General features: G+C 63.4%; 48 protein-coding genes, 3 other RNA genes and 1 pseudogene (1 of these 52 only partly in view). 22 read left to right on the top strand and 30 right to left on the bottom strand.

The genetic code is table 11. The features are described from left to right. A protein-coding gene (locus XdyCFBP7245_RS05695) for a hypothetical protein (RefSeq protein ID WP_104614784.1) crosses the window boundary here: on the top strand, positions 1-99 show its 3' end. The gene continues 357 nt to the left of window position 1, outside the view; 99 of the gene's 456 nt are visible here — the last part of the coding sequence; its start codon lies off the left edge, out of view; the stop codon is at positions 97-99. A gap of 66 nt (positions 100-165) precedes the next feature. Here the strand turns inward: XdyCFBP7245_RS05695 and XdyCFBP7245_RS05690 are convergent, their stop codons facing one another. From XdyCFBP7245_RS05690 to XdyCFBP7245_RS05675, 4 genes are all read right to left on the bottom strand, one after another. Next, the gene (locus XdyCFBP7245_RS05690) at positions 166-1,956 is read right to left on the bottom strand and encodes a DUF885 domain-containing protein (RefSeq protein WP_104614783.1); all 1,791 of its coding nucleotides are present in this window, start codon (positions 1,954-1,956) and stop codon (positions 166-168) included. A 68-nt stretch (positions 1,957-2,024) separates the two neighbouring features. Then, positions 2,025-2,498: a cytochrome c oxidase assembly factor Coa1 family protein gene (locus XdyCFBP7245_RS05685; protein ID WP_170068537.1), complete on the bottom strand. Its 474-nt coding sequence runs from the start codon at positions 2,496-2,498 to the stop codon at positions 2,025-2,027. 63 nt (positions 2,499-2,561) lie between these two features. Continuing rightward, positions 2,562-4,799 carry a S9 family peptidase gene (locus XdyCFBP7245_RS05680; RefSeq protein WP_170068536.1) on the bottom strand — a complete coding sequence of 746 codons (2,238 nt, stop codon included), beginning with the start codon at positions 4,797-4,799 and terminating at the stop codon, positions 2,562-2,564. Between the two features lie 457 nt (positions 4,800-5,256). After that, on the bottom strand, positions 5,257-5,946 hold the full coding sequence (locus XdyCFBP7245_RS05675) for a glutathione binding-like protein (protein ID WP_104614781.1): 690 nt from the start codon (positions 5,944-5,946) through the stop codon (positions 5,257-5,259). A 385-nt stretch (positions 5,947-6,331) separates the two neighbouring features. Between XdyCFBP7245_RS05675 and XdyCFBP7245_RS05670 the strand changes: the two genes are divergently transcribed. The 5 genes from XdyCFBP7245_RS05670 (at position 6,332) to XdyCFBP7245_RS05650 (ending at position 13,935) form a co-directional block, all read left to right on the top strand. Next, positions 6,332-9,346: a TonB-dependent receptor gene (locus tag XdyCFBP7245_RS05670; RefSeq protein ID WP_104614780.1), complete on the top strand. Its 3,015-nt coding sequence runs from the start codon at positions 6,332-6,334 to the stop codon at positions 9,344-9,346. 152 nt (positions 9,347-9,498) lie between these two features. Continuing rightward, a complete protein-coding gene (locus tag XdyCFBP7245_RS05665) occupies positions 9,499-10,200 on the top strand; it encodes a SapC family protein (RefSeq protein WP_170068535.1) in 702 nt (233 codons plus the stop codon). Next, the gene (locus tag XdyCFBP7245_RS05660) at positions 10,190-11,203 is read left to right on the top strand and encodes a cupin-like domain-containing protein (RefSeq protein ID WP_104614779.1); all 1,014 of its coding nucleotides are present in this window, start codon (positions 10,190-10,192) and stop codon (positions 11,201-11,203) included. Before XdyCFBP7245_RS05665 ends, XdyCFBP7245_RS05660 begins: the two co-directional genes overlap by 11 nt. Positions 11,204-11,213: 10 nt before the next feature. Next, positions 11,214-12,779 (top strand): tryptophan halogenase family protein, encoded by a 1,566-nt coding sequence (locus XdyCFBP7245_RS05655; RefSeq protein ID WP_104614778.1) that lies wholly within the window; start codon positions 11,214-11,216, stop codon positions 12,777-12,779. Between the two features lie 139 nt (positions 12,780-12,918). Then, positions 12,919-13,935 (top strand): energy transducer TonB, encoded by a 1,017-nt coding sequence (locus XdyCFBP7245_RS05650; protein WP_104614777.1) that lies wholly within the window; start codon positions 12,919-12,921, stop codon positions 13,933-13,935. A gap of 668 nt (positions 13,936-14,603) precedes the next feature. Here XdyCFBP7245_RS05650 and XdyCFBP7245_RS05645 read toward each other — a convergent pair. From XdyCFBP7245_RS05645 to XdyCFBP7245_RS05620, 6 genes are all read right to left on the bottom strand, one after another. After that, a non-coding RNA gene (locus XdyCFBP7245_RS05645) (sX9 sRNA) lies at positions 14,604-14,680 on the bottom strand. Between the two features lie 117 nt (positions 14,681-14,797). Continuing rightward, positions 14,798-15,991, bottom strand: a complete 1,194-nt coding sequence (locus XdyCFBP7245_RS05640) for an ABC transporter permease (protein WP_104614776.1) — start codon at positions 15,989-15,991, stop codon at positions 14,798-14,800. Then, on the bottom strand, positions 15,988-16,734 hold the full coding sequence (locus XdyCFBP7245_RS05635; protein WP_104614775.1) for an ABC transporter ATP-binding protein: 747 nt from the start codon (positions 16,732-16,734) through the stop codon (positions 15,988-15,990). The genes XdyCFBP7245_RS05640 and XdyCFBP7245_RS05635 overlap by 4 nt, the downstream gene beginning before the upstream one ends. Before the next feature lie 31 nt (positions 16,735-16,765). Then, positions 16,766-18,328: an alpha/beta hydrolase gene (locus XdyCFBP7245_RS05630; RefSeq protein ID WP_104614774.1), complete on the bottom strand. Its 1,563-nt coding sequence runs from the start codon at positions 18,326-18,328 to the stop codon at positions 16,766-16,768. Positions 18,329-18,382: 54 nt separating this feature from the next. Next, a complete protein-coding gene (locus tag XdyCFBP7245_RS05625; RefSeq protein ID WP_055847119.1) occupies positions 18,383-18,583 on the bottom strand; it encodes a helix-turn-helix transcriptional regulator in 201 nt (66 codons plus the stop codon). Then, entirely contained in the window at positions 18,580-19,167 is a 588-nt protein-coding gene (locus XdyCFBP7245_RS05620) for a hypothetical protein (protein WP_104614856.1), read from the bottom strand. Before XdyCFBP7245_RS05620 ends, XdyCFBP7245_RS05625 begins: the two co-directional genes overlap by 4 nt. A 603-nt stretch (positions 19,168-19,770) precedes the next feature. Here XdyCFBP7245_RS05620 and XdyCFBP7245_RS05615 point away from each other — a divergent pair. Next, positions 19,771-19,846: non-coding RNA, sX9 sRNA (locus XdyCFBP7245_RS05615), on the top strand. A 75-nt stretch (positions 19,847-19,921) separates the two neighbouring features. Here XdyCFBP7245_RS05615 and XdyCFBP7245_RS05610 read toward each other — a convergent pair. The 3 genes from XdyCFBP7245_RS05610 to XdyCFBP7245_RS05600 all read right to left on the bottom strand — a co-directional run bounded on the left by XdyCFBP7245_RS05610 (position 19,922) and on the right by XdyCFBP7245_RS05600 (position 22,211). Further along, positions 19,922-20,566 carry an NADPH-dependent F420 reductase gene (locus XdyCFBP7245_RS05610; protein ID WP_104614773.1) on the bottom strand — a complete coding sequence of 215 codons (645 nt, stop codon included), beginning with the start codon at positions 20,564-20,566 and terminating at the stop codon, positions 19,922-19,924. Between the two features lie 146 nt (positions 20,567-20,712). Further along, positions 20,713-21,159, bottom strand: coding sequence for an Rrf2 family transcriptional regulator (locus XdyCFBP7245_RS05605; protein ID WP_104614772.1), 447 nt, complete (start codon positions 21,157-21,159; stop codon positions 20,713-20,715). 125 nt (positions 21,160-21,284) lie between these two features. After that, positions 21,285-22,211 carry a LysR family transcriptional regulator gene (locus XdyCFBP7245_RS05600; protein WP_104614771.1) on the bottom strand — a complete coding sequence of 309 codons (927 nt, stop codon included), beginning with the start codon at positions 22,209-22,211 and terminating at the stop codon, positions 21,285-21,287. 135 nt (positions 22,212-22,346) lie between these two features. Here XdyCFBP7245_RS05600 and XdyCFBP7245_RS05595 point away from each other — a divergent pair, with 135 nt between their 5' ends. Beyond that, the gene (locus tag XdyCFBP7245_RS05595; protein WP_104614770.1) at positions 22,347-23,942 is read left to right on the top strand and encodes a GMC family oxidoreductase; all 1,596 of its coding nucleotides are present in this window, start codon (positions 22,347-22,349) and stop codon (positions 23,940-23,942) included. A gap of 28 nt (positions 23,943-23,970) precedes the next feature. Beyond that, positions 23,971-24,393, top strand: a complete 423-nt coding sequence (locus tag XdyCFBP7245_RS05590; protein ID WP_104614769.1) for a nuclear transport factor 2 family protein — start codon at positions 23,971-23,973, stop codon at positions 24,391-24,393. 66 nt (positions 24,394-24,459) lie between these two features. Here the strand turns inward: XdyCFBP7245_RS05590 and XdyCFBP7245_RS05585 are convergent, their stop codons facing one another. Further along, positions 24,460-25,416, bottom strand: coding sequence for a LysR family transcriptional regulator (locus tag XdyCFBP7245_RS05585; protein ID WP_211287646.1), 957 nt, complete (start codon positions 25,414-25,416; stop codon positions 24,460-24,462). A 68-nt stretch (positions 25,417-25,484) separates the two neighbouring features. Here XdyCFBP7245_RS05585 and XdyCFBP7245_RS05580 point away from each other — a divergent pair, with 68 nt between their 5' ends. The 5 genes from XdyCFBP7245_RS05580 to XdyCFBP7245_RS05560 all read left to right on the top strand — a co-directional run bounded on the left by XdyCFBP7245_RS05580 (position 25,485) and on the right by XdyCFBP7245_RS05560 (position 29,695). Continuing rightward, positions 25,485-26,123 (top strand): DsbA family protein, encoded by a 639-nt coding sequence (locus XdyCFBP7245_RS05580; RefSeq protein ID WP_104614767.1) that lies wholly within the window; start codon positions 25,485-25,487, stop codon positions 26,121-26,123. Further along, positions 26,044-27,057 (top strand): MBL fold metallo-hydrolase, encoded by a 1,014-nt coding sequence (locus XdyCFBP7245_RS05575; protein ID WP_244907770.1) that lies wholly within the window; start codon positions 26,044-26,046, stop codon positions 27,055-27,057. The genes XdyCFBP7245_RS05580 and XdyCFBP7245_RS05575 overlap by 80 nt, the downstream gene beginning before the upstream one ends. A 4-nt stretch (positions 27,058-27,061) precedes the next feature. Further along, positions 27,062-27,472, top strand: coding sequence for a nuclear transport factor 2 family protein (locus XdyCFBP7245_RS05570; RefSeq protein WP_104614765.1), 411 nt, complete (start codon positions 27,062-27,064; stop codon positions 27,470-27,472). A 218-nt stretch (positions 27,473-27,690) separates the two neighbouring features. Beyond that, a non-coding RNA gene (locus XdyCFBP7245_RS05565) (sX9 sRNA) lies at positions 27,691-27,760 on the top strand. 375 nt (positions 27,761-28,135) lie between these two features. Further along, positions 28,136-29,695, top strand: coding sequence for a GH39 family glycosyl hydrolase (locus XdyCFBP7245_RS05560; RefSeq protein WP_104614764.1), 1,560 nt, complete (start codon positions 28,136-28,138; stop codon positions 29,693-29,695). A gap of 121 nt (positions 29,696-29,816) precedes the next feature. Here the strand turns inward: XdyCFBP7245_RS05560 and XdyCFBP7245_RS05555 are convergent, their stop codons facing one another. After that, a complete protein-coding gene (locus XdyCFBP7245_RS05555; RefSeq protein ID WP_104614763.1) occupies positions 29,817-30,089 on the bottom strand; it encodes a metal/formaldehyde-sensitive transcriptional repressor in 273 nt (90 codons plus the stop codon). 65 nt (positions 30,090-30,154) lie between these two features. Between XdyCFBP7245_RS05555 and dmeF the strand changes: the two genes are divergently transcribed. Then, positions 30,155-31,156, top strand: coding sequence for a CDF family Co(II)/Ni(II) efflux transporter DmeF (dmeF, locus tag XdyCFBP7245_RS05550; protein ID WP_104614762.1), 1,002 nt, complete (start codon positions 30,155-30,157; stop codon positions 31,154-31,156). 87 nt (positions 31,157-31,243) lie between these two features. Here the strand turns inward: dmeF and XdyCFBP7245_RS05545 are convergent, their stop codons facing one another. Continuing rightward, positions 31,244-32,071 carry a ferredoxin--NADP reductase gene (locus tag XdyCFBP7245_RS05545; RefSeq protein WP_170068534.1) on the bottom strand — a complete coding sequence of 276 codons (828 nt, stop codon included), beginning with the start codon at positions 32,069-32,071 and terminating at the stop codon, positions 31,244-31,246. Positions 32,072-32,106: 35 nt separating this feature from the next. On the opposite strand from XdyCFBP7245_RS05545, the gene XdyCFBP7245_RS05540 reads away from it, so the two are divergent. From XdyCFBP7245_RS05540 to XdyCFBP7245_RS05520, 5 genes are all read left to right on the top strand, one after another. Next, positions 32,107-33,102, top strand: coding sequence for an ABC transporter ATP-binding protein (locus XdyCFBP7245_RS05540; protein WP_104614760.1), 996 nt, complete (start codon positions 32,107-32,109; stop codon positions 33,100-33,102). Next, on the top strand, positions 33,099-33,911 hold the full coding sequence (locus tag XdyCFBP7245_RS05535) for an ABC transporter permease (RefSeq protein ID WP_211287645.1): 813 nt from the start codon (positions 33,099-33,101) through the stop codon (positions 33,909-33,911). The genes XdyCFBP7245_RS05540 and XdyCFBP7245_RS05535 overlap by 4 nt, the downstream gene beginning before the upstream one ends. Beyond that, positions 33,875-34,672, top strand: a complete 798-nt coding sequence (locus XdyCFBP7245_RS05530; protein WP_104614758.1) for a DUF3800 domain-containing protein — start codon at positions 33,875-33,877, stop codon at positions 34,670-34,672. The genes XdyCFBP7245_RS05535 and XdyCFBP7245_RS05530 overlap by 37 nt, the downstream gene beginning before the upstream one ends. A 119-nt stretch (positions 34,673-34,791) precedes the next feature. Continuing rightward, entirely contained in the window at positions 34,792-35,730 is a 939-nt protein-coding gene (gene panE, locus XdyCFBP7245_RS05525) for a 2-dehydropantoate 2-reductase (protein WP_104614757.1), read from the top strand. A gap of 336 nt (positions 35,731-36,066) precedes the next feature. Next, entirely contained in the window at positions 36,067-36,582 is a 516-nt protein-coding gene (locus XdyCFBP7245_RS05520) for a hypothetical protein (RefSeq protein WP_005989851.1), read from the top strand. A gap of 123 nt (positions 36,583-36,705) precedes the next feature. On the opposite strand, the gene XdyCFBP7245_RS05515 is transcribed toward XdyCFBP7245_RS05520, so the two are convergent. The 10 genes from XdyCFBP7245_RS05515 to mgtE form a co-directional block, all read right to left on the bottom strand. Next, complete coding sequence (locus XdyCFBP7245_RS05515) at positions 36,706-37,113, bottom strand: acyl-CoA thioesterase (RefSeq protein WP_104614756.1); 408 nt, start codon at positions 37,111-37,113, stop codon at positions 36,706-36,708. 37 nt (positions 37,114-37,150) lie between these two features. Beyond that, positions 37,151-37,603, bottom strand: coding sequence for a hypothetical protein (locus XdyCFBP7245_RS05510; RefSeq protein ID WP_104614755.1), 453 nt, complete (start codon positions 37,601-37,603; stop codon positions 37,151-37,153). A gap of 37 nt (positions 37,604-37,640) precedes the next feature. Next, positions 37,641-37,967, bottom strand: a complete 327-nt coding sequence (locus tag XdyCFBP7245_RS05505) for a thioredoxin family protein (protein ID WP_055847068.1) — start codon at positions 37,965-37,967, stop codon at positions 37,641-37,643. Beyond that, positions 37,939-38,433: a flavodoxin gene (locus tag XdyCFBP7245_RS05500; protein ID WP_104614754.1), complete on the bottom strand. Its 495-nt coding sequence runs from the start codon at positions 38,431-38,433 to the stop codon at positions 37,939-37,941. The genes XdyCFBP7245_RS05505 and XdyCFBP7245_RS05500 overlap by 29 nt, the downstream gene beginning before the upstream one ends. 13 nt (positions 38,434-38,446) lie before the next feature. Further along, positions 38,447-39,217, bottom strand: a complete 771-nt coding sequence (locus tag XdyCFBP7245_RS05495) for an ImmA/IrrE family metallo-endopeptidase (protein ID WP_244907769.1) — start codon at positions 39,215-39,217, stop codon at positions 38,447-38,449. A gap of 118 nt (positions 39,218-39,335) precedes the next feature. Next, positions 39,336-40,379 carry a ribonucleotide-diphosphate reductase subunit beta gene (locus XdyCFBP7245_RS05490; RefSeq protein ID WP_006448529.1) on the bottom strand — a complete coding sequence of 348 codons (1,044 nt, stop codon included), beginning with the start codon at positions 40,377-40,379 and terminating at the stop codon, positions 39,336-39,338. Between the two features lie 177 nt (positions 40,380-40,556). After that, positions 40,557-43,055 carry a ribonucleoside-diphosphate reductase subunit alpha gene (locus XdyCFBP7245_RS05485; RefSeq protein WP_104614752.1) on the bottom strand — a complete coding sequence of 833 codons (2,499 nt, stop codon included), beginning with the start codon at positions 43,053-43,055 and terminating at the stop codon, positions 40,557-40,559. Between the two features lie 1,276 nt (positions 43,056-44,331). Continuing rightward, positions 44,332-45,375, bottom strand: coding sequence for a DUF475 domain-containing protein (locus XdyCFBP7245_RS05480; protein WP_104614751.1), 1,044 nt, complete (start codon positions 45,373-45,375; stop codon positions 44,332-44,334). Between the two features lie 106 nt (positions 45,376-45,481). Then, complete coding sequence (locus XdyCFBP7245_RS05475; RefSeq protein WP_104614750.1) at positions 45,482-48,190, bottom strand: bifunctional acetate--CoA ligase family protein/GNAT family N-acetyltransferase; 2,709 nt, start codon at positions 48,188-48,190, stop codon at positions 45,482-45,484. A 290-nt stretch (positions 48,191-48,480) separates the two neighbouring features. After that, positions 48,481-49,848, bottom strand: coding sequence for a magnesium transporter (mgtE, locus tag XdyCFBP7245_RS05470; RefSeq protein ID WP_104614749.1), 1,368 nt, complete (start codon positions 49,846-49,848; stop codon positions 48,481-48,483). A gap of 589 nt (positions 49,849-50,437) precedes the next feature. On the opposite strand from mgtE, the gene XdyCFBP7245_RS05465 reads away from it, so the two are divergent. Both XdyCFBP7245_RS05465 and XdyCFBP7245_RS05460 read left to right on the top strand, forming a co-directional pair. Continuing rightward, positions 50,438-51,265 (top strand): carbonic anhydrase, encoded by an 828-nt coding sequence (locus tag XdyCFBP7245_RS05465; protein WP_104614748.1) that lies wholly within the window; start codon positions 50,438-50,440, stop codon positions 51,263-51,265. 420 nt (positions 51,266-51,685) lie between these two features. Further along, complete coding sequence (locus XdyCFBP7245_RS05460) at positions 51,686-53,503, top strand: monovalent cation:proton antiporter-2 (CPA2) family protein (RefSeq protein WP_104614747.1); 1,818 nt, start codon at positions 51,686-51,688, stop codon at positions 53,501-53,503. 638 nt (positions 53,504-54,141) lie between these two features. Here the strand turns inward: XdyCFBP7245_RS05460 and XdyCFBP7245_RS05450 are convergent. The 4 genes and pseudogenes from XdyCFBP7245_RS05450 to XdyCFBP7245_RS23700 all read right to left on the bottom strand — a co-directional run. Beyond that, positions 54,142-54,690 carry a transglycosylase domain-containing protein gene (locus tag XdyCFBP7245_RS05450; RefSeq protein ID WP_104614746.1) on the bottom strand — a complete coding sequence of 183 codons (549 nt, stop codon included), beginning with the start codon at positions 54,688-54,690 and terminating at the stop codon, positions 54,142-54,144. Positions 54,691-55,709: 1,019 nt separating this feature from the next. Next, positions 55,710-55,904: pseudogene (locus XdyCFBP7245_RS05445) on the bottom strand (RHS repeat-associated core domain-containing protein); the annotation flags it as partial. Positions 55,905-56,064: 160 nt separating this feature from the next. Further along, positions 56,065-56,511, bottom strand: a complete 447-nt coding sequence (locus tag XdyCFBP7245_RS23705; protein WP_146091648.1) for a hypothetical protein — start codon at positions 56,509-56,511, stop codon at positions 56,065-56,067. A 5-nt stretch (positions 56,512-56,516) separates the two neighbouring features. Beyond that, positions 56,517-57,051 (bottom strand): hypothetical protein (locus XdyCFBP7245_RS23700; protein WP_211287644.1); only part of this gene is annotated, 535 nt, incomplete at its 5' end.

Raw genomic sequence — 57,051 nt, 5'->3', positions numbered from 1 at the left:
ATTCCGACCACGCAAAAGCGCGCGGCCGGGATGGCGATCTGGGTGCCGGCGGGGGCTGACACCGGCGCCATGCCGGACGCACCACCTCAAGCGCGCTAACCGTCCAACGGCTTTAACATGAGGCGGCTGACGACAGCTGCCTCATGCCGGTGTAGCCCTAGCTACTCAGCGCTTGTTCTGCTGCGCCGGAATGAACTGCGTCTCCACCGCCTTGGCCAGCTGATCCGGTGGGAGCAGGCCCTGGTCGAGCAGGAAGTTGTTGAAGGCCAGGCGGTCGAACTTCTTGCCTAGCGCCAGTTCGGTGCGCATGCGCAGTTCGAGGATGCGGGTGTAGCCGTAGAAGTAACTGCCGGCCTGGCCGGGGGCGCGGACGGTGTAGCGGTCCAGTTCCTGGCGGGTCATCGCTGGCGAAAGGCCGACGTCGTCTTCCAGTACCTGGCGCGCGCGTTCGCGGTCGATCTGGCCGAGGTTGAGCATGGGATCGAGCATGGCGCGGGCGGCGCGCAGCAGGCGGAACTGCAGGGCGATCAGCTGCCCGTCGAGCGGCTCGTACGGGACCATTTCGGCTTCGGCATACAGCGCCCAGCCTTCGACGTTGACCGAGTTGAACGCAAACATGCTGCGCGCCAGCGAGACGCCGCGTTCGACCATGGCGGTGAACTGCAGTTCGTGGCCAGGGCGGCCTTCGTGCGCGCTGAGCGTCCAGGCGGCCGAGCCGAAGTTGAAGTCGTCATACTGCTCCTTCTTGCTGCCGTCGGCGGTCGGGTTGCCCAACGGCAGCACGAACTGGCCCTGCTGGCCGGTATTGCCGATCAGCGGTGCCGGCAGGAAATGCGGCGCGGGTTGTGCGGCGCTTTCGGCGGCACTGCCCAGGCGCATCTGCATCGGGCGGTTGGGTACATCGACGATGCGCTGCTGACGGATGATCGGGTCGATCTGGTCGATCACGCCGCGGTAGTAGGTTTCCAGCTGGTCATCGGCGATGGTGTTGCCCTTGAGCGCACGGATCACCTGCACATAGTCGCTGCCCTGCACGCCCTTGGCCTTGGCCACCAGCGGCGCCAGCTGGCGCATGGCCGAGCGGGTCTCCATGAATTCCAGTTGCGCGCGCTGGATCAGCTGCTGCGGGGCGATATCGATACCGACTTGCTTGAGCTGGAACGCGTAAAGCGGCTCGGGCAGGCGAGTGTCCTGGCGCGCCTTGGGCAGCACGGTGGTGCGGGTCCAGGCGCCATATTCCTTGAGCTGGGTGGCCATGGCCTTGAGCGCTTCGTCGGCGCCGGCGATCTTGTACTTGGCGAACAGCTCGCCGATGCCTGCGACATAGGTGTCAACATTGGCCAGCGCCTGTTCCACTTCGCGCTGGGTGGGCTGCAGCAACGCTGTGTTGCTCAGCTTTTCCTCGTAGCGCTGGCGCGCTAGCGTGGTGGTGGGCGTGCTCCCCGGCACCAGGCCGACATACCGCTTGAGGCGGTCCAGCGCCTTGGCGCGGCGCTCGGGCACGGTCTGGTCGGACAGCAGACCATTGAGGCCACTGAAGACCGCCTCAGGCGCGTCGCTCCAGGGCAACAGATACCGCTCGTTGAGCTCGCTGCCTTCGATGTTCTGCTCGGCAGCGCCGATCATGATCTGCAGGTCCTGGCGCACGTTGGCATCGCGCTCGGTGGCGAGCTTGGTCTGCAGCGTGGCGCGCGCGGCGCGCATGGCATCGCGATAACGCGCGGCGTTGTCCGGCCCCAGGTCGACAACCTGATCGTCGTAGCCGGGCACACCGAAGAAGCTGGCGTATTCGGGCTGGAACGGCGCCTGCGCGTTGAGCAGGATCTGCGCATAGCCGTTGCTGGTCTGCACCCAGGCCGGGCTGGCGGGTTGTGTGGGCGCGGTCTTGCCGGTCTGTGCCTGCAACGGCAACGAAGAACCGAGCGCCAGCGCAACGGCGAGAACGAGTGGCTTCATGAGGCAGATCCGCGAATTGAGTAGCGCGACCCTACGCATCCGCAGCGGCGGCGGCAATCCGCCTTAGGTCATGGCATGCGGGGCTGCGGCTGCGCAGACGTCGCTGGCGACAGGTTGATCGGGTCGCCGTGTGGACCGGCAAACGTCAGGGTCTGGTAGGTCCAACGGCCGTGCCTGCGCGTGGCATCCACTTGCACGTTGCCGCTACCGCGCGGCCCGTGCAGGCCCACGCTGAAATGCGCCTCACCGATGTCGCCGACATAACTGATGCTGCCATCGGGCAGAAACGCGTCGGTGATGGGAGTGCCCAGGGTCTGCACGATATGCGTGTCGGCCTTGGCGATGCGCAGCGCGTCGCGGTACACATCGCTGGATTTCACCGCCGCGGTAATTACGTAGATCAACGCGCCGATCACCAATGCCAGCAGCAGGAATAGCGCCACGCCGATGCCGGGAACGACCCACTTCCAATGCCGGCTCCAGAACTCGACAGAGCGCAAGCGCTGCGGCGATGCAACGGGAATGGGGGGCGGCAGCGACATGGCACTCGGTGTGCGAACGCAAGGGAAACCGACAGGCGATACATCTAACGCAGCGGCAACCGTCTACTGCTGCGACGGCATCAGACAGCGCTGCAAAAACGCCTCGGCGGTCTTGTACCGGTGCAATGCATTACTGCCGGATAGCCCGTGCTTTGCGCCTGGGTACGTCATCAACTCGAACGGCGTACCGCGCTGCTGCAGCTCGCTCATCAACACGGTGGAATTGGTGAACAGCACATTGTCGTCGGCCATGCCGTGGATCAGCAGCAGCTTGGCGTGCAGGCCATCCAGATGGGTGGCGACGCGCGCGTTGCGATAGCCATCGGCGTTGCCGGCCGGCAGGTCCATGTAACGCTCGGTGTAGTGGGTGTCGTACAGACCCCAATCGGTGACCGGTGCGCCGGCTACGCCGCAGGCATAGGCGTCGCTGTGTTTGGCCAGCAGCATCAGCGTCATGTAGCCGCCGTTGGACCAGCCCTGCACGCCGATGCGCGCCGGGTCCACCCAACGCTGGGTCTTGAGCCAGGCAATGCCTTGCAGCTGGTCGTCCACCTCCACCGTGCCCTGCTTGCCATACAGCGCGCCGCCGAAGTCGCGGCCGCGGCGCGGGGTGCCGCGGTTATCCAGCGAAAACACCACATAGCCGCGCTGCGCAAGATATTGATCGAACAACGCATCGCCACGGCTGGGCCAGGCATCGAGCACGGTTTGTGCAGCGGGGCCGCCGTAGACATAGACGATGACCGGGTAACGCTTGCTCGCATCGAAGTTGTCCGGCTTGGTGAGCCGGTAGTGCAGTGGTGTCTTGCCATCGGCGGCGGTGAGCGTGCCGAAATCGATCGGGCGCTGCGCGTCGCGGTACCTGGCATACGGATGGTGCGGATCGGCCAAGTCGTTCTTGAGCAGGGTGGCGATTTTTTCGCCATTGGCACGAAACAGCTCGATCTGCGGCGGTGTGGTGGTGTTGGACCAGGTGTCGACATACACGCTGGCATTGTTGGCGAAGCTGGCCGCATGCGTGCCATTGGATATCGAGCGTTTCTCGATGGCGCCGCCGGCCAGTGATACCGCGTAGAGGTGGGTCTGCGTGGGCGAGTCCTTGCTGCCGGCGAAGTACACCAGGCCGGCCTGCTCGTCGACGGCCAGCAGCGCGTCCACCACCCAGGCGCCTGAGGTCAGCGGCGTGAGCGTGGCGCCGTCTTCGGAGGCGAGGTACAGATGCTCGTAACCACTGCGCTCGGAATTCCAGACGAAGCGGCCGTCATTGAGAAAACGCAGATCGTTGGTGAGTGGCACCCAGGTGGGCGAGCTCTCGGTGATCAGCGTGCGTTGCTTGCCGCTGGCCAGCGTCGTTTCGATCAGTTCGAGCCTTTTCTGATCGCGCGATTGACGCTGAAAGGTGAGTCGCTGCGCATCGCGCCAATCCACACGTGCCAGGTAGATGTCCGGCTGCTTGCCCAGATCGATCCAGATCGGTACGGCGGCGGCGCGCGGTGCGATCACGCCCAGCTGCACGGCGACGTTCGGTTGGCCGGCCTGCGGGTAGCGCTGGCTGATTACCTCGGTGTGGTCGGCATAGACTTCCGGGCGTTTTTGCACCGGCACCTGCGCTTCATCGATGCGCGCGAAGGCGATCGCCGAGTCATCCGGCGCCCACCAATACCCGGTGTGGCGATCCATTTCTTCGTCGGCGACGAATTCGGCCACGCCGTTGCCGATGGTCTCGCTGCCGTCGCGGGTGAGCTGCAGCTGCTTGCCGCTGGCCAGGTCGATCACCCACAGATTGCGCTCGCGCACGAAGCTGACAAAACCGCCCTTGGGCGAGAGCTTGGCGTCGGTGGCGAAGCCTTCGCCGTGGGTCAGCTGGCGCACTGCGGCGGCGCCGGTCTTGTGCAGGTCGTACAGATACAACTCGCCGCCCAGCGGGAACAACAGCGCCTGCGCATCCGGCGCCCACTGGTAGTCGACGATGCCGGTGAGCGCGGCGATGCGTTGGCGCTCGCGGCGGGCCTTTTCCACATCGCTGAGCGTTTCGGTGCCGGGCAACACCACTTTGGAATCGACCAGCAGGCGGGTCTGGCGGCTGGCGATGTCGTATTCCCAGAGATCCAGCTGGTTGCGGTCGCTGTCCTTGCCGCGCAGGAAGGTGACGCGCGAGCCGTCCGGGGCCACCTTGGGCTTGAGCAATGTCGGCCCCGACAGCGGCAACGGGCCGGTGATGGCCTCCAGGGTGAGTTTTTCGGCGTGGGCCATGGGGACGGTGCTGAGCATGAGGGCAAGGGCGGCGAACAGGGCGCGCATCGAAGATCCTGTCTGGAGACAGCGCACAGGATGCGGGGGCGTGGAGTGTTTGAGAAGCGTGGCGATGGTGTATGTGCGCCACGGGATGGTGCGCGCGTGGGTGTATGCGGGTGCTGCAGGGCTGTGCTGCGGGTGTGATCGCTCTGCTTTGGCTAGCAGAACTGCGTTTGGGCTGGTGGTTGCAGTTGCCGCGCTGCCGATGGTGCATGCGTATTTCGTGCGAAGCAGATTGCCGGGCGCGGCAGGTCTGGCGCTACTTGCGTACCCTCACCCCAACCCCTCTCCCGGGGGGAGAGGGGCTCGATCAACCGCGTTCGATTTGTCGCGTGCGGTTGATGTGCGCGAGTGCCGCTGCTAACGCTTGCTGTTGTTGCTTGCGTTTGCTGTTGCTGCGCAGTTGCAACAGTCGCCGCGATCGCCGCGTGTACTGCTGCGCGAACGCTCCTACCGCGTTGCCTCAACGCTTGCCGAACAGGTGCTTGCGCTCTTCGTCGCTGAGCGGCTTGCCGGCGTTGGGGTTGACCTGCTCCTTGAGCGCATACGCGCGTTGGGTGGCCGGGCGGGCGGCGATGGCGGTGTGCCAGCGGTGCAGATTCGGAAACGCTTCGAAGTCGGGCTTGAGGTCGCCATACGCCTCCAGCCAGGGGTAGCTGGCCATGTCGGCGATGCCGTAATCGTCGCCGGCCAAAAACGCATGCTCGGCCAGGCGCTTGTCGAGCACGCCATGCAGGCGGCGGACTTCGGCGTTGTAGCGGTCGATTGCGTAGGCAATCTTTTCGGGCGCGTAGACATTGAAGTGGCCCATCTGGCCGCTCATCGGGCCCAGCCCGCCCATCTGCCAGAACAACCACTCCAGTGCGGCGATGCGGCCGCGAGCGTCGCGGGGCAGAAAGCGGCCGGTCTTCTCGGCCAGATACAGCAGGATCGCGCCGGACTCGAACACCGCCTGCGGCGCACCGCCATCGGCCGGGGCATGGTCGACGATGGCCGGCATCTTGTTGTTGGGCGAAATCTGCAGGAACGCCGGCTCGAACTGGTCGCCCTTGCCGATGTTGACCGGCTTGAGCGTGTAGTCCAGCCCGGCCTCTTCCAGGAACAAGGTGAGTTTGTGGCCGTTGGGGGTGGGCCAGTAGTACAGGTCGATCATTCGGTTCGCTCCGGTGCGTAAGGGGTAATCAGCGCGACCGACGGCATGCAAGGCAGTCTTTGGCACGCATGCAAGCTGCCTGAGGTCGGCAACCTGCCGTGCCCAAGCTGCGCAAAGCCGCTTGCGTGGACGCGCGCAGTCGCAGACCGGTCGCACTGATGTAGGTGGCACTGTGCCATCGACCCCCGATGGTACGGCCAAGCGATCGGCTGCGGCGGCGTCGAACGCCGCACCCACTGGAACGATGTGTGACGTCTTTGGCTTGCGGCCGATGCTGCACTGCAAATTGACTTTGTTAAGCCAGCGCTAACAAATGCGCGATTGCTGTTCGACCTTTGCCTGTCCCGTTTGGGGCCGGCTTTCTTTGCTTGGGGATGCAATCATCGTGAGAGAGCTACGCACCCTGCCGCGCACGCGGCGCTTGACGTCTGCCTTGTTATTCGCATTGTCGACGCCGCTGGCCGCGCAAACCGCGCCGGCGCCGCAGTCGGCCTCGACCGTCCCCGGCTCCAGCCAGGCCGACCCTGCCACGCTCGATACCGTCCAGGTCAGCGGTATCCGCGGCAGCCTCACTTCGTCGATGAACGTCAAGCGCGACGCGCAGGGCATCGTCGACGGCATCGTGGCCGAGGACATCGGCAAGTTCCCCGATACCAACCTGGCCGAGTCGCTGCAGCGCATCAGCGGCGTGTCGATCGACCGTTCGCTGGGCGAAGGCTCGCGCGTCACCGTGCGCGGCGTCGGCCCGGACTTCAACCTGGTGCTGTTGAACGGCCGGCAGATGCCGGGCGCCAGCATCGAAGAATCCAATGCCTCCAACTCGCGTGCGTTCGACTTCGCCAACCTGGCGTCCGAGTCGATCTCCGGCATCGAGGTGTTCAAGACCAGCCGCGCCAGCACGCCCACCGGCGGCATCGGTGCCACCATCAACATCAAGACCGCCCGGCCGCTGGACAACCCGGGCATGCATGCCAATGTGGGCCTCAAGGGCGTGCACGATGCGTCCAACGAGAACCTGCCCGGCCGCCTGCAGGGCGATTCGCTGACGCCGGAAATCTCCGGCATCTTCAGCACCACCTCGGCCGACGGACGCTTTGGCGTGTCGCTGAGCGGTAGCTACCAGGAACGCGACTTCGGCTACAGCCAGGTCGGCGTGCCCAACGGCTGGCGCTCGTTCCGGGGCGATTCCACCGCCTACGGCACCATCCCGCAGCCGGGCACGCCGGGCTCGGAGAACATCGTCAACCGCCCCGGCCCGAACGATATCTACTCGGTGCCGCAGAACCTCAACTACCGCGTGGTCGGCGTCGAACGTCAGCGCACCAACGGCCAGCTGGTGCTGCAGTACAAGCCGCTGGACAACATCACCACCACGCTGGATTACACGTACTCGGAAAACAAGATCCAGCAGCAGCGCAACGAAATGTCGGTGTGGTTCAACTACGGCCCCTCCGCCAGCGCCTGGACCAATGGTCCGGTGGCAGGCCCGATCACCTACTCGGAAATCGTCAACCCGGCTACCAGCGATCTGGCTACCGCCGGCTCCAACGCGGCCACGCGCAACCAGAACAAGTCGCTGGGCTTCAACGTGGATTGGGCGGTGAACGATCAGTTCAAGCTCAACTTCGATATCCACCGCTCCACCGCCGAAGCCGGCGCGGACAGCCCGTACGGGTCGAGCAATTCGCTGGGCGTGTCCGGCTTCTACCGCGGCACCTCGGTAGTGGATTTCAGCAAGGATTTCCCGGTATTGCAGCAGCAGTTGGGCTTCGGCCTGAACGGGCTGGACCCCTCGCGCACGCTGGTCACCGGCTCGGCGTTCCGCAACAGCTACATGAAATCCGAGATCGACCAGGCACAGGTCAACGGCGACTTCACCTTCGAAAATTATTCGCAGTTGAAGTTCGGTATCGGCAGCACCGAAGTCAAGAACCGTTCGGCGTTCTCGAACGTGCAGCGCGATACCTGGGGCGGCAACGGCACCGCGGCCGATTATCCGGACGATTTGTGGATTCCCAGCTCATTCGCGCAGTACTTCGATGCGATCGGCGGCAGCGGCAACCCGGCGCAATTCAACCAGTTGTTCCTGTTCGACTTCGAGCGCGCACGTCAGGCCGCCGCGCAAGCTGCAGGCGATGAGTCGCTGTACCGCATTGCGCCGGTGTTCACCACCGACCGCCGCGTGACCGAAAAATCCAAGAACGCCTACCTGCAGTGGAACAATAGCTGGGACGAGTTGCGCGTGCCGATCAGCCTGGCCGCCGGTGTGCGTTACGAAGAAACCAAGGTGGACGCGCAGGCGCTGGTGCCGGTGGCCGTCGGCATCGATTGGGTCGCCAACAACGAGTTGCCGATCCGTCTGTCCGACTCCGCCTTCGCCGGCGGCAGCGGCAAGTACGAATACTGGCTGCCCAGCCTGGACCTGAGCTTCAAGCTCACCGAGGATCTGGTGTTGCGCGGCAGCTACGGCGAAACCATCGGCCGTCCCGGCTGGGGCGACATCCAGGGCGGGCAGACGCTCAACCAGATCGCACGCCTGGAAGGCGGCACCGGCCAGGAAGGCAACCCCGGCCTGAAGCCGCTGCTCTCGCACAACATCGATTTCTCGCTGGAGTGGTACTACAGCGATGCCAGCTACGCCTCGGTGGGCTTTTTCCGCAAGAACATCGACAACTACATCGGCGTGACCACGCGCAACGACACCTCGCTGGGATTGAACACCCCGGTGGGCGGTGCGTACTGGAACGAAGCGCTGGGCAACGGCTGCGCCTCGGCCGACCTGACCTGTATCCGCAACTACATCTTCCGCAACCGCGGCGGCGCGCCCGGCGTGGTGCGCGGAGCCGACGATGCCAACGGCAACGCCACCGGCGTAATCAGCGGGCAGCCGGGCGACCCGGTGGCCAACTTCGCCATCACCGCGCCGGCCAACCAGCGCTCGGCGTCGCTGGACGGGTGGGAGTTCAACCTGCAGCACATGTTCGGCGCCAGCGGCTTCGGCGTGTCGGCCAACTACACCAAGGTCGACTCCGGGCTGACCTACGACAACGCGGTGATCGGCGAGCAGTTCGCGCTGGAAGGCCTGAGCGATTCGGCCAACCTGGTCGGTTTCTACGACAAGGACAAGTGGCAGGTGCGTGCGGCCTACAACTGGCGCGACGAGTTCCTGGCCGCGCGTTTCGACGGCAGCGGCCAGCCCAACCCGGTCTACACCGAAGCCTATGGCCAGCTGGATCTGAGCATCGGCTACCAGTGGAACGAGAACCTGTCGCTGAGCCTGGAGGCGATCAACCTCACCGACGAAGTGCAGCGCCAGCACGGCCGGCAGAAGAATCAGATCGTCTATGCCACCCAGACCGGCCCGCGCTACATGCTGGGCCTGCGCTACAAGTTCTGGTGATGTAATTGCGGCACCGAGCGTCCCGGCAGCGCGTCTGCCGGGACGCTTGCACGACCTTCCTGCGACAGGTGCAGCACGACAGCGGCACTTGCCGCGCGAGGGGTAACTGTCCAAGCATGGGCCACGCGCCCCCGCGTGATGTGGCGACCCCCATGACCAATGCTGTGTTGTTGAACAATCTCGATCACCGCGATCTGCGCGTGATCACCGCCCATGGCGCCGCCTATGGCGATGACGTGATGTCGGCGGCGACGTTTCCGCAGGAATTCCGTCAGCTGCAGGGCCAGTACCCGATCGTGTTCCACCGCAACGACAGCGGGCGGTTTCAACCGCTGGCCCTGCTGGGATTACGCCTGGGCGAAAACCTGTTTCTGGATGGCGCGCGCTGGGATGCGCCGTATGTGCCACTGGCGATCCAGCGCCAACCGTTTCTGATCGGCCAGCAACCGGAGGGGCCGATGGTGCACGTGGATCTGGACAGCCCACGCATCAGCACCCAGGACGGCGAGCTGCTGTTCCGCGAACACGGCGGCACCACCGATTTTCTGTATCACATCAGCCAATTGCTGCGCACGCTGCACGATGGGCTGGCGGCGAGCGAGGCCTTCGTCGAGCGCCTGCTGCGCTACGAGTTGCTGGAACCATTCGTGTTCGAAGCGACCCTGGATAACGGCCTGGACTGCCGGCTGGCCGGCCTGCACACCGTGCACGAAGAACGCCTGCGCTCGCTCGGCAAGACGGCGCTGCTGGACCTGCACCGGCACGGCGATCTGGAGCCGCTGTACATGGCGGTGGCCTCGGTCGCGCAATTCCGCCACCTGCTCGAACGCCTGAATCGCCGCCATGCCGGTTGAGCCACGCGCCATCGACGAACGCCACGGCCTGGATCCGCAGCAGCTGGATCCTGCGCTGCTGCGTTCGACCACGCCGCTGGTCCTGCGCGGGCTGGTGCGCGACTGGCCGTTGGCCCGCGCCGGTGCGCAGTCCGCGCAGGCGGCCGCCGCGTATCTGCGTGGATTCGATCGCGGCGAAGCGGTGGTGGCGCAAGTCGGACCACCGGAGATCGGCGGGCGGTTCTTCTACAACGCGGACATGAGCGGCTTCAACTTCCGCCCCGAGCGCGTGCCACTGACGGTGGTGCTGGACACCTTGTTGCGCGACCTGCACAACGCGCAGCCGCCGGCAATCTATGTCGGCTCCACCACGCTGGACACCTACCTGCCCGGCCTGCGCGCGGCCAATCCCATCGTGCTACCGCAGGCCGATCCGCTGGCCAGCATCTGGATCGGCAACCGCACGCGGATCGCTGCACATCAGGACCTGCCGGACAACCTGGCCTGCGTGGTCGCCGGTCGCCGCCGCTTTACGTTGTTTCCGCCCGAGCAGTTGAGCAATCTGTACATCGGCCCGCTGGATCTGACCCCGGCCGGGCAGCCGGTCAGCCTGGTGGACATCGCCGCGCCGGACCTGCAGCGCTTTCCGCGCTATGCGCAGGCGCTGGAACATGCCGTGGTCGCCGAACTGGAACCAGGCGATGCGCTGTTCATTCCCAGCATGTGGTGGCACCACGTGGAAGCGCTGGAAAGCTTCAACGTGCTGGTCAATTTCTGGTGGCGGCAAAGCCCGGCCTACATGGATTCGCCGATGAACGCGCTGATGCTGGCGCTGCTCACCGTGCGCGACCTGCCGCCGGAACAACGCGCCACCTGGCAGGAGGTGTTCCGGCATTACGTGTTCGAAGCCGATGAGCGCACTGCCGCGCATGTGCCCGACGCAGCGCGCGGTGTGCTGGCCCCGATGGACGACAACCGTGCCCGCAGCCTGCGCGCGCGCTTGCTGCAACGCTTGAACCGCTGAGGACTGACGCATGTCGTACACCGCCCCCTTGGACCCCCAGCAGCGCCCGGTGCGGCGCGTGGTCATCGCCGGTGGCGGCACCGCCGGCTGGATGGCTGCCGCCGCACTGTCCAAGCTGCTGGGCCGGCAGTTGCAGATCACCTTGGTGGAGTCGGACGAGATCGGCACGGTGGGCGTGGGCGAAGCCACCATCCCCAGCCTTGTCACCTTCCACCGGCTGCTTGAGATCGACGAGGCGACCTTCATGGCTGCCACCCAGGCCACCTTCAAACTCGGCATCGGCTTCGAGCATTGGCGCGATGTGGACAAGCACTACATCCACTCCTTCGGCCACACCGGCACCGACCACTGGAGCGCGGGGTTCCACCACTTCTGGTTGAAGGGCCGCCAGCGCGGTGTGGCGCGCGACTTCGGCGACTACTGTCTGGAGTTGCGCGCCGCCCAGGAAGGCCGCTTTGCGCATCTGCCCAACGGTGGCATGAACTACGCCTACCACCTGGATGCGGGCCTGTATGCGCGCTTCCTGCGCCGCTTCAGCGAAGGCTTTGGCGTGCAACGCATCGAAGGGCGCATCGGCGAGGTGCAGACCGACCCGGATAGCGGCTATCTCACTGCGCTGACGCTACAGGACGGCACGCGCGTGGAAGGCGACCTGTTCATCGATTGCACCGGCTTTGCGGGGTTGCTGATCGGCAAGACGCTGGGCGTGGGCAGCGAGGATTGGTCGCGCTGGTTGTTTGCCGACAGCGCGCTGGCGGTGCAGACCGAATCGGTGGGCCCACCGTTGACCTATACGCGGTCGCGCGCGGATCAATCGGGCTGGATGTGGCGCATTCCGCTGCAGCACCGCGTGGGCAACGGCATCGTGTATTCCAGCCGGTATACCGATCAGGACAGCGCCCGGGCGGTGCTGGAGCGCAACCTGCAAGGGCGCGCGCTGACCGAACCGCGGGCGCTGCGCTTCACACCCAATCAGCGCCACCGGGTGTGGGAAAAGAACTGCGTCGCCTTGGGGTTGGCCAGCGGGTTTCTGGAGCCGATCGAGTCGACCAATATCCATCTGATCCAGCGCGGCATCGTCCGCTTGCTGCAGACCTTCCCGCAGACGATCAACGCGGTGGACATCGCCGAGTACAACCGCCAGGCGGCCGATGAAATCGCGCATATCCGCGATTTCGTGATCCTGCATTACCACGCCACCGATCGCCGCGACACGCCGTTCTGGCGCGACTGCGCAGCGATGGACATTCCCGATTCGCTGCGCCATCGCATGGAGCTGTTCCGCCGGAGCGGGCGCGTGTTCCATCAGGGCAACGAGTTGTTTGCAGAGAACTCGTGGGTGCAGGTGATGCTGGGCCAGGGCATCACCCCGCAGCAGCACCACCCGGTCGCCGACCTGATGGGCGATGCGGAGCTGGCCCATTTTCTGGAGCGCATCCGCCATCGCGTGGACGCGACCGTGGCCACGTTGCCGCCGCATGCGGACTTCCTGCGTCACCACTGCCCCGCCCCGCCGCTGCCCGACCCGGCCGCGCGCGCGCCGTTCGATGCGGCGCTGGCGGCCCCGGCGGGATGAATTTCGCATCCGGCTGCGGCAACCCTTGGCTTACACCGCCCCAGCAATGCTAGATTGCGGCATTGCCGTCCATTGCGGGAACAATGGCCGGCGCTCGCCGTAGCAACGTTATCTTTCGCACTCGGGGTAAGGGGGACGCATGTTGGATCTGACACAGGGCCGTATGGCACGCCGGATCGCGCCGGTCATTTTGCTGGTTGGCCTGGCTGCCTGCTCCAAGCAGGAAGACAAGGCCGCAACCACCGCGCCTGCCACCGGCGCCACGCCGGCCGCACCGGCTGCGGCACCGACGCCCGCCACTGCGGTGTCGCCGCAGGTGCAGTCGATGGCCGCCGACCAGTTGCGCGCATCGGCCACCAAGGCGCTGCAGGACAACCGCATGTACGCCCCGGCCGGCGACAACGCGGTGGAGTACTACCTGGCCCTGCGTGAGAAGCAGCCGCAGGACGCCACCGTCAACAGCGCGCTGACCGATCTGATGCCGTACACGCTGATCGCCGCCGAACAAGGCATCAGCCGCGAAGAGTTCCCCGAGGCGCAGCGCCTGATCGCGCTGATCGAAAAGGTCGACCCCAAGGCACCGGCACTGCCGCGCCTGAAGTCGGGCCTGGAGACGGGCATGAAGACCGCCGCCAACCGCTCCGAGCAGGACGCCGAACAGGCCAAGAAGTTGGTCGAGGACAAGGCCAAGCAGGCCGCCGAGCAGAAGCGCCTGGCCGAACAGCAGACCCGCGAAGCCGCCGCTGCCCAGCAGATTGCCGCCCAGCAGGAAGCCGCCCGCCAGCAGACCGCCGAGGCCGAGCGCCAGGCCGCTGCCCGCCGTCAGGCGGAGGCCCCTGCCCCCACCCCGGCCGCACCACGTCCGGCACCGGCAGCCGCCGCAGCAGCAGCGCCCGCTGCACAGTCGCTGCGTCCGATCAGCACCCCGGCACCGCGCTACCCACCCGAAGCGCTGCGCGCCGGCACCTCCGGCGAAGTGCTGGTGGAGCTCACGGTCGGTACCGATGGCTCGATCACCGCCTCCCGCGTGCTCCGCGCCAACCCGCCGCGCGTGTTCGATCGCGAAGCGCTCAACGCCGTGAAGCGCTGGCGCTTCGAGCCGGTTGCCGCACCGGTCACCACCCGCCGCACGCTGTCGTTCAATCCGGGCGGTTGAGCCCGCGCTGGGGAAGGCGTCGCTACTTGCCGACGCGACCCTGGATCCCACGCCTATCGATACCGGCGCGCTGCACTAGGAGCGCGCCGGTATCGGCACGGGACGTTGCGGGATCGGAGATCGCCCGCACCGCGTTTAATACCGCAGCCGACGCGCTCTTCCGCACTTCGCCGCTGCTGATTGACGCAATAACTATTGGAAATGCAAAAGCCCGCAGCGCTGCGGGCTTTTGCGTTGTGGAACGTGTGTGGCTGCACGTGGATGTCCGACAGCAACTTCAATCAACGAGAGTGTTACTGGCGCTTGCTGGCCGTACCCTCATCCGGCGCTACGCGCCACCTTCTCCCGATGGGAGAAGGGAGCTGCTTGGCGCTGTGTGAGAAGAGAGCTACTTCGTTCAATGTGAGAACGAAGCAGCACCTGTCGATGACAGAGGAAACTGCTTGGCTCGATCAGAAACGCCGCGACTGCCATCGCAAGCCACCGATCACGTTGCCGCGCATGCCCCTCTCCCGTCGGGAGAGGGGGTGGGGTGAGGGTAAGGCGTCACCAAATCCGCGTAGCAACCAGCCGATCAGTAACCTCACCAGCCATGCCAACCGAACAGCCAGTCGTTCGCCATCATGTGCGTGCCGTCATCCACTCGCTACGCACGACGCACCAAGAGCGACTAACAACACGTAACGAACAGCTGTCAGGTGGGTGCGAACGGCCCGCCCATAACCGGAGTGTGCGACTAGCCCACCCCGATTTCAGGCAACGGCCGTGCCCGCCTGGTGGCCACGCCGTAGTTGTATTGGCCGCTCTAAACCAAACGCACCACGCGCAAACCATCGCTGCCACTGCACGCTTGTCGAGCCACTTACCCCGAAATCGCCAAGCGCTCCTGGTGATAGCGACGTACCGCCGCATACCACAACAGCCCAGCCACGCCGAAGCCGGCCAGCAGATACACCGCCCAGGTCTGCGCGTTGATGGGTTCGTGGCGGATCACCTTGAGCAACATCTGGTTCTGCGCCAAAAACGGCACCGCAAAATGCCACAGCTGCGTCTTCAGCGGATACGCCATCAATGCGTAGCCGGGCAGCATCGGCAACAGCAGCAACCAGGTCATGTGCGCCTGCGCTTCCTTCATGCTTTTGGCCGCGGCGGCCAGATAGGTCAGCAGCGAGGTACCGACAAACAGCATCGGCACCAGGATGAAGAGCATCTGCAGCATCGGCACGAAACCCACATTGAGCTGGCGCCCCAGATTGGACGAGGACAACTGCGCGCTCAATTTGAAGGCCAGCAAGGTGAGCAACAACGACACCATGCCGATCACGCAGGCGGCAGTGATCTTGCCGCTGACAATCGCACTGCGTGGTGCCGGCGTGGCCAGCAACGGCTCCAGCGATTGGCGCTCACGCTCGCCGGCGGTGGCGTCCAGAATCAACGACGCGCCGCCCAGGAACGAGGTGATCACCAGCAGCACCGGCAACAGCATCGCCATCATCTGCCCGCGCTTGGCTTCGGCAGTGGCCAGGTCCTGCGCGGCGATTTCCAGTGGCCGGCTCACCTGCGCATCGATGCCACGCGCCAACAGACGCAATGCGCCGACCTGCTGGCTGTAGCCGCTCAATGCTGCCTGCAAGCGCAGGCTGGGCACGTCGGCCTCGCGGCGGGTGCTGTCCTTGATGATTTCCACCAGCGCCGGACGGCCTTCGCGCCAATCGTCGGCATAGCTGTCGCTGATACGCAGCGCCACGTCCACATCCTGGTTGCGAATGGCCGTCGTCAGGTCGGCTGGCGCATCCACGGCGTTGAGTCCTTGCGCGGCCAGAAACCGCACCAGATTGGGTGCGTGTTCGCGGCCGAGCGTGGGGATGTCCAGCGGCTTGTCGATCTGCGTGCGCACGCGGCTTTCGCTCAAGACGCCCATGCCCAGGATCAGGATCGGATATAGCAATGGCGACAGCAGCAACGCCAATGCCAGGGTGCGGCGGTCCCGCGAGATGTCGCGCAGTTCCTTGCGCAGCACCGTCCACCACGTGGCCAACAGGGAGCGCTTGCTCATGCGTGCAGTCCTTCTTCCGAGCCGATCGCCTTGACAAAGGCATCTTCCAGGTTGTCTTCACCGGTGGCGGCGCGCAGTTCGTCGGCGCTGCCGGACGCCACCACCGTGCCCTTGGCGATGATGACGATGCGATCGCACAGCGCCGCCACCTCTTGCATGATGTGACTGGAAAAGATCACGCAGCGCCCTTCCGCGCGCAGCTGCTGCAGGAAGCCACGCATCGCGCGCGTGGTCATCACATCCAGGCCATTGGTGGGCTCGTCCAGAATCACGTTGCGCGGGTCGTGCACCAGCGCGCGTGCAATGGCGGTCTTGGTGCGCTGGCCCTGGCTGAAGCCTTCGGTCTGGCGGTCGAGAATATCGTCCATGTCCAATGCGCTGGACAACACACGCGTGCGCTCGGCGATCTGGCTGCGCGACATGCCGTGCAACTCGCCGAAATAGGCGATGTTCTCGCGTGCGCTCAAACGCTTGTACACGCCGCGCGCATCCGGCAACACGCCCAGCGCACGGCGTACCGTGACCGGGTCGCGCGCGGCGTCCACGCCATCCACGGTGACGCGCCCCTGGTCCGGCGACATCAAGGTGTAGAGCATGCGCAAGGTGGTGGTCTTGCCCGCGCCATTGGGGCCGAGCAAGCCGGTGACCTGGCCGTCGGCGGCGCTGAAACTGACCCCATCGACCGCCTTTACCAGCCCGCTCTTGGTCTTGAACGACTTGTGCAGATTCTCGACGACGATCATGCGTGCGCCTCCGTGGCGTGGTCGATGCGGCTCATGGTTCCCACCCGTTGAACGAGGTGAACGCAGGCACGTTGTTGAGGTTGGCCACGCAGCTGGCATCCAGCGCCTTGGCGTCGGTGGTTTCCATGAACTGGGCCATCAGCTTCGGCATGCAGCCCAGCGCCATCACGCTATGACCTTGCCCGGGTGCGACCAGATGGCGTCCATGCGGTAGGCCCTTGAGCACCGTTTCGGCATAGCGCGGTGGCGTGACCGGGTCCAGTTGCCCCGACAGCAGCAGCGCAGGCACCTGCGAGCGCAGCGGTGCGGTGAAGTCCACAGCACGCTTGCCGGTGGGCCACACCGGGCATGCGGCAAACACACTGCGAGGCACGTCCTCGCTAAGCAGCAGTGCCTGATGCTCCGGTGCCGGGCGATAGCGGTCGGCATCTTCGGCGCAGACCACCGACCACTGCATCGGCTGGTTGATCTGCATGTCCATATGCGACAACGCCATTAGCGGGGCGTAATGGCCGGCGGCCGCTTCATCCAGCACCAATGGCAGCAAGGCAGCGCTTTGCGGTGCGTAGGAGAAGGTGAACGCCAGGCCGACCACCGCATCGGCTGTGACCCGGTCGCGCCTGATGGCGTTGGTGCGCAGGTCGCGGTACTCCACCTGCGGCGAGTCGGTCTTCAACCGCTCCATGACGGTGCGCAATTGCGTGCGGACGTCGGTGGGAAAGCGCGTGCGACAGGCCGGGATGGCGCGGCACTGTTCGGCCTGCAACATCAGCGCATCTTCGAAGGTACGCGCGAACTCGCCGCTGATGACCAGGTCGCTGGGCGCAACGCCGTCGAGGACGATCGCACGCGTCTGCGCCGGAAAGCGCTTGGCGTACTGTTGCGCCACACGCGTGCCGTACGACACACCGACCAGATCGATCCGTTGCGCGCCCAACGCGGCCCTGACCGCATCCAGATCCCCGATCGCTTCGGCCGTGGTGTAGTAGCGCGGATCGGCGTGGCGCTCCAGTTCTTGTGCGCACTGACGCGCATAGGCGGTGAGCTGTTCCGGGCTGGATGCCATGTCCGCCTGCAAGGGCTTGCCGTCCGCGGTCTCGCAACGCAGTGGGTGCGATCCGCCAGTGCCGCGTTGATCGACCAGGAAGATGTCGCGCTTTTTGCGCACTTCGCGCAAGGCAGCGGCAGCAATGGCAGACACCTCGGTTGCCGACTGACCTGGGCCACCGGCAATGAAAAACACCGGGTCCGCCGCGCTGCCCGCACCGGCGTCGCTTTCCAGCCAGGCGATCTTCAACGCGATGCTGCGGCCCTTGGGGGCGGCCGGATTTTCCGGCACGGGCAGGCTGGCGCACTGCGCTTCGATATTGCCCGCCGCGCTGCCGGAACTCAACGTGCACGGTGCAAATTGCAGGCTGCCATAGCGATTGCCGGCCGCAGTGTCTGTCTGCGTGTTTGTCGTGCGCGGCTGCGCGGCGCCGGCCGCGGATGTGCCGGCGTTGCCGGCAGCGGGCGCCTGTGCGCGCTGGCATCCTGCGGCCAGCAGCGCGACTAGCACGGCGGCGGCCACATTCAGTTGTTTCAGCATGTCCATCCTCTCCTGGTGCCCATTGCCTGACGTTGCCGACGGTCGTTGTGACCACCGCAACTACTGATCATCGTCATACAGAAACACGTGCTCGATCGGCTCGCCGAACAAGCGTGCGATGCGAAACGCCAACGGCAGGCTGGGATCGTATTTGCCGGTCTCCAGCGCATTGATGGTTTGCCGCGATACGCCCAACTGCTCGGCCAACTCGCCTTGCGACCAGCCGCTGGCTTCGCGCAATGCACGTACCCGACTCTTCATTGATAGCGGCGTGCATTGATGGCCTTGGTGAGGCCATAGGTGATGCACAGCACCGGAAACACCCAGATCATCGCCGCCGCTGCCGGCACCGCGATCAGCTGCGCCGATTGCAGGAAGCCGGCAGTCATGTACGCCATGCTCACCACACCCGCGGCAATGGCGATCGATTCCAGCTCGATGCGGCGCTGCATTTCATCCGAATCACGCACAAAACGCGCCACCGCACGGACCACGAACATCAGCAGCAGCGCGGGTAGCAATGCGATCAGGACGCGGATCCAGTTGGCGTCCACGCTGGCCAGCAGATGCCGCCAGCACAGCATCACCGCAACATAGCCCAGCATCGGCGGCGCGAACTCCATGCGGTAACGGTGCACCAGTGCCGGCGGCGCACTGTCGCGCAGGCTGTCGCGCGACAGGTGCAGCATCAGCGCCACCAGCAAACCACCCATGCCGACGCCGATCAGCAGCCCCTGCGCGTAATCGCTCACCTGCCACGGCAGCCAGCGCCGCAAGGCGCCCAGCAGAATCAGGACAACGCTACCCACCGGCAGTGCACGCAGTGCAGCTGTCTTCGCGCTCATCGTGCGTCCACCGGCATCGTGGATGCCTGCACGCGAATCGTTCGCCGCTGCAGGGCAGTGCAACTGGATTCGTGCAGCATCGCAGCACGGCAAGGCAATGCATGCACCGGCGACATGTTTGCGCTGTTGTTCACCCCACACCCCGTGTCAAGCTTCCTTGACAACCAGAGTGCGCGCAGATGTGCAACGTGTCAAGCGTCCTTGACATCGATATGGAGGGCAGATGCATGCGGTGACCGGCCATCACAGCGGATACCGCTGCGGGGATATTCCAAAGGCGCTAGGTCGGTACGCATAAGACGTCGCGCACACGACATAGAGCGATCATTCGCCTCCTATCCGTGCCACGTATAGAGGGGAATTGGCCAAGATGGTGTTACTCGCGCACTGAGATACCGCTCATTGTGGGCATCGCATGCCAGCACTGCGGCATTAGCGAACGCTGCCTAAGGTTTTGGAAAGCGCCAAGCGCAGCACCGCGCACCTTCGTGGCAAGACGTGCGCCAAACGACCAAAGGCTTGAGCATGACCGCTTTGACTTTAGCGCAGCGAAAAAAACACGGTGCTCACCGCCAGGCGGGCGCGGCCGGTGCTCGGTGCGGCATGGTCCACGCGTACACGCCGGTTTTGAGCGCGCCGTTCACACCCACTGACGACTGCTCGCTACGTGGTGTTAGCCATTCTTCATCGTTTGCAAAAACAGTGCGGGTGGATGGAACCTCTGTTCCATCCACCCGCAATATGGCGCCTTGTATTAAAGCTTTACGAAGTTCTGTGCAGAGAGCGAGCCGAAAGGCAGCGATGCAAGCGTCCCGCCGACATCGAGCGATCCGAGGTCGACCGGCGCAAAGCCCATCGCGTCGATGAGCGCGTGCACCTCGGCCTTAGCGGCAGCGTCGTCCCCGGAATAGAACAGCACGCGCTTGCCGCCGGCTACTTCCGGTTCGGCCAGGACGTTGACGTCGAGGTGATTGAACGCTTTGACAACCCTCGCCCCTGGCACGAAGTGCTTGAACACCTCGCTCGAGTGCTTGCCCGCCAGATCCACGGCCTTGATGCCGTAGGCCGCCAGTGGATTGCTGGGATCGTTGGCATCCGCAGAAGCCGGGTCGATAAACTCCACTGGATTGGTGCCATCGATCACGATGCGCCCATTCCACGCTGGCAGGCCAGTCATGACGTTCTCGGCATCGACCCAGCGTACCGCGGCGATCACGATGTCGGCGCTCGCCGCTTCGGCAGCGGTGACTGCGGTAATCGAAGGGCCAAGCTCATCGACCAGCGCAGCGAGCGAAGCCGGTCCACGGCTGTTTGAAATCGATGCTGCAATCCCTTTTTTGGCGAGTGCACGTGCGACGTTGGCGCCAAGCGCGCCAGAACCAATAATGCCGATGCTCATGATCTATTCCTGTTGATGTGATTGAAGTTGAGGGGTTCTAAAGTGAGAGAGGTTGCCAGCACCCCAAAACACTGGCGGCTCTGATGTCGACGTAATCCATCGAAATATATATGTGTCGCCGACTTATCGACATTTAAGCTGAAAAATTACAGGACCAGAGGAATCGAGAAGTTTCCCAGCCGAGCGACGTCGGTGGCCACATCTGCGATGGTGGTTTTTCCGAGTTCGCCTTCAAGTGCTTTGCGCGCTCGGGTCAATGTCGGTTCAAGCGCGGCCAGGATGTTACCGCCCACCGCACAACTCTTGCAGGGCGGCGTCCGATGCACTGCAAACAGCTCCGTATCCTCCACCGCCGCATAGACATCGAGCAGTTTGATCTGCTTGGCCGGTTTGGCCAGCATCGCGCCACCGCCGGCGCCAAGTTGCGAACGCGTCAGCCCTGCCTCGCTGAGGCGCGACAGCAGGCCACGGATGACCACAGCACCGGTATTGGCCGAATACGCCAAGTCCTCCGAACGCATCGGCGTGCCATCGCCCACTGCAAGCGCAGTCAGGATATGGGTGGCGACGGCGAAACGGCTGCTGGTGGGCATGGGTTGAAGTGGATCTAGTGAATGTGTGTAACAAACACTAATACATATAGTTGAGCGTGTCCATCTTTTTGTTCGATCTCTGCCTGTCTGGGCGCCATTCGACGCACCAACCGCCCAATGCCCCGCTAGTCCGGGAGGTCCGTGGCGACCTGCCGGCCCCTGGTGCAATGCTTCAGACGCTCGATCATCCAGCGGCCTGCAGGGCCCGGCGGCGCGCTCAGGCGGTAGATCGCCGAGATGGGCATCTGATATCCCCCCACCGGCGTGGCCTCGATCGGAAGCACGACAAGCCGTCCTTCGGCGATGTCGTTGGAAACCGCGTGAAACGGCATGCCGCCCCACCCCAGACCACTGAGAAGAAAAGCATGCTTGGCAAACAGGTCCGCCAACCGCCAGGTCAGCGGAGACAGCACCCCGAACTCCTGCCCTTCCGAGATGCTGGAGCGGTCCGTCAATACCAGTTGCACATGCTTGGCGAGCTCCTCGCGCGGGATCGGCCCGTCATAAGCGGCAAGCGGGTGATGACTGGCTGCCACGCTGACAAAGTCGATCGTGGCAATTTGTTCCGACTCCAGGCCACTGGGCAATATCTGCAAGGACCCGACAACACCAAAGCTGGCGCGGCCATCGACCACCGGCTGCATCGCGCCGCCAAGCGCCTCGACAAATAACCGCAGCGGCGTGTCCGGAAACTGGACACGAAATTCGTGCGCGGCTTCTGCCATGGCGATGATCGGGAAAAAAACGTCGATCACTGCGACAAGCTCAGACTCCAGGCCGCCGGATATCCCTTTCGCCCTGGCTTTGAGATTCTCGACGCCTGCGATGATGGATCTTGCATCCGAGAGCAGCACCTTCCCTTCCGGGGTCAGCTTGGGATATCGGCCCTGCCGATCGAACAGGAGGACGCCGAGCTGCCGTTCAAGATTATTCATCGTTTCCGAGATGGCGGACTGCGTGCGTCGAAGGCGTCTGCCTGCCGATGAAAAACTGCCTTCTTCGGCTGCGGCGATAAAAGTTCTTAGTTGATCGAGCGATAGACCATCCAGCATGTCGGCGCCTTATGTGATTTTTGCTTACCCGCCCATCCAACGGATTAAACGATGGATCGCATCGAAAAATACAGGCTTGTTGGCAGTAACACGCAGGTGTCAGCATCGCCGTCACACCTTCACAAGCCACTCTCGATGATCGATCGCAACGACGCTGGAAGCACCGGCACAGATCTACCGCAGCCCCGTTCCAATGCGGTAGACGTCATCGATGCATCAGGTGCTTCATACGACCTGATCATCGTGGGTGGCGGGTCCGCCGGCGCCGTATTGGCCAACCGTCTGAGTGCCGATGCATCGCGTCGCGTGCTGTTGATCGAGGCAGGCGTGGCCTATGCACCGAACGCGTATCCGGACGCAGCACGGCGCCAGGATCTGGTGGGCGGCGATCCACAACACGACTGGGGCTTTCAATCGGAGCCTGGCCTGCTCGGCAGGCGCATGCCACTCAATCGCGGCAAGGTGCTGGGAGGCTCGTCCGCGATCAATGGCGCAGTGGCGATGCGGTTGCCGAAGTCTGACCACGACCGCTGGGCCCGGGAACACGATCTGGCGGCACTGAGCTGGGACGCCACACAGCCGTTCTACCAGTCGCTGGAGCGTACCTCCGGGACCGGTGGGACTGGCCATGACGGTCCGTTTCCCGTGCATCAGCTTGGCGACGAAGAAGTGTCAGACCAGCACCGCGCCTTCATTGCCTCCGCCGTCGCTGCAGGCCATGAGCGCTCGGCCGGGTTTGCGACCGCGCACCCACTGGGCGTCGGTCCCTATGTCATGAACACCCGCATGGGCGTGCGGCTCACCACTGGCATGACCCTGCTGAGCGAGGCGGTGCGTACCCGCGCCAACCTGACCATCCGCGACCAGGTGCTGGTCGATGCCGTCGTGCTGGAAGGTACGCGCGCCACCGGAGTCCGGCTGGCCAGTGGCGAGGTGATCAGCGCTGATGCAGTCGTTCTATCGGCAGGCACCTACGCCAGTCCTGCGATCCTGATGCGCTCGGGGATCGGCCCTGCCGACACGCTGCGTAACCTCGGCATCGATGTGGTGGCCGATCTGCCGGTGGGCCGTCGCCTGCAGGACCATCCGCTGGTTCCGACCGTGTGGTCGATTAAGAAGGAAGCCGTCGGCCTGCCGTATCCGCCCATCGGCGCCATGCTGTGGACGCGATCGCAGCATGCCGTCGGGGATGAGGCCGACCTCAACATCAGCACTGCAGCGCTGCCCGACGATGGGCAGTCATCCGACAACGCCATGTTCCTGCTATTTGCAGCGCTGGTGCGCCCGCGATCGGTCGGCTCTGTGACCATCGCCAGCCGCGACCCGCAGGCGCCACCGATCATCGATCTGGGTTTCCTCAGCGACGCAGGCGATCGGGAGCGCTTGATCGACGGCGTGCAATTGATCCGGAACATCGCACGGCACACGCCGTTTGCAGATGTGGTCGGCGGCGAGCTCGCGCCGGGTGCAGCTGTGAGCGATCGCGCCGCGCTGGATGCCACCCTGCCTGCCAGCGTGGCGACCTACCAACATCCAACCTCCACTGTGCCGATGGGAGGCGAGCGTGACCCGACTGCCGTGGTCGACATCGATGGCCGCGTTCGCGGGATTGAGGGATTGCGTGTTGTCGATGCATCGATCTGGCCCGACGTGCCTTCGGTCGCGACAGCATTCCCGACCATGATGCTGGCCGAACGTATCGCCTCCAACTGGATCTGGCCAAACGCCTGACCACACCACCAACCCACCGGAGCAACGCATGAACACACCAGGCACCCACACCGCAGTCCAACTTCTACAACGCACCTTGGACACGTTTCTCGCCAAGAATATGAAAGGTTGGTCCGAACTCTGCGATGAGAACGTGGTCGTTGAGTTCCCGTTCGCACCCGATGTGTCGTCCAGAAAACTGGTAGGTCGCGCCGCCATTTACGAGTACCTGCGCAATTACCCGAACGTGATCGACGTCAAGACCATCCCGAGCCTGAAGATCCATGCCACCGACGATCCCAACGTGGCCATCGCCGAGTGGAGTGCGTCGGGCACGGTCATCTCCAACGGCAACCCGTATGAAATGAGCTATGCCACGGTGGCGACGTTCAAGAATGGCCTGGTGGTCAATTACCGCGAATACTGGAATCCGATGGCGTTTCTGGCAGCACTGAGCGACGCAAAGTTCTAAGCGTGATCGGTTGGGGAGCGGCCCCGGTGGCGCCTGCGGTCAAGGCCGCACGTGGCAAACCGCGACTTAGCGCTGGGTAGATTGTCGCAAGGCTTCTCGCTCGACCAGCATGTCCACAAATGCGCGGACCTTGGTCGGGCGATAACGGGCAGCAGGAAATACCGCATGGATACCGCCCGAAGGCAGGTGCCAATGCGGCAGTACTTCAATCAGGCGCCCTGCAGTGAGGTCCGCTGCCACTACATAGTCTGGAAGCACGGACAAGCCGGCGCCCTGGCACACCGCTTCGCGCACCGCCATCGTGGCATCCAGAAAAATGGATGCCTGCACGTGTACCACCTGGGTCTGTCGCTGGTCCGACGAGAAGGTCCACCGCAAATGATCACGCAACGCCGTATTGGCGACAAAGGGCAGCGAGAGGATGTCGGCCGGGCTATCGAGCGTTGCGAGCTCTGCTGCCATGGATGCGGGAGCGACAAGCAGTTGGCGGAAGGTGCCAATTTTTCGCGCTTGCTCGCTTGTTTCGGCCAGCCATCCGACCCGGATGGCAACTTCGATATGACTGGACATCAAATCCAGCGTTTGGTCGCTGAGCACCGCATCCACCTTGCACAGGGGATAGCGCTTGGTGAATGCAGCGATCGCAGGCACCACCACGCCCACGCCATAGTCGAACGGTGCGGTGAGCCGCAACATCCCCGACGGCTCGGCGGATCGATCGGCCAAGCCGTCAAACGCATGCTCGGCCTCGCGCAGAATCGATGCGCAGCGCGCGTAGAACTCCTGCCCCACTTCGGTGGGTTGCACTTTACGCGTGGTGCGCACCAGCAGAGAGGTTCGGAACTCGCGTTCCAGCCGAGCCACTTGTTGGCTCACTACCGCCTTGGTGATGCCCAGGCGCTCGGCCGCAGCGGTGAACGAGCCGGTGTCCACCACGGCGACGAAGTACGCCAGGCGGCGGAGATTGCCGAGGTCGCCGGGTCCGTCCCCCGCTTGATTGGATGCTTTCAACATACGGCTCATTTACCACGTATGTGTTTATCGATCAATACCGCCCCCTAGGATGGACCCCACAGTCACGAGGAAAGCGCATGAACACCACCTTGCACTATCTGTTCGACCCACTTTGCGGCTGGTGCTATGGCGCAGCGTCGACCATTTCCGCACTGGCCACCGCGCCTGGCATCGCTGTTCAACTGCAGCCTTCCGGATTGTTCGCCGGCAAGGGTGCACGGACGATGGACGATCAATTCGCCGCGTTTGCCTGGGCGAACGATCAGCGCATCGAACATCTGACCGGGCAGCGTTTCACTGAGCGCTATCGCCAGCAGGTTCTCGGCGATCGCCAGCACCCCTTCGACAGTGGTGCAGCCACATTGGCGCTGACCGCGGTCTCCCTGGTGGCACCGACACAGCAACTGACAACGCTGACGGCCATTCAACAAGCCCGTTACGTCGACGGGAAAGACGTGACCACCACTGCCGGGCTGGTCGGGCTTCTAGAAGACCTGCACCTTGCGGACGCCGCCACACGGCTGGCGCAGGCAGATGCTGAGCTTCTCGCCGTGAATCGGACGCGCATTGAAAGTGCGCAAGCGCTGATGCGTGAGTTCGGCGTCCAAGGCGTACCGACGTTCATCGCAGAATCCGGTGGGAAGCGCTGGCAGATCGATGCACATGCCGCCTACACCGATCCAAGCGCATTCGTACGTCAACTTCAGGCCGCTTGAAAACACCGTTGCATCTTTCCAAAAGGAACCAACCATGACGACACGCAGAGACCTCATGAAAACCATTGCCGTGGCAGGTATCGCCTCAGCCCTCCCCGCCGTCAACACTGCAATCGCCGCACAGGCGCCTTTAAAGCTGCAGCATTTTCCTGCAGGCGAAAACGGGTTTTTTCGCGCGCCGGTCCTGATCTCCGGCACGCGCGAAGCGGTGCTGATCGATGGCGGCTTCACGTTACCCGATGGCAAGGCGCTGGCTGATGCAATCAAGGCCAATGGCAAGACGCTGACCACCATTTACGTCAGCCAAAGCGACCCTGACTATTACTTCAGCCTGGGCCCGATCAAGGCCGCGTTTCCGGATGCACGCATCATCGCCGCATCTGCGACCGTTGCGGCCATCAAGCGCAGCGTCGAAAAAAAGCTTGCGACCTGGGGTCCCCAGCTCAAGGAGAACGGGCCGCAGACACTTGCAGACATCGTCATGCCGGACGCATTCGATGGCAACGCGATCCCGCTGGAAGGCCAATCCATCGCCATTGTCGATGCAGACGGTCTGGCCAACCGCCGTTACCTCGCACTCACATCGCTCGATGCGATCTTCGGTGGCGTGCTGGTGTTCTCTGGCGTGCACGTCTGGACGGCCGACACGCCGAGTGCGGAAGGACGTAAGGCATGGATCAAGACACTCGATGCGATGGCGGCCCGCAAACCGGCGCTGGTGATTCCTGGACATATGGCACCGGGCGCGGCGACCGACGTGTCGGCGATCCACTACACGCGCGACTATTTGTTGGCATTCGAAGAAGAACTGGGCAAGGCGTCCAATAGCGCCGCGCTCATCGACGCCATGACCAAGCGCTATCCGGGAGCCGGCATGGGCACGGCACTGCAGATCGGTGCGAAAGTCGCCAAGGGCGAGATGAAGTGGGGTTGATCCGATGAAGACCAATCTGGACATCATCCGGGCCACCTATGAAGGCTCTTCCGAAGAAAACGGCAAGCACCTAGCCGCAGCGCTAGCGCCTGAGGCCACCTGGACAGAGGCGGCAGGCTTCCCTTACGCGGGGACCTATACCGGTCCAGCAGAAGTCTTCGAACAGGTGTTTCATCGGCTGGCGACCGAGTGGGTGGGCTACAAGGCCGAGGTCCACACGTACTTGGCCGACAAGGACTACGTCGCAGCATTTGGCGCGTATTCCGGCACCTACGCAAAGACCGGGAAATTCATGCGCGCAACCTTCGCGCATCTGTATCGGCTCAAGGACGGCAAGATCCAGAGCATGGAGCAGTATGTCGATAGCTTGATGGTTCACCAGGCGATCGCAGTCGCCGAAGAACCGCAGGGTTAGCAGCAGATTTGCGGACGTGGTAGCGCAGGCAGTGGTCTTGACGATGTCTGGCATCGTCAAGACCACGTTCGAAAGCCCACGACCGATTGCAGCGGCGCGCCCGAGTCAGCCAGATTGCATTGGCCAAGTGGTCCACACCGGGGATCGCGATGATGCAGAGCAGCTAACAACGCGACTGTGCGCATCGCCAAGCGGGTGCGGCCGATGCTCGGTGTGGCATGGACCATGCGTCCACTCCGGTACCCTACGCGCCGCCCCCCGACGACTGCTCGCTAGGTTTTATTGGCTGCTCTTAGCTGCTCGTGCGGCGTGGCGAAGTCGATCAGCTGCGACAGGGCTCCGGCGGTGGTCGCTCGAAGGTGCGCCCCCTGCTGCCAAGCATTTTTTCTGCCAAGCGTGCTGGGACAACCCGCACTCACACACCATCGCACCGCGCTGCTGCAATGGCGGCGCCGCTGCTCGCCTCATGCAACGGATGCGATCGCTAACGAACGCGACTGCGGTGTGTCATCGCAGGTGGAAATACCACAGCTGCTTGCGCAATCCAGCACACGCTTTCCGTTACTCTTGAGCGCCCGGCGACGGTCATCGGCAGAACGCCAGCGCGCGTCATCGCGCAGATGCGTTTTGCATCGACCGCTGCACACACCATCAGGAGAGACGATGCGGTTACCCACCTTGCTTGCGATGACATTGGCCTGCAGCACCGGGTTACCGGCGCTGGCGTACGCCGCCGCACCGCGCGACATTGCAGTGGATCTCTCCACCGCCGGAAAGCCGGTGGATCGCTTCGCCACGCTGTCGGTGGGCTCGGATTTTCCGGGCACGCTGATCCGCGCCCAGACGCAAGCGCATCTGGTGCCTGCTGTGCAGGAACTGGGATTTCGCTACATCCGCTTCCACGATGTCTTCCACGATGCGCTTGGCACCGTCAAAGAAGTGGACGGCAAGCTGGTGTACGACTGGACCAAGCTGGACCAGCTGTACGACGCATTGCTGGCCAAGCGTATTCGCCCGTTTGTCGAGCTGGGCTTTACTCCAAGCGCGATGAAAACCTCCGAGCAGACATTGTTCTACTGGAAGGGCAACACCTCGCATCCGGATCCGGCCAAGTGGACCCAGTTGATCGATGCGTATGTGCGGCACATCCGCGACCGCTACGGCGCCGATGAAGTACGGCAGTGGTATTTCGAGGTGTGGAACGAGCCGAATTTGAAGGACTTCTGGGAAAACGCCGACCAGCAGGCCTACTTCGATCTGTATGCCAACACCGCGCGCACCATCAAGGCGATCGACCCGCAGCTGCGCGTCGGCGGCCCGTCCACTGCCGGCGCGGACTGGGTGCCGGAGCTGCTGGCCTTCGTTGCCAAGAACACACTCCCCATCGATTTCGTCACCACGCATACCTATGGCGTGGACGGCGGTTTTCTCGATGAAGACGGCAAGCAGGACGTCAAGCTGTCCGCATCGCCGGATGCCATCGTGGGCGATGTGCGTCGCGTGCATGCGCAGATCGAGGCATCGGCGTTTCCGCAGTTGCCGCTGTATTTCACCGAGTGGAGCAGCAGCTACACGCCGCGCGATTATGTCCACGACAGCTATATCAGTGCGCCCTACATCCTGACCAAACTCAAGCAGGTGCAGGGACTGGTGCAGGGCATGAGCTACTGGACCTATACCGATCTGTTCGAAGAACCCGGCCCGCCGCCGACGCCGTTCCATGGCGGGTTCGGGCTGATGAATCGCGAAGGCATTCGCAAGCCGGCATGGTTTGCCTACAAATATTTGAACGCGCTGCAGGGCCGCGAGATTCCGCTGGCCGATGCGCATGCGCTGGCAGCGGTGGATGGCAAGCGCATCGCCGCGCTGGTGTGGGATTGGCAGCAGCCGGTGCAGGCGGTGAGCAATACGCCGTTCTATACCAAGCTGGTGGCCGCCACCGAGAGCGCACCGCTGCAGTTGCGCATGACCAACGTGCCCGCAGGCAACTACACCTTGCAGGTGCGCAAGACCGGCTACCGGCGCAACGACCCGCTGTCGCTGTACATCGACATGGGCCTGCCCAAGGCGTTGAACCCGACACAGCTGACCCAGCTGCAGCAGGCCACGCGCGACACGCCCGAGCAGGACACACGCATCCGTGTCGGCGCCGATGGCCTGGCGGAGGTCAATGTGCCGATGCGTAGCAACGATGTGGTGCTGGTGACCTTGCAGCCGCGCTGAGCGATGCACCGCCGATGCTGCCAGCCACGTCATCGCCGTGGCTGCAGCGCGCAGGGATGGGCGCTGCGATTGGCGCCGGTGCCCAGGCAATCCGCGTCACGATATCAGGCCAGCAGCGGCGTCACTTGAGATAGGTCTTGAGGATGGCGGCGACATCGTCGACCGCCAGCTCCCGGTCGCCCAGCGTATCCGGCGCGGCCACGTGATGCTTGAGATGCTCGCTGAGCAACTCGACCATCAACCCCTGCGCCGCACCACGGAACGCGGCGACCTGGGTCAACAGCGCGGTGCAGTCCACGTCCTGCGCCAAGGCTTTCTCGAGCCCTTCCACCTGCCCGCGGATCCTGCGCACGCGCGCCAGGAGCCTGGATTTGTCGTGGTTTAGATGTGACATTACCCTATACCCCATGGGGGTATCTCAGATACCCTATGGGGGTATCGTAGCCAGAGCTCATACCGATGTCGATCACGCACACCGCGACCCACTGCGCGCAGTCGCACCGCTTTGCCAGCAGCAACCCGCTGGCCGAGCGCAGTACCCGCAAGGCGGTGATCCTGACCGTGGCCATGATGGTGGTGGAGATCGTCGGCGGTTGGACACTCAATTCCATGGCGCTGCTCGCCGATGGCTGGCATATGAGCTCGCATGCGCTCGCGTTGGGGTTGGCGTTGTTCGCCTACCGCTTTGCGCGGCGGCATGCCAGCGACGTGCGCTTTACCTTCGGCACCTGGAAGGTCGAGGTGCTTGGCGGCTATACAAGTGCGATGCTGTTGCTGGGCGTGGCCGGCCTGATGGCCTTCCAGTCGGTGGAACGGCTGTTTTCGCCTAAGCCCATTCACTATCAGGAAGCCACGGTCATCGCGGTCATCGGCCTGCTGGTGAATCTGGTCTGTGCGTGGTGGTTACGCGACTCGCATGCGCACGGGCACGATCACAGCCATGGGCATGAGCACGCGCATCATGGTCATGGTCATGGTCACGCGCATGGTGAGCATGCTCACCACCACGACGGTCACGCCGATCTGAATCTACGTGCCGCGTATCTGCACGTGGTCGCCGATGCCGCCACCTCGGTGCTGGCGATCGTGGCCTTGGTCGCCGGCATGCATTGGGGGGTGACGTGGCTGGACCCGATCATGGGCATCGTCGGCGCGGTACTGGTCACCGTGTGGGCCTGGGGGCTGCTGCGCAGTACCGGCCGCGTGCTGCTGGATGCGGAAATGGACGCGCCAGTGGTCGCGGAAGTCAGGCAGGTCATTGCCGAGCTTGCGCATGCGATCACCATCGCCGACCTGCATGTGTGGCGCGTCGGCAGCGATCGCTATGCCTGCGTGCTCAGCCTGGTGACTGACGCAGACATCGATGCGGACCTGGTCCGCGCTGCGTTGCAGATCCACGAAGAACTGGTGCACATCACGGTCGAGCTGCAACGCCCGCCACTGCACACTGCGCGGGCATAGCCTCGCGCGTGTGCAACCGCAGGCACGCTGCATGACGGGGCAGCGCGCCTGCGGTTGCCGGCGCCATCGCGGCGGCGCCGGCGGTCCTCAGGTCTTTGCCGGTGGCGGACTGACGTATTTTTCGCGGCGGATCTGCGCATTCGGCAGACCGGCAGCCTTCAGCGCCTCGACGCAGGTATCCACCATGTCCGGGTTGCCGCACAGGTAGGCGATATCGGTCTGCGCATCGGGCGCGAATTCGGGCAGATGCTGCTGCACATAGCCGTGCCGCACATCGGCATGCGGCGAGTCAGGCAGCGCGCGCGACAGGCACGGCACGTAGCGGAACTGCGGGTGCGCGTCGGCAAACGCGCGGAAATCCTCGCCGTACAGCAGCTCGGCCGGGGTGCGCGCGCCCTGCAGCAGGACCACCTGCACGCCACGGCTGGCGATCGCCTCGGCCAGCAACGGCAGCATCGACCGGTACGGGGTGACCCCGGTGCCGGTGGCGATCAGCACATAGCGCTGGTTGGCATCGCCCGGCGGCAGGCAGAAACGCCCGTAGGGGCCGCTGGCCTGCAGCTGGTCGCCGATCTGCAGGCCTTCGAACAGCGCGGTGGCCGAGCCGCCGGGCACGAAGCTCACCGCGATATCCACTGCCTCGCCCGGGCCAAACGCGTGATCGTGGATGGTCGCCAGCGAATAGCTGCGCTTGGTCGGGGTGCCGTCGGCGCCGTTGAAGTGGATCTGGATGAACTGCCCGGGCTGGAAATCCAGCGGCTGCCCGTCATCACGCACGAACTGGCAGTGGGCCACGGTGGGCGCAATCATGCGCCGGTCGACAAGTTTGAGGGGGAATTGAACGGACACGAACGTATTTGGGACAGTCTGTGATCGGGGCGAACCCCCACGGGCTTCTATAATAACGGTCTGCAACTCGCTGCGCCGGCATCCTGGCGCGAAGGACCATCTTGAATTCACCCTCTCCCAGTGCGCCCGCCTTGCGCGTGTGCGATCTGCGCAAGACCTACGACAACGGCACCCAGGCGCTCAAGGGCGTGTCGCTGGACGTGGTTCCGGGCGACTTCTTCGCCCTGCTCGGCCCCAATGGCGCGGGCAAGTCCACCTTGATCGGCATCATCAGCTCGCTGGTGAACCTGTCCGGCGGGCAGGTGGAAGTGTTCGGCACCGATCTGGTCGCCCATCGCAGCGAGGCGATGCGCCTGATCGGCCTGGTGCCGCAGGAAGTCAACTTCAACCTGTTCGAAAAGCCCTTCGACATCCTGGTCAACTACGCCGGTTTCTACGGCATGCCGCGTGCGGAAGCCGAGCGTCTGGCCGAAGTGGAGCTGCGCCGCGCGCACCTGTGGGAAAAGGCCCAGGTGATGAGTCGCACGCTGTCCGGCGGCATGAAACGGCGGTTGATGATCGCCCGCGCCATGATGACCCAGCCGCGGCTGCTGATCCTGGACGAGCCCACCGCCGGCGTGGATATCGAGATCCGCCGCGACATGTGGCGCGTGCTGAAAGAGATCAACGCCGCCGGCACCACCATCATCCTGACCACGCATTACCTGGAAGAAGCCGAGCACCTGTGCCGCAACCTGGCCATCATCAACCACGGCCAGATCGTCACCCAGGGGCCGATGCGCGAGCTGCTGGCCAAGCTCGACGTGGAAGGTTTTCTGTTCGATATCGACGGCGACCTGCCCACGCAGCTGCCGGCGATCGAAGGCACCACGCTCACCGCCATCGACAGCCACACGCTGGATCTGGACATGCCGCGCGCGATGGACCTCAACCGCGTGTTCGCCGCGCTAGGCGATGCCGGCATCCGGGTGCGTTCGATGCGCACCAAGAGCAACCGGCTGGAAGAATTGTTCGTTCGTTTGACCGGCCCCGGTGAGACCCTCGCCGACCCGGCTCCTGCTGCAGCGGCGCCCGTGCGCCCGGCAGGTCACCCATGAGTTTCCCGGAGCCTTCGATGTCCGCTGTTCCCGCAACACCCCGCCAACGCAACTGGATCGCGCTAGGCACCATCGTGCGCCGCGAAGTGCAGCGCATCCTGCGCATCTGGGGCCAGACCCTGGTGCCGCCAGCCATCACCATGACGCTGTACTTTTTGATCTTCGGCGGGCTGATCGGCTCGCGCGTGGGCGACATGGGCGGCTACACCTACATGCAGTTCATCGTGCCCGGCCTGGTGATGATGAGCGTGATCCAGAACAGCTACGGCAACATTTCATCGAGCTTCTTCGGCGCCAAGTTCGGCCGCCATGTGGAAGAGCTGCTGGTCAGCCCGATGCCCAACTGGGTGATCCTGTGGGGTTATGTGTCCGGCGCGGTGCTGCGCGGGGTGATGGTCGGTGCGCTGGTGCTGGTCATCGCCATGTTCTTCACCCACGTGCGCATCCCGCATCCGTTGGTGACGCTGACCACCGTGCTGCTGGGCGCGATCATCTTTTCGCTGGCCGGCTTCGTCAACGCGGTATACGCCAAGAAGTTCGACGACGTGGCGATCGTGCCCACCTTCATCCTGACCCCGCTGACCTACCTGGGCGGCGTGTTCTATTCGGTGAAGTTGCTGCCCGGCTGGGCCGAGGCGGCCACGCATGCCAACCCGATCTTCTACATGGTCAACGCCTTCCGCTACGGCCTGCTCGGCAGCTCCGACGTGCCGATCTGGGTGGCCTACGCGCTGATGCTGGGCTTTGTCGCGGTACTCAGCGCGCTGGCGCTGTGGCTGCTGCGCCGTGGCGTGGGGTTGCGGAGCTGAGAGTGCAGTTCAGCGACTACATCGTGTTCGTGGATGAGAGCGGTGACCATGGGATGGCCAACATCGATTCGGCCTTCCCGTTGTTCGTGCTGTCTTGCTGCCTGATCAGTAAACGCGATTACATGGCTGCAGTGGTACCGGCGATTCAACGGATCAAGTTTGCGACGTTCGGCCACGATGCCGTGGTGCTGCACGAACGTGAGATACGCCGGGATATCGGGCCGTTTTCGCTGTTGCGTGATCGCGACAAGAAGCAGGCGTTTATCGATGCTCTGACCGATGCATTGGCCTCCGCGCCGATGACGGTTTTTGCCGCTGTCATCGACAAACGTCGTCTTCAGGATCGCCAGCATCGCCAGCGCGGCGAAAATCCGTACGAAATCTCGATGCGTTTCTGCCTTGAGCGGATGTACTACAAGCTCAGCAAGCAGGGCCAGGTTGCGCAACGCGGCGCGCCGTTGATCACGCACGTGCTGTGCGAGGCGCGTGGACATAACGAAGATCAGGACCTGGAATTGGCATTTCGCCGGATTTGCGGCGGCGACAATTTTTCTGGTGTCGAACTGCCATTCGATCCGGTGATCTGCGACAAGAAAAGCAACGCGATCGGACTGCAGCTGGTTGATCTGGTCGCACGTCCAATCGGCATGCGGCAGTTGCGGCCCGACCAACCCAATCGCGCGTGGGATGTCATCGAGCAGAAGCTAGACAAGGATGCATCTGGCCGTTATCTCGGCTACGGGTTGAAGTGCTACCCGTAAAAACAAAAGGCTCCGGCGATTCCGCCAGAGCCTGATGCCGACCGAGAATCCCCGATCCGGTTGGGATTTTACCACCCTGCCCTGACACGCTCCAACCATCAAGCTGAACGGAGATTTTGATGCATATCCTCATCCTTGGCGCTGGCGGCACCGGCGGCTATTTCGGCGGACGGCTGGCGCAGGCCGGCGTGGACGTCACCTTCCTGGTGCGCGATGCGCGGGCGGCGCAGTTGCAGGCCGAGGGATTGCGCATCCGCAGCCCGCTGGGCGATGCGGATCTGCAGGTGGCGCATGTCACCGCCGCTGCCTTGCCGGCGCTGGTGGCGCAGCAGCCGTTCGACCTGGTGATCCTCAGCTGCAAGGCTTACGACCTGGACAGCGCGCTCGATGCGATTGCACCGGCCGTGGGCGAGCACACCACGGTGCTGCCGATCCTCAACGGCCTGCGCCATTACGCGGCGCTGGACGAGCGCTTCGGCGCGGCGCGGGTGCTGGGCGGGCTGTGCTTCATCAGCGCGACCAAGGGCGAGCATGGCGAGATCCTGCATCTGGGCAAGCCGGCGGCGCTCACCTTTGGCGAGCGCGATGGCAGCGCAGACTCGGCGCGCGTGCAGGCGTTTGCCGCAGCGTGCACGCAGGCGGGTATCGATCATGTGGCCAGTACGCAGATCGCGCAGGAGCAGTGGATCAAGTACAGCTTCCTCACTGCGCTGGCGGCGGCTACCTGCCTGATGCGCGCCCCGATCGGCGCGATCGTGGCCACCGACGACGGGCGAGCGTTGATCAACGGCCTGTACAACGAATGTCTGTGGGCGGCCGATGCGGCCGGACAACCGATTCCGGAAGGCGCACGCGCCAAGGCGTTGCAGACGTTGTTGCAGGTGGACTCGCCGTTGAAGGCGTCGATGCTGCGCGACCTGGAAGCCGGCCAGGAGGTGGAAGCAGCGCAGATCGTTGGCGACATGCTCAAGCGCGTGCGCGAGACCGGTCGCAATGGACCGCTGCTAATGGCCGCCAATGTGCATCTACAGGCGTATCAGGTGCTGCGGCATAGCTGAGAAGGTGGCAGGCAACGGTGCGCGGGCTGCGCATGTGCGCCGTCCCCCCATCCGCCCTTCGGGCACCTTCCCCCGCAGGCGGGGGAAGGGAGCGGGACCAAGAATGCCGGTCGCTACACGGCACTGGGCCGATGGCCTGCGTCTCCAGTTGCTCCGGCACGTCCCTTCTGCCGCACGCGGGAGCTACACCTCGCTGCTCTAGCACTTCCCTTCTCCCGCTTGCGGGAGAAGGTGGCGCAACGCGCCGGATGAGGGCGCGCCGGGTTGGCGCAGCCTTCGCGCCATCACGACGCGGTGCCCATGATGCTCTGCGTCCCACCGCCCGCGTCGCCTGCCATGAAGCTGCTCAGCCACCTGTTCCGTGCCGGTCACTTCGTGATCCTGGCGTTTTTCGTGCTGTGCGCGGCGGGACTGGTGGGGATGGCCGGCTTGGAGTTGTGGCATGGCTTCACCCCGGGTGGCGACATGGTGGTGCGCGACCGCTTCAACGTGGTGCTGGAAGCCATCGGCCTGCTCACCGTGGCGCTGGTGACCCTGGAACTGGGCCAGACCATCTTCGAAGAAGAGATCCTGCGCGACGTCAAGGTCAGCGGCCCCACGCGCGTGCGGCGTTACCTGTCGCGGTTCTTCGTGGTGATCGTGATCGCGTTGGCGATCGAAACGCTGGTGTCGATCTTCGAGCTGATGCACGACGACCCGGCCAAGCTGCCGTATGCCGCCGCCGTCGGCCTGTGCGCGGCGCTGTTGCTGATCGCCTGGGGCGTGTTCGTCAAACTCAATCGCAGCGCCGAAGAGCTGGAACCCGAAGCGATGGAAGAAACCAAGCGCGAAGACCGCGAGGTCGAGGAATAACAGCGGCGATCTGGCAACTGCGCAATCATCGAGCGGGGATGGTGGTGGCGAGTGCTGGGTGCGCGCTCCATTGCCACCCGCAGCTGACGAATGCTCACGACGCTGTGACCGCGCCGGTCCTGATCAGCTAGCGCCAGCAGCTGGCAACGGCGGCACCATCGTCGGCTTGCCATCGTCACCGAGCGCGATCATGACGAAGTGGCCACGGGTGCACAGCTCGCGCGCGCCGCTGAGCAGGTCTTCGGCAATCAGTTCCACTTCCACCTTGATCGAGCTGCGCCCCACCGACACCACCCGCGCGATGGTTTCCACCATCTGGCCCTGGCGGATCGGCAGCTTGAAATCCACCTGGTCCGAGCGCGCGGTCACCACCGCACGCCGCGCATAGCGCGAGGCGGCCAGAAACGCGGCCTTGTCCATCCACGCCAACGCCTGCCCGCCGAACAGCGTGCCCATGTGATTGGTGTGGTTGGGGAACACGATTTCGACCATGCGCACTTCGGTCGGCGGAACGGGTGTGGCGCTGGTCATGAAGGCGGTACCGGAAAAGGAAGAAAAGCCAGCCCGATCAGCTGCGCAGCGTCGGCAGGAAACTCAGGTCCATGTGGTAGCGCGCCGGACGCTGCGGATCGACGAAGATGCGCAGCGGTTGCCCATCGGTGAGGAACGGCTGCGGATCGGTCCACAGGTTATCGCTGCGATACTCGGTCAAGGTGGTGTGCGTGCGGTCGTGGCGTTGGGCCAGGATACGGAACGGGTGCACACCGTTGACCTGCAAAGACGCATTGTGTTCGATGCACACGAAGCGCGCTTCCACCACCGTGCCATGCCGGCGCAACCACGCAGCACGCCGCGCATGCCATCCGCGATAGCCAAGGATGCCGCCCCCCACGCCGCCGAACGCCACGCCCAGCAGTAACAGGATCCAGCGCGCCTGATCCGGCAACAGCGCCGCACCGGTCAACAACCCCAGCCCCGCCAGCAGGAAGCTCCAGGCGACGATGGTGACGGTCGTGTTCATCGCCGGGCGCCTCGCATCGACCGGGCGCCCGTCGCCATCACAGGCCGCTGCGGACCGCCGCTTCAACCTGCGCCGGCGACTGGAAGCCGGGCAGACGCGTCACTTCGGCGCCGTCCTTGAACAATGCCAAGGTCGGCGTCTGCCGCAATCCCAGGCTGCGGAAGAACTCCTCGCCAACCACTTCCAGCTTGACCTTGAGCAGTGCGACGCCTGCGGCGTCCTCGCTCGCGGCGAACTTGGTCAGCGACATGTCGAGCATCTTGCAGCCCGGGCAATTGTCCTTGTAGTAGTCGACCAGCAAGCGCGGATGCGCAGCAAGAGCGGCGACGTAGTCGTCAGGGGTGGAGGCGTGGAGCGTTTGCATGGGAGGTGTTCTCGAACGGTGTGTCGGTAAGAGCAAGAATGGTGTCGGTCCAGTGTTGGATCTTGGTGGCGTCGCGTTCGCCGTGGGGCATTTGTTCGATCTCCAGCCGCGGATAGCGCGAGCCGAAGAACGCGGCGATGCGCCGGGCGGCGCCGCAGTAGTTCTCCTCACCCCATTGCGTCTCGCCGGTGCCGAACACCGCCAGGCGCTCCGGCTTGCCGACCGCGTTGACGAGCTGCTCGATGAAGCGCTTCATCTCCGGCGGCGTACGCCCGGCGTTGATGCTCCAGCTGCCGAGGATGTAGAGATCGTGTTCGGCGCCATCAGGGCACGCCTGCGTCAGCGTCTGGATATCGGCATCGATCCAGGTTACCTCGTGCCCCAGTTCCTCGCAGCGCGCGTGGATCGCGCGCGCAACGTCGCGGGTGTTGCCACTGAGCGAAGTGTGGGCGAGGAGGATGCGCATTTCGGAGAAGCAATTACTCAATAACTAGCTTTAGTTCTTCGAGGCGAATGGCCATTGCTTCGATGCTGACTCCAAAAGACTCCGACAACGATACGAAGTGGTAGCCGTTGTAATAAGTCGTACTCGCAAGCTTTCTAGAGACATGACGGAGAGTCGGAAGAGCTTCAATCACTTTGGAAATAGGCTTGCTCAGTAGAGCAAAGGCGGTCTGCTCATCGAGGGCGAAAACACCCAGGAAGCGAGACTTAAATTCTTCAGTAAGAAGTTTCTGTGGCAGCAAAAAGTAGGTCGCGAACTTGTCTGCCTCAAGTTCGGTTCGATTGCGTGCTTGCCGAACTCCGTCTAACGGCTGATCCCGATGTAGCTCTGTTTGATCGGGATGAAGAATTGCGTGGCCTATCTCATGAGCCGCAGTGAAACGCATGACTCTCGGATCAGCATCCGTTGCGATTTGGATGGATCGAGTCGATTGATCAATCATGCCCGCGACCGAAACTTGGCGGCTGCCGTTGATCATCCAACCAAGACTAGAATGAAGGGTGAAGTCGAAGTCCAGAAGCTCAGCGGCAAGCTGCGGATCTAAGACATCAATCGGGTGCACGTTCTGGCTAAGCCCGAGATCTGTCCGCTTCTTCCAAATCGCGCGTTGCAACTTTTTAGCCTGTGCCTCTATCGACTCAAAGCTATGACTTTTCTTTGTAGAGAAGGCCTTACCATCCGAACTCGCAAATCGATACCTATCCTGGTCATTGCCCGCTTGCCAGCACTCCTCAATTTCTTCCATGTGCGCGTACGGGTCCCCCAGTCGCATGCGACTAGACGAGATGCGTGGATCCAATCGCTTGCTCATGGTGCCCCCGTACTTGTGAGTAAAATTACAGAGAGGTGTTGATAGTTCCGCCTCAGAGGTCGTCGAACCCATTATCCGAATTGGTCTTCTTGTACGAGGCATTGCGCATCTCGAAGAAGTCGGTCTTGGTTTCGGTGAAGTTGTCGGCGTAGGCCTTGATCCACGGCATCACGTTGTCGTTGGCGCCTTCGTACAGCTTCTCGATGCCGAGCATGCCGGCCATCTTGTTGGCGCGGTACTTCACGTAGCGGATCATCTCGTCCACGTCGATGCCGTCGATGCCGTCCAGCACTTCGGCGGTCCACACCGTTTCCAGATCGATCGCGTGCTCGAACGCCTTGTGCACGTAGTCGGTAAGCTGGTCGCCCTGCAGCGCCTGGTTCTCGCCGATGATGGCGCGAATCAGCTCGCTGATGAACTTGGAATGCGCCAGCTCATCGCGGTTGATGAAGCTGATGATCTTGCCGGTGCCGGTCATGCGGTTCTGGCGGACCAGATTGTAGAAATACGCAAAGCCGGAATAGAAGTTGATGCCTTCCAGGATCGAGGACTGGATCAGCGCGCGGATCAGCGTTTCGGCGGTCTTGTCGCGCAGGAAGTCGTCGTAGGCGCCCATGATCGGCGCATTGCGCTTGATGATGGTCGGGTGCGTGCGGGCCAGCTCGAACACGCGGTTCTGATCGGCCAGGCCGGTGATCGAGGCCAGCACGTAGCTGTAGCTCTCGTTATGGATCACTTCCTGCTGGCCGATGATCGCGGCATTGGCATGCGCGGCCGGGTCGGTGATGTATTCGGCGACGTTGTAGATGAAGCGCGTCTGCGGCGAATCCAGCGTGGCCAGCAAGCCGATGATCGAATCGTAGGCATTCTTCTCGCGCGCCGACAGCTCGTTGTACTGGCGCGCGTCGCCCTTCATGTCCACCTCGTCGGGGATCCAGAAGTTGGTCGACAGCTCCTTGTACGCCCGATAGAAGGACGGATACGGAATGTCGTTCCAGTTGAGGATGCCGGAGGTCTGACCATTGATGATGGCGGTGGAGCGGTTGGGATGACGCGGCTCCAGGATCTTGATGCGCTCAAGCGGTGTTGCGGACATGGGTCTCTACTCGTCTTTCAGGCGTCGCACGTACAAACGGGAACGGCGACAACAAATCGTTCTGGAGGAAAGCCCCCTGAGTCAGGGGGCGCGCCAAAAGCGCGGGGTGTGGGTGCTGATGAGCCGGGGCCCACCGTTCGCACTGCGAACCGTGGGGAGCGAAAGCGCGAATGCGCTTTAGCTCGAACACCACTCGCACTCACTGATGTCGATGTCGTTGGAGCGCACGTAGTACGTGGTCTTCAAGCCTTCGCGCCAGGCGGTCATGTGCAGATCCAGCAACGTGCTCGCACGGATGGTGCTGGGCACATAGAAGTTGAAGCTGATCGACTGGTCGATGTGGCGCTGACGACGCGCGTTCTGGCGCACGCTGGCGAACTGGTCGACCTTGTAGGCGCCCTTTTCGTAGTACGGCCAGGTTTCCAGCGACAGGCCCGGAGCGGCGACCGGACGACGGAAGTCCTTCTTTTCTTCGTAGTAGAACGCGCTGTAGATCGGATCGATCGACGCGGTGGAGCCGGCGATCTGTGCGGTGCTCATGTTCGGCGCCACGGCCAGCATCCACGCATTGCGCACGCCATTGACCGACACCTGTGCCGACAACTCCAGCCACTGCGGGCTGTTGTAATCGCGCGCACGGAAGTACTCGCCGTTATGCCAGTCGCTGCCGCGGAACACGCTGTAGGTGCCCTTTTCCTTGGCCAGCTCCATGCTCGCCTGGATGGTCAGGTAGTTGATGCGCTCATACAGTTCGTCGCTGTAATCCTCGGCTTCCTTGGCATTCCAATGGATGGCCTTCTGCGCCAGCAGGTGATGCCAGCCGAAGGTGCCCAGGCCGATGGCGCGGTACTTCTGGTTGGTGATCGTGGCCTGCGGCACCGGCAGCTGGTTGAGATCGATCACGTTGTCGAGCATGCGCACCTGGATCGGGATCAGCCGCTCCAGCACGTCGGCGCCCAGCAGATCGGCCTGGTCGTCCTGCGCGATGATTGCGCGGCCCAGGTTGATCGAGGACAGGTTGCACACGACGAAGTCGCCCGCCTTCTTGGTGGTGACGATCTGATTGCCGCTGATGATCTCCTGCATCATCCGCGTCGGGCTCATGTTCTGCAGGATCTCGGTGCACAGGTTGGACGAATAGACCATGCCCTCGTGCTTGTTCGGGTTCTTGCGATTGACTTCATCGCGATAGAACATGAACGGGTTGCCGGTTTCCAGCTGGCTGACCATGATGCGCTTGAAGATTTCGATCGCCTTGACGGTCTTGCGCGTGATGCGCTCGTCGGCAACGACTTCTTCGTACTTGCGACGGAAGCTGCTGTTGGCGTCGCCCTTCTTCTCGTCGTAGAAATCCTGCAGGTACCAGCCCTTGACCCGCTTGACCTCGTGCGGATCGAACAGGTACCAGTCGCCGCGACGCTCGACCGCTTCCATGAACAGGTCCGGGATGCACACCGAGGTGAACACGTCGTGCGCGCGCAGGCGCTGGTCGCCGTTGTTCAAGCGCAGGTCCAGGAACGCTTCGATGTCGCGGTGGAAGATGTCCAGATAGACCGCGATGGCGCCCTTGCGCTGGCCCAGCTGGTCCACCGACACGGCGGTGTTGTTGAGCTGCTTGATCCACGGCACCACGCCGCCAGACGAATTGGACACGCCGCGGATCGCCGAGCCGGACGAACGCACATAGCCCAGGTACGCGCCCACGCCGCCACCGTGCTTGGACACGCGCGCCACGTCGGTGTTGGAGTCGTAGATGCCCTGCAGGCTGTCGTCGACGGTGTCGATGAAGCAGCTCGACAGCTGGCCGCCGACCTTGCCGGCATTGGCCAGCGTCGGCGTTGCCACGGTCATGTACAGGTTGGACAGCGCCCAGTAGGCCTCGCCCACCAGCTGCATGCGGCGCTCGCGGCTGCCCTTGCCGGTGCCGATCTCGTCCTGCATCAGGTACAGCGCGATCGTCAGCCAACGCTCCTGCGGCAGCTCGAACACGCCGCGCGAGTTGTCGGTGGCCAGGTAACGGGTGGCCAGCAGATACAGGCCGTTATAGGCGAACAGCTTGTCGCGCTCGGGCTCGATCATCTTGCCGGCTTCGATCAGCTCGTCCTTGGAATAGCGGCGCAGGATGTCGTTGGAATAGACATTGCGGTCGGCCAGGCTTTCCTGCAGGCCGACGAACGAGCCGTACTTCTGGCTGGCGTCGTAGAACCGGTTGCGGCTGGCGCGCTTGTAGAGGCGGCGCAGGTACAGGCGCGCGGCGAAGTGCTCCCACTCCGGGGTGGTCAGATCGACGCGGGCTTCGGCCTCGCGGATCAGATGGTCGACCAGGTCGTCGGCGTTGACGCTGTCCTTGCGCTCGACAAAGCCGAACACCGAGCGCTTGTAGTCGGCCACGTCCAGCTGCGGGAATTCGGCATGGATCTGGTCGATCGCGCGGTCCAGGCGCTCGGCCTCGAACGGAATCTTGCGGTTGCCCGCTTCCTTGGTGATCCAGGTGGAGACGGTTTGTTCTTCGATGGTCTGTGCGTGCATTGCAATGGCTTGGCGGGGGGGCGGCACGACGTCCGACGGGTCGGTCAACTCCGGCGCGCTGCAGGCGGGCGCGCTGACACTGGCGGGAACGCTGGTGTTGGTTAGGGTACCGGCGGCGATCGCGGCAAGGGTGTCGTTGGTGGTCATGCGTCCTCCATGCGTAGGCACACGAACCCGCTCGGGGACGGGCTGCGACCGGTTCCGGACTCCCTGGACAGCGATGGCGGTGCGGGACGACCAGCACGCAAGACACGCAGTCTGCGGCGGCATCGCCATCACCAGCCATCTCCTTACCGGAGATTCCACGGTCGCCACCGCGCGGTGTGCTGTCGCGTGGTGGTCGGTGGCGAAACAACAGCGGCGCAACAGGACCACGTCGCCAGGTCCAGACGCTGCCCGGATGGCTTGTAGTCATGAATGCGACCGCGGCTGGGAGGCCATTTCGACCGCGACCCTGCCGCGATAGATGCTCCCACTGGTCCGGCCACCTTGGGCAACCAACCACCGACTGCCCCAAGATAGTGGGGTACCTGGGAGGGGTCAACACCAAATGTGGGAAAAACCCGCAAACCCTTGTGGCACAAAGCACTGTCTGACGAACGGTCGTCGCCAGGCCGCAGGACCCGCCAAGTCGACTGCGCAGTCAAGGCCCAAACCGGCATTTTTGCCGACCAGTTGGGTTCGGTTGGGTTGGCTGCGACACGCATCGAGGCTGAAGCCGGTCACAGTTGGCCGTCACTGCCTCAGCCGGCACCGCACGCCTGGCGCGCTGCTCAAACGGCGGCATATCCGCAACACGCGCCAACACACTTCATCAGTACGGAGCCCCGCAACCAAGCATCGCCCGGGCGATTGACCGACGCGGAGCGATGTCGCGTGGTACGCCCGGCAACGCGAGGACCTCGCCACTGCCGAATCCAGGTCGAGGGCGCGGTGCCCTTACCGCTCGCGGGACACGCCGTGAACCCGTCCCTGGGGGCTCGGTGGCGGCATCCATGCCGCCAACGGTCCCGCAATCGGTGAGGACACCGCACCAGAACGTTGGTCGGTGGTCGCGTGAAAGCGGTTTGTAGCGCGTTGCATATCAAACGTTGATCAGGCGCGTCATGATCCGACAACGCGCATCAAGCACTACTTTTTACGTGCATACCGACCATCTCGACTGGTCCTTGCCCGCCCACCGTCGCGGGACCTTACGCGGCATGGATGCCGCGTAAGAGCCTCCAGGGACGGATTCACGGCGTGTCCCGTGATGGTGGGCGGGCAAGGACCCTGCAGCAAACTCACAGCGCCGCGGGCAGGGAGGGGCCTTGCAGCCAAGCCACAGAACTAGCGGCACACGTCCGTCCGATGGCCACGAAGGCGCAGTCCGGCCGCTCTCAAGTGAACAGCGTGACGCCTTGGGCGCGGCCGGTGCGCAGCTTCAGATCTCGGTCGGGCCGATGTGGTGGCGCTTGCGGTAGCGAATCGACGACCACACCGAGGCGGCGATGAAGGCCACGCCGATCAGGCCGGTCAGCACTTCCGGCACGTGGTAGACGGTACCCACCAGCATGATGATCGCCAGCACGCCGATGGCGTAATGCGCGCCGTGCTCCAGGAACACGAACTCGTCCAGCGTGCCCTTGTGCACCAGATAGACCGTCATCGAGCGCACGAACATCGCGCCGATCGCCAGGCCCAGCATGATGATCACCACGTCGCGGGTGATCGCGAACGCGCCGATCACGCCGTCGAACGAGAACGAGGCGTCCAGCACTTCCAGGTACAAGAACGCGGCAATGCCCGAGCGCTTGGCCGGGCCCATGCTGCCGTCTTCGCTCTCTTCGGACTCGAACAAGGCATCCACGCTGCCCACCAGCAGATACAGCAGGATGCCGCCCAAGCCGGCGAACAGCACGCTCTGGAAGATCGCCTCGGGCAGGAACAGCTTGGTGCACAGCAGGACCGTGACCGCCACGATGACCGACATCGCATCGGCCTTGCCCAGCTTGCCGACCAGCCGCTCCACCGGGCCGAGCCAGTGCAGCTTGCGCTCCTGGTCGAACAGGAAGTTGAGGAACACCAGCAACAGGAACATGCCACCGAAGGCGGCGATGGACGGGTAGTTGTCGGTCAGCACCTGGCTATAGCGGTCCGGCTCCTTGAGCGCCATCTGCATCACCGGCACCAGGCCCATGCCGGTGGCCACCGACACGATCACGATCGGGAATACCAGGCGCATGCCGAACACCGCGATCAGGATGCCCACGGTGAGGAACAGCTTCTGCCAGAACGCATCCATGTGCTTGAGCACACCGGCATTGACCACCGCGTTGTCGAACGACAACGACACCTCCAGCACGCTCAGCACCAGGCACAGCCACAACGCCTGCCACAGGCCCATTGAGGTGGTGTGGCCCCACCAGGCAGCAACGCCCAGGCAGACGGCAGCGACCAACAACGACATTCTGAACTCGCGAAACATTGACACTCCCAGGCGGGCCGAGACGACAGCCGGAACAACGGGCCAGGGCAAAGCCCGGCAGATCCGGCGTGCGGTGGAGGATGGGGGACCGCGGCGTGACGCAACGTCAGGCCGGGCGCGGCTCGCCCATTATAGGGAGTGTCACCGCCATCAGGGTCGCATCGTCCGGATCCGGGCGTACGCCGAAGCCCAGGCTCTGGCACATCGCCAGCATGGTGCGGTTCTCACGCAGTACCTGGCCTTCGATCTGCTTCAGGCCCAGCCAGCGTGCGTACTCGATCATGATGCGCATCAGCTGCCAGCCGATGCCGTGGCCCTTGAGGTCGGAGCGGATCAGGATGCCGTACTCGCCACGCTCGTAATCGGCGTCGGCATGCAGGCGCACCGCGCCAAGCATGTCGCCGGTCTTGGGGTCGATGGCCACCAGCGCGATCGAGCGCGCGTAGTCCAGCTGGGTCAGGCGGGCGATGAATTCGTGGCTGAAATGCTTGACCGACTGGAAGAACCGCAACCGCAGGTCTTCGTCGGTGACCCGCGCGAAGAAGGCGCGGAACAATGCATCGTCTTCCGGGCGCACCGGGCGCACCAACGCATGGGTGCCATCGCCGAGCGCGATCTGGCGCTCCCATTCCTTCGGGTACGGGAAGATCGCAAAACGCGGATGGCCGCGGCCCTTGTGCAGCTTGCGCGCCGGCGCCACCGCCACGCGGGCGTCCAGCGCGATCACGCCATCGCGGTCGGCCAGCAGCGGGTTGATATCCAGCTCGGTGATTTCCGGGATGTCGGCCGCCAGCTGCGCCAGCTTGACCAGCACCAGCGCCACGGCGCGCTCGTCGGCGGCCGGCACGTCGCGATAGGCCTTGAGGATGCGCGAAACGCGGGTGCGGCCGATCAGCTCGTGCGCCAGGCGTAGATCCAGTGGTGGCAGCGCCAGTTCGCGGTCGTTGATCACCTCCACCGCGGTGCCGCCGCGGCCGAACACGATCGCCGGGCCAAATACCGGGTCGTCGGCAATGCCGGCGATCAACTCGCGCGCCTTGGGCCGCAACACGGTGGGCTGCACGATCACCCCTTCGATGACTGCGTTCGGCAGCGCGGCGCGGGCACGCGCCAGGATGCCGGCCGCCGCCTCGCGCACCGCCGCCACGCTGGACAGGTTCAGGCGCACGCCATCCACGTCGGACTTGTGCGCGATGTCGCCGGACAACACCTTCAAGGTGACCGTGCGCCCCATTGCCAGCAGCGGGTCGGCCAGCAAGGCGGCCTCGTTGGCAGTGGTGGCCACCTGCAACGGCACGATCGGGATGCCGTAGGCCGCCAGCAGCCGGTTGGTCGCCACCGGGTCCAGCCAACGCCGACCCGCCGCCAAGGCTTCATCGACCACCGCGCGCGCGATGCCGGCATCCACCACGAAGTCTTCCGGCAGGCTGGGCGGGGTTTCCATCAACGCCGCCTGCGCCTCGCGATAGCGCACCAGGTGGGTGAAGCCGCGCACCGCATCCGATTCGGTGGCGTAGGTGGGCACGCGCGCGGCGTTGAGCGCGGCGATCGCCGCGTCGTCCTGGCCCAGCCACACCGCAAACACCGGCTTGTCGCGCTGATAGCGGTTGCGTTGCTCCAGCGCGCGGGTCAGCGCCTTGGCCGCGTCGGCCGAGGAGGTGAATGCAGTGGGCACGTTGACCACCAGCAAGGCGTCGTTTTCGGGATCGTCCAGCAGCGCTTCGATCGCCGCGGCATAGCGCGCGCCATCGGCGTCGACAATGATGTCCACCGGATTGCTGCGCGACCAGCCTTCCGGCAGCGACTGGTCCAGCCGCTCCAGGGTCTTGGCCGATAACTCGGCCAAGGTGCCGCCACGCAGCACCAACTGGTCCACCGCCAGCTGCCCCACCCCGCCGCCATTGCTCAGGATGGCCAGACGCCGGCCCGGGAAGCTGCCGAGCCGGCCCAGCGTTTCGGCCGCGGCGAACAACTCGTCCAATGCGCCAACGCGCAGCAGCCCGGCACGCGCGAACGCGGCGCCATACACCGCATCCGAGCCGGCCAGCGCCTGCGCGTGGGTGTCGGCATTGGGATTGATGCGGAACTGGCGGCCGGACTTGACCACCACCACCGGTTTGGCACGCGCGGCCGCACGCGCGGCCGACATGAACTTGCGCGCATCGCCAATGCGTTCGACGTAGAGCAGGATCGCGCGGGTGCGGTAGTCGGTGGCGAAGTAATCGAGCAGATCGCCGAAGTCCACATCCAGCGTATCGCCCAGCGACACCACCGCCGAGAACCCCACCGAACGCGCCACGCCCCACTCCACCAAGGCAGCGGCAATGGCGCTGGATTCGGAGATCAGCGCCAGATCGCCGGCTTGCGGGCAGTGCGCGGCGATGCTGGCATTGAGCCGCGCATGCGGGGCGATCACCCCCAGGCAATGCGGGCCGAGGATGCGCATGCCCTTGGCGCGAGCGGCCGCTTCCATGCGTGCGGCCGGCGAGCCGGGGCCACGGCCCAAACCGGCGGTAAGGATGATGGCTGCTGCCACCCCGCGCCGCGCGGCAATGGAGACGATGCGCGGCACGATGCGCGCCGGCGCGGTGATCACCACCAGGTCCGGTATCCACGGCAGATCGGTCAAGCGCGCCACCGTGCGCACGCCATCGATCTCGCTGTAGCGCGGGCTCACCCAACCGATCTGCCCGGGGAAGCCGGCCGCGCGCAGGTTGCGCACCACCGCCCGCCCGGCCGAGCGATCGCGCGGACTACCACCCACCACCGCAACGGTGCTGGGGCGGAAGACCTGTTGCAGGTGATAGGTACTCATTGTGCGGGGGAGAACACTGCCATCGCGCTACGGTACACGCACTGATGGATCCAGGCATGGGCGCGCTGTGCAGCACGCGTGTGCCAAGCCTAGGGACCTACCGCAACCGGGGGTGCGCTACAGGCGTTGCCACATTCGGCGATACGCCATGCTGCTGATCTGATGCGCCAGGGACGAAGTCATCGATATCCGTGCGCGCAGCGCGCAGACATCACCCTCTCGGTCCACCTAGACACGTCCCACATAGAGACAGGCCTGGCGACTGCTCGCCAGGCCTGTATCGCCCTGTCTTACAACAACGTGCCGCTCAAGATCGCCGCCGCAATGCTGAAATAGATCACCAAGCCGGTGACATCCACCAGCGTGGCCACGAACGGTGCCGAGGCGCTGGCCGGATCGAAGCCGAAGCGTTGCAGCACGAATGGCAGCATCGAGCCGGACAGCGAGCCGAAGGTGACGATGCCGATCAGCGCCGCACCGATGGTCAGCGCCACCATCTGCCAATGGGGGCCGTAGTCGTACAGGCCGGCGGTTTGCCAGATGGCGATGCGTACGATCGCCAGCACGCCCAGAATCGCGCCCAGGGTCAGCCCGGTGGGCAGCTCGCGCAGCGCCACTTTCCACCAGTCGCCCAGGCGAATTTCGCGCAGCGCCAGCGAACGGATCAGCAGCGAGGTGGCCTGCGAACCGGAGTTGCCGCCCGAGCTCATGATCAACGGAATGAACAAGGTCAGCACCACCGCCTTGGACAACTCGTCCTCGAAGTGTTGCATGGCGCTGGCGGTGAGCATTTCGCCCAGAAACAGCACGCTCAGCCAGCCGGCGCGCTTCTTGATCATCTGGCCAAACCCAATGTGCATGTAGGGCTTGTCCAGCGCTTCCATGCCGCCGAACTTGTGCACGTCTTCGGTGGATTCGGCGATCAATGCGTCGAGCACATCGTCCACGGTGACGATGCCCAGCACATGCCCGCGCGCATCCACCACCGGGATCGCGAGCAGGTCGTGGCGGCGGATCAGGCGCGCCACTTCTTCCTGGTCCAGCGCCGGGTCCACGGTGACCGGCGGATTGACCTGCGCCACCTCCAGGATCGGTGCCTCCGGCGCGCCGGTGATCAGCCGGCGCATGGTGACCACCTGCTGCAGCACGCGGGTGGCCGGGTCGAGCAGATAGATGGCGTAAACGGTCTCGCGGCTGCGCTCCACTTCGCGGATGTGCTGCAAGGTGCGGCCCACTGTCCAGTCGGAGGACACCGCCACGAATTCGGTGGTCATCAGCGCACCGGCGGTGTTGGGCGGGTAGCGCATCAGCGCCTGGATCGACAGCCGCGCCTCGGCACTGAGCAACCACAGCAGCGGCTGGCGCTGCTCGGTATCCAGACCGTGGAAGATATCGGTGGCGCGGTCGTCGGCCATCTGCCCGAGCAAGGAGGCGGCCTGCTCGGCCGGCAGCAGGGCGACCAGTGCACTGGCATCGCGCAGCTCGGGTTGTTCGAGCAACTTCACCGCACGCGGCGGCGGCAACGCGGCCAGCACATGCGCCGCATCGTCGCGATCGAGCGTGTTGAGGTATTCCACCGCATCGGCCGTGTTGAGCTCGGCCAGGGGTGCGGTCAAGGCATCGACGCCTTGGGCAAGGCGCAGGGTTTCGTTGTACATGGTGGTTCGCCTGGTGACGACCGTCGTCGATGACAGCCGGCGAACCTGAGCCTCAGGCGCGCGCCAGCTGGGTCATCGACCCGGGTCTAGGGTGACTGTCGCTGGACATGAGTAAAGGCTCCGAAAGGTGCGCACCGACCGGTGATCCGGGCGGCGGCGCGGCGCAGTCTGCGCGCCTGCGCCCGCTTGGTCAATCCTTCGCAGCCGCCCCGCTTCACTGGGCGTCCAGCATGCCGAGCCTGCACTGCACGTCGCTGGCGCACGCCATGCCGCTCACCCCGTCGACAACGCGCGACTGACGCCGCGCAGAGGGCGAGTGCGCGGTTGCGTGGAGGTGCCATCGTCGTGACACCTCCGCGTGGGTGCAGGCGCGCACCTGCAACCTGTCGCTGCGATGCTGCCGGCTGCGGCCAGCCGCGCCAAGAGGTCGAGCTGGTCGGAGGCATCGCACCGGCCGTCGCAAAACTGTGGTGTGCCGTACAGCAATCGGTACAGTCGGCTTCTTGGCACAGCCAACCCATCGCAGATTCTCGTGGAAGAGCGCGCGCCATCGCGTCCAACCGCTCCCGTCGCTGCTCAGGGATCCCCAATGCCGTCTTCTCTCTCGTCCTTGCTACGCCGTTTCCGTCAAGTGTGTCTATGCGCCGCCGCGGGCTGGGGCACGGTCGGCATGGCGCAGAGCACGCTGCCTGCAACACCGCCGGTGGAGGCGCACGAAACCCCCCAACACGCCGGGCATGAGTGGGGCTACACCGGTCCGGAAGGCGCCGAGCACTGGGCCGAACTGGCCAAGGAAAACGCGCTATGCGGCAACGGCCAACAAAACAGCCCGATCGATCTGAAAGGGGCGGTCGACGCCAACCTGGGCACGCTGGAGTTGAACTACGCCGCCGTGCCGCTGGCGGTGCGCAACACCGGACATTCCATCCAGCTGGAGTTGCATGACGGCGGCACCATGGTCATCGGCGGCAAGCAGTACACCGCGTTGCAGCTGCACTTCCATCACCCAAGCGAGCACCTGTTGAACGGGCGGCGCTTCCCGATGGAGGCGCACATCGTGCACCAGGGCCCGGATGGAACCCTGGGCGTGCTGGCGGTCTTCTTCGAAACCGGCAAGGCCAATCCTGCATTCCAGCGGGTGCTGGATGCCATGCCCAAGGACAGGAACCAGACCCGGCAGGTCGCCAACGCCTCGGTGCGTGCCAGCGATTTCCTTCCGCCCAAGCAGCAACGCCGCTTCTATCGCTACGAAGGCTCGCTGACCACACCGCCGTGCAGCGAAACGGTGGACTGGGTGGTGCTCGAGCAGCCGGTGCAGGTGTCCGAAGAGCAGATCAACGCCTTCGAGCGCGTCTACCCATTCAACGCCCGGCCGCTGCAGCCGCTGGATCGACGCTTCCTGCTCAAGAGCCACTGAGCGGAGCCAACCAAGCGCAGCGGGCGGCCACACGGCCACACGGCGAGGATGAACGGCGCAGTGAGATGCCCCGTGCATTCCGCCGCACAGCACACCGGCCGCACGCCTCTTGCAGCTGCGCAGTGGCCCCGCGCAAGCCGCTCGGCGTGCTGCTATCGCATGCGCAGTCGCTGGTTTTACGCGCTTAGAGGGTGCGATCTGATCGCAGCCGGCACACCGGTTCGGCCAGGTGGCGGATGCTCGACACTGCGGTCGCCGCATGGCCGCGCGTGCCGGCGTAGCCGGTTGCATGGCCATGCGGCACGTCACAGCAGCGCACCACGCGTGGCATGCGATGCGCATCGGCAGCGCTCCGGCACGTTGGTGCAAGCTGACTAGACGCTGCGGGCGGCATAATGCGCACCTCAACGGAGAATGTGCATGCATAGCGGTGGCCTGGAACTGGCTCTGGTCCTGATGCTGGCCGCCATCGTGGCGGTACCGGTGTTCAAGCGCTTTGGCCTTGGCGCGGTGCTGGCCTATCTGGTCGCCGGCGTGGTGCTGGGCCCGGATGGTGTGGGCGTAGTGCAGGATGCCGAGCGCATCAGCGGCGCGGCCGAAATCGGCGTGGTGATGCTGCTGTTCGTGATCGGCCTGGAGCTGTCGCCAGCCCGCCTGAAGGTAATGCGCCATTCGGTGTTCGGCGCCGGCGCCACCCAGGTGCTGGTAACGGCCACGATCCTGGGCGGCCTGCTGATGCTGGGCAACCTGGGCTGGAAAACCTCGCTCATCGTCGGCGTGGCGCTGGCGCTGTCCTCCACCGCGGTGGGCCTGCAACTGCTGGCCGAACGCAAGGCGCTGGGCAGCGATTACGGACGACTGGCCTTCGCCATCCTGCTGTTTCAGGATCTGATCGCGATCCCGTTGCTGGCCGCCATTCCGCTGCTCGGCGGCAGCAAGAACGCCACCCTCGCCTGGCCGGATGTGGCCAAGGCGATTGCCGCGTTGGCGCTGGTGATCCTGTGCGGGCGCTTTGTGTTGCGCTATCTGTTCAACGTGGTGGCGCGCACCCGCATGCCGGAGGTATTCACTGCCAGCGCGTTGCTGGTGGTGCTGGGTACCGCCTGGATCATGCAGGAAGCCGGGCTGAGCGCCAGCCTGGGTGCCTTCATCGCCGGGGTACTGCTGGCCGATTCGGAATTCCGCCACGAACTCGAATCGCAGATCGAACCGTTCGAAGGCTTGCTGCTGGGCTTGTTCTTCATTTCGGTGGGCATGGGCATCGACCTCAATCGCGTGATCGCCGAGCCGGGGTTGATCGCCGCCGGCGTGGCGATCTTGCTGGTGGTGAAGTTCTCGCTGCTGGTCGGTATCGGCAGTGTCGCCAAGCTGCCGCTACGCAGCAGCCTGATGCTGGGTAGCGTGTTGTGGCTGGGCGGCGAATTCGCGTTTGTGGTGTTCAACGAGGCCGATCGCGTCGGCTTGCTGGATCCGGCCAATCACGACCGCCTGGTGGCCATCGTCGGCGTCTCGATGGCGCTGACGCCGCTGTTGCTGCTCGGCATGCAGCGCCTGCTCAACGGACCGTTGCGGGTACAGGTGCCCAAGTCCGAGCGCCCCTTCGATACCATCGATGCGCAGTCGCCGCAGGTGCTGATCGCCGGCGTGGGCCGTTTTGGCCAGGTAGTGGCCCGCCTGCTCACCTCGCGCCATGTGCCGTTCGTGGCGCTGGAGCACAACCCCGACACGGTGGAGGATATCCGCCGCTTCGGCGGTGAGCTGTACTACGGCGACCCGACCCGGCCAGACCTGCTCCGCGCCGCCGGCGCCGACCGCATCAAGGTGTTCGTGATTGCGGTGGACGACCCGGAAACCAACATCAAGACGGTGCGGCTGATCCGCCGCCTCTACCCGCAGGCCACCGTGCTGGCGCGCGCGCGCAACCGCCAACACGCCTGGAAACTGATGGACCTGGGCGCCGAACCGTTCCGCGAAGTCTTCGCCTCCAGCCTGGAACTGGGTGGACGCGTGCTGACCTCGCTCGGCGTGGCCGACACGCTTGCGCGCGAACACATCGAACGCTTCCGCAAGCACGACGAAGACCTGATGCGTGCGCAACACCTGGTCTACGACGACGAAGCCAAGGTGCTGCAGACCTCGCGCGATGCGCGCGAAGACCTGATGCGCCTGTTCGAAGCCGACGTCAAGGCGGATGTGGATGGGGATGACGTGGCAGTGTCGGCCACGCGCGATGCGTAAATGCGCTTGGCAAACTCATAACCAGATGCGCACTGCCAGCGCGTTTGACCGAATGACAATCAAACGCCCTCGCTGAATCGCCAAGTGAACCAGCCACACGACACGCAGGCCGCAATCACAGTTGCAAGGCCAATCTGCGAACGCGTGTACCCACAAGAGCCGATAAGGCGCTGTGTGCCCAACCCGCCCAGCAGAAGGCCCGTGCCCACGCAAATCGGAGCAGTCAGGTGTGCCCACTCACCGCGCAAATCATGTGCAAAGTCGCTGACACCGTAGGTGGCTAACACACTGCTGATTCCCGCACCCAGCAAGACAGCGCCAGCAGCGAATAGTAGCCAGCAAGATAGCGTCTTTATTGACTGCAAAACTTTACCTGATTAGCCCTGACCCTCAGCTGGATGTTTGTTGCAGTCCTGCAAATAGCTTCGTTTTCCTAATGTTTTCCATGATGTCCGCTCTCGGCGCCGTTGACGCGAGGAGCCGGTCCGAGGTTCTTTCAGCCAGGACCCCATCGCGGCCTTGCATGGGGCGGGTTTAGCGATAAGCGCGGAGGTGCTGCAGCTGAAGGTCAGGGCTAATCAGGAAACTTTATCCACTGGATTGACTCCACAAGCCGCCTTCGCGATACAGCGGAACTGCTAGCGTCTGCTGCGCGCCCTCTGAATTAATCCGTCGCGACGTCCTACAAGGCGCTCTGGATGAAGCCTGTAGATGCTCGGTGCCCACGTATAGGCAACCACGGTTGCCGCCTCCTGCTCTGTCAGGGTATTCAGTGGCTTTGCAAACAGATGATGAGACAAAGCGTTCAAACCATTGCCCTGTTCGTTATAGGCAAGAGTCGAATAGAGTGCAATAACCTCGTCCTGCGACAGATGTAGCCAGAGAAGCTTCCCCCAAAGCAATTCACCCATACGTGACCAAAATCCAGTGCTGCCCGGCAGAAAGCGCTTGCGCAACCGCATTGCGACTAGAGCCGAGGGCGCTGCATCCCCCCGATGCAGTACTTGGATATACCGCCGAATATTCGGCGGTGGGGAGCGGTCAAAAGGATCCGCACTAACAAGAATGGCCCGGATATCGCCCAAACGGGGCGAGAATACGAAAACGTCGTAAGCGACGACTACAAGGATGGGCAAAACTAGGGTCGAGATGGCAATAAAACTCGGCGCCCTTGAATGAAATTTCATCGCAAATCCCGTTCACTTTAAGATCTTATCCAACTCAGCGAGCCTGCAGGTAGATTGAACAATTGTCCAGCCAAACCACTTGCTTTCGTGCGCGCCATCGGAATACTAGTGATGTCGCCCTCACCTAGCCATTTTCTGGAAGTGGCTCCTTCAGCTGCCGAGGCAGCCCGCACCCCATCCAATGCTGCTTGATAAATCCCTTTTCAGCATCGCAATTTTTTTCAAGTGTTGCTAGATAAATTCGTTATCCGAGACGAGATACTCGATTGAATTATGCAACATGATCGATTCCTCTGATTCGCTTTCAAATGGTGCTGGGATTGCACTTCGCGTCATCCCAGCCTACGACCCTTTCGCATTCTTAACGAACAAAACACTAAGGGGCCCTGCAAAATCCCTAAATACATGACCGAAGCAACAAACCAGCCCTACATTTGAGAGTGAATGCTGCCAAATCGCACATGCTGACTGATTGAAGAATGAAATTGAGGAGAGAACGTCCACTCCAAAACAATGCTCACCAGGAAGCTCATTAACCAACCCAACAACGCCGACAAAATCAAGCCAACAATCGTTCCACCGCTGGCTTTTCGTAGCGCAAGGCCAACGCCAAGAACAGCGGCACTTTGGAGAGCTGCAAACAGGACTGCCGGAGCTCTAAGCTCCAGCCCTGCTATCCACGCCCAAACTAAAAAAAACGTGGCAACCCAGACTACTAAAACCGGCCTACTTGACCGTTGCATCACGAAGTCCTCTCGACAACGATCCTGGAAATACGGACCCTTCGAAGTTATTGAAGACTTCCGAAGCGCTCAGAACGTTGGAAACGTTAAAAGCACATGTCGGACCGGTCGCAGTTGGAGACATCCTGACCTGACGTCTAATCTGTTTCTGCTGATTTTTGCTTATGTCTCTACACTGGACCCCAACAGTATCCCCTTCGGCTTCGTGATACTTCTTGAATCCATCCAAGTGATTCCCGTCTAACACTTCACTTCTTTTCTGTACCCCATATCCACCGTGTTGCAGAAGGCTTCGCCCTTCAGGCTCCGATTCCACACAGCAACATCGCGGACAGCATCGACGACCACACGTGGGCTGCCGAGGTGATCGGGTTCGACGTAGTGCAGTTGACCGCCGTTGGCCAGCAGGCCTACCGGTAGGTCGTCCAGCCAGACCGCTTGTTGCTTGGGTGCGTCGTTGGTGTCGTAGTCGGCCACCTCTTCCAACTTGCAAATATTATCTGCCCTAAGATAGAGGCGCACATGACAGATATCGATTATATCTAAAACACCCATCCCCATAGCCAGACTCAAATACGCTAGCAACCACCCTATTTTACCCAGATATCCGATTTAAATAATTTCATGGCGATCAAAGGCAAAATGCTGGGTGATTCTTATACAGCACCCAAGTCAATCCCAAGTAATACTTGGATCCACTTTCTGATGGCATCATTTGAACTATCAAACTAATGCCGCTCTTACACAACTTCAGTTCTTTGTCATTTTTAAGGACGCGCCGCCATCCCATTTCTAAAGATTTTCTTTCATAATAGTTAAGAACATCCCGATTAATTGAAGTGGAGGCCACATGAGCTGAAAAACTAGTTATCGGGCCTTTATCAAGACCCACTTTTGATATCAACCTGGAATTCTCTTCTAAGGGAAATTTTTCGAACTGGCGAGCGAGATTATTAGCACTCACCTTCTTATCTATATCTCCCATCACTATAGCCGTAACTTTTTCCGGCCCTAGTACGTATAATAATATACTAACAGCTGCGGCCAGCAAAAATAATATGAAGACGCGATAACTCATATGCGCTAATTGCCCTTAAAGTTCCAAATAGGAAAAATATACTCATAGGGCTGCAATGAAACTCCTGGTGTGCCTAACCCGAGCTCCAATGCCGCTCCCGCTGTGTTGTAAACTAGCGCCCCTCCTGGTCCATAGTAAGCACCTGCACCAGTTGTGGCGCCGGTTACAAAGTTGTCCACCTCAGCACCTGATTTTTCGCAGGTCATTTTCCCAGCCGAAATGGATCCACCTATCTTCCCACTCACAAGCGAACGAGCTCCAGGCTTTATGAATCCAAATCCAACGAATACAGTATTATTTCTAGCCACAGTAATGCCAGCGCTCGCAACGTAAACTCCGGCCGACAGATGCAAATAATCTATGCGACTTTCTCCTGGCTTTTTAGTCAACCCAGAGTAGTAAGAAAGGGTGGGATTAGATCCGACATCTTGAAGACCTAAAATATCCTTAAGGAACCTCTGAACAAAGCACGGCAGATGCGCGACACTACCCGCCTCGTGTTGAGGAATCATCCATGCAACTGACGTTCGGCGACGCTGA

The organism is Xanthomonas dyei, assembly GCF_002939865.1.
Classification (GTDB): domain Bacteria; phylum Pseudomonadota; class Gammaproteobacteria; order Xanthomonadales; family Xanthomonadaceae; genus Xanthomonas; species Xanthomonas dyei.
This window is presented reverse-complemented; position numbering and strand designations above follow the sequence as displayed.

Coding starts and splice junctions, on each gene's coding strand:
- XdyCFBP7245_RS05480 (WP_104614751.1), bottom strand. CDS start 45,375: ATGTTTCGCGAGTTCAGAATGTCGTTGTTGGTCGCTGCCGTCTGCCTG.
- XdyCFBP7245_RS05535 (WP_211287645.1), top strand. CDS start 33,099: ATGAGTTTCCCGGAGCCTTCGATGTCCGCTGTTCCCGCAACACCCCGC.
- XdyCFBP7245_RS05560 (WP_104614764.1), top strand. CDS start 28,136: ATGCGGTTACCCACCTTGCTTGCGATGACATTGGCCTGCAGCACCGGG.
- XdyCFBP7245_RS05570 (WP_104614765.1), top strand. CDS start 27,062: ATGAAGACCAATCTGGACATCATCCGGGCCACCTATGAAGGCTCTTCC.
- XdyCFBP7245_RS23705 (WP_146091648.1), bottom strand. CDS start 56,511: ATGAGTTATCGCGTCTTCATATTATTTTTGCTGGCCGCAGCTGTTAGT.
- XdyCFBP7245_RS05680 (WP_170068536.1), bottom strand. CDS start 4,799: ATGCGCGCCCTGTTCGCCGCCCTTGCCCTCATGCTCAGCACCGTCCCC.
- XdyCFBP7245_RS05665 (WP_170068535.1), top strand. CDS start 9,499: ATGACCAATGCTGTGTTGTTGAACAATCTCGATCACCGCGATCTGCGC.
- XdyCFBP7245_RS05585 (WP_211287646.1), bottom strand. CDS start 25,416: ATGAGCCGTATGTTGAAAGCATCCAATCAAGCGGGGGACGGACCCGGC.
- XdyCFBP7245_RS05590 (WP_104614769.1), top strand. CDS start 23,971: ATGAACACACCAGGCACCCACACCGCAGTCCAACTTCTACAACGCACC.
- XdyCFBP7245_RS05465 (WP_104614748.1), top strand. CDS start 50,438: ATGCCGTCTTCTCTCTCGTCCTTGCTACGCCGTTTCCGTCAAGTGTGT.
- XdyCFBP7245_RS05685 (WP_170068537.1), bottom strand. CDS start 2,498: ATGTCGCTGCCGCCCCCCATTCCCGTTGCATCGCCGCAGCGCTTGCGC.
- XdyCFBP7245_RS05650 (WP_104614777.1), top strand. CDS start 12,919: ATGTTGGATCTGACACAGGGCCGTATGGCACGCCGGATCGCGCCGGTC.
- panE (WP_104614757.1), top strand. CDS start 34,792: ATGCATATCCTCATCCTTGGCGCTGGCGGCACCGGCGGCTATTTCGGC.
- XdyCFBP7245_RS05660 (WP_104614779.1), top strand. CDS start 10,190: ATGCCGGTTGAGCCACGCGCCATCGACGAACGCCACGGCCTGGATCCG.
- XdyCFBP7245_RS05510 (WP_104614755.1), bottom strand. CDS start 37,603: ATGAACACGACCGTCACCATCGTCGCCTGGAGCTTCCTGCTGGCGGGG.
- XdyCFBP7245_RS05485 (WP_104614752.1), bottom strand. CDS start 43,055: ATGACCACCAACGACACCCTTGCCGCGATCGCCGCCGGTACCCTAACC.
- XdyCFBP7245_RS05460 (WP_104614747.1), top strand. CDS start 51,686: ATGCATAGCGGTGGCCTGGAACTGGCTCTGGTCCTGATGCTGGCCGCC.
- XdyCFBP7245_RS05490 (WP_006448529.1), bottom strand. CDS start 40,379: ATGTCCGCAACACCGCTTGAGCGCATCAAGATCCTGGAGCCGCGTCAT.
- XdyCFBP7245_RS05500 (WP_104614754.1), bottom strand. CDS start 38,433: ATGCGCATCCTCCTCGCCCACACTTCGCTCAGTGGCAACACCCGCGAC.
- XdyCFBP7245_RS05630 (WP_104614774.1), bottom strand. CDS start 18,328: ATGGACATGCTGAAACAACTGAATGTGGCCGCCGCCGTGCTAGTCGCG.
- XdyCFBP7245_RS05495 (WP_244907769.1), bottom strand. CDS start 39,217: ATGGAAGAAATTGAGGAGTGCTGGCAAGCGGGCAATGACCAGGATAGG.
- XdyCFBP7245_RS05620 (WP_104614856.1), bottom strand. CDS start 19,167: ATGAGCGCGAAGACAGCTGCACTGCGTGCACTGCCGGTGGGTAGCGTT.
- XdyCFBP7245_RS05450 (WP_104614746.1), bottom strand. CDS start 54,690: ATGAAATTTCATTCAAGGGCGCCGAGTTTTATTGCCATCTCGACCCTA.
- XdyCFBP7245_RS05555 (WP_104614763.1), bottom strand. CDS start 30,089: ATGTCACATCTAAACCACGACAAATCCAGGCTCCTGGCGCGCGTGCGC.
- XdyCFBP7245_RS05610 (WP_104614773.1), bottom strand. CDS start 20,566: ATGAGCATCGGCATTATTGGTTCTGGCGCGCTTGGCGCCAACGTCGCA.
- XdyCFBP7245_RS05475 (WP_104614750.1), bottom strand. CDS start 48,190: ATGAGTACCTATCACCTGCAACAGGTCTTCCGCCCCAGCACCGTTGCG.
- XdyCFBP7245_RS05520 (WP_005989851.1), top strand. CDS start 36,067: ATGAAGCTGCTCAGCCACCTGTTCCGTGCCGGTCACTTCGTGATCCTG.
- XdyCFBP7245_RS05675 (WP_104614781.1), bottom strand. CDS start 5,946: ATGATCGACCTGTACTACTGGCCCACCCCCAACGGCCACAAACTCACC.
- XdyCFBP7245_RS05690 (WP_104614783.1), bottom strand. CDS start 1,956: ATGAAGCCACTCGTTCTCGCCGTTGCGCTGGCGCTCGGTTCTTCGTTG.
- XdyCFBP7245_RS05595 (WP_104614770.1), top strand. CDS start 22,347: ATGATCGATCGCAACGACGCTGGAAGCACCGGCACAGATCTACCGCAG.
- XdyCFBP7245_RS05635 (WP_104614775.1), bottom strand. CDS start 16,734: ATGATCGTCGTCGAGAATCTGCACAAGTCGTTCAAGACCAAGAGCGGG.
- XdyCFBP7245_RS05515 (WP_104614756.1), bottom strand. CDS start 37,113: ATGACCAGCGCCACACCCGTTCCGCCGACCGAAGTGCGCATGGTCGAA.
- mgtE (WP_104614749.1), bottom strand. CDS start 49,848: ATGTACAACGAAACCCTGCGCCTTGCCCAAGGCGTCGATGCCTTGACC.
- XdyCFBP7245_RS05625 (WP_055847119.1), bottom strand. CDS start 18,583: ATGAAGAGTCGGGTACGTGCATTGCGCGAAGCCAGCGGCTGGTCGCAA.
- XdyCFBP7245_RS05640 (WP_104614776.1), bottom strand. CDS start 15,991: ATGAGCAAGCGCTCCCTGTTGGCCACGTGGTGGACGGTGCTGCGCAAG.
- XdyCFBP7245_RS05505 (WP_055847068.1), bottom strand. CDS start 37,967: ATGCAAACGCTCCACGCCTCCACCCCTGACGACTACGTCGCCGCTCTT.
- XdyCFBP7245_RS05655 (WP_104614778.1), top strand. CDS start 11,214: ATGTCGTACACCGCCCCCTTGGACCCCCAGCAGCGCCCGGTGCGGCGC.
- XdyCFBP7245_RS05600 (WP_104614771.1), bottom strand. CDS start 22,211: ATGCTGGATGGTCTATCGCTCGATCAACTAAGAACTTTTATCGCCGCA.
- XdyCFBP7245_RS05580 (WP_104614767.1), top strand. CDS start 25,485: ATGAACACCACCTTGCACTATCTGTTCGACCCACTTTGCGGCTGGTGC.
- dmeF (WP_104614762.1), top strand. CDS start 30,155: ATGTCGATCACGCACACCGCGACCCACTGCGCGCAGTCGCACCGCTTT.
- XdyCFBP7245_RS05605 (WP_104614772.1), bottom strand. CDS start 21,159: ATGCCCACCAGCAGCCGTTTCGCCGTCGCCACCCATATCCTGACTGCG.